The following is a 57671-nucleotide window of genomic DNA, read 5'->3' on the forward strand; positions in this document are numbered from 1 at the left end:
CTTAGCCTTGTTTGCCGCATCCGCCGCGGCACGCGCTTTTTCCAGCTCCGCCGTTCGATCGGCGACCAGTTCTTCCAAATGATGACGGTAGCGATCCAATTCCTCGCCGTTATGTTTTTTGTCGGTAATATCCTCTTTGACCGACACATAATGCGTAATACGACCATCCGGTTGACGGAGCGGCGAAACGATCGCGAACTCGATATATTCGCTGCCGTCCTTGCGCCGGTTAATAAATTCGCCTTTCCAAGTTTCACCGCGCCTCATTGCATCCCAAAATTGAATGAACGTCTCAGGCGGCGTCTTACCGGAGTGTAAAATTTTAGGATTACGACCGATTACCTCGTCAAGGCTAAAGCCTGTAATGGCCAAAAATGCTTGATTGACATATTCGATCTCGGCATCCAAATTGGTGATCACAATGCTTTCGGGACTCTGCTCGACAGCCTGAGCGAGCTTGCGCAACTGCTCCTCGGTTCGTTTACGCTCAGTAATATCGCGGACAATACCAGCAGCATGCCAATGCCCGTCCAATTTGACCGACGACAGGGAAAGCTCGACCAAAAACTCCTCGCCGTTTCGGCGAACGGCCGGCAATTCCAAAGTACGGCCGACAACAGGTCCCTCCCCTGTTTGTTTGAAATACGATAACCCGGCTGAGGCCGCGTCATGTAAACGGGAAGGCGCAATCAAAGAATGCAGCGTTTTCCCCTTCACATCGTCTTGCGTATAACCGAATATTGCCTCGGCTCCGGGATTCCAAATAATTATTTGTTCGTTTGCATCCATTAAAATAAAGGCATCCCGAATGTTCTCCACCGCCACCCGGAAACGCGCTTCACTATCGCGCAACTCTTGCTCCATCAATTTTTGCGCAGTAATATCGCGATGGTATCCATGCTTGCCTAGATAAGCCCCGTTCTCGTCATGGATAGCCTTATTCTGATGACTGATCCAACGGATAGTGCCATTCTTGTGTACGATTCGAAATTCCAAATAGCCCTTTTTGTCTTTGCTATCGCTCATCAGATAGTGCCAATATCTATCCCGATCCTCTTCATGCACAAGCTCGTCCATGAGCTTGGCATTTTCAAGAAACGCATCGGCGGGGTAACCTGTTATTTGCGCACACCCCGGCGAAATATAATTGAATTGCCCATCAGGATTGAGCCAAAAAATACAATCTGAAGAATTCTCGGCCAACAACCGAAATTTGGCTTCCGACTCCAACAATGCGGCATGCGCCTGTTCAGCCCTGGTTTGCGCAACGATCGCATCCTCCATTAAGTTCAACGCGGCCAGACGCGCTTGGCGTTGCTCCTCGAGGGCTTTCGCCTGGCTTTGCTTTAACGCGACTTCGGCATGTTGCAGAGCTCGATGCTCTTTGACTTCATTTAGAGCGCGATGGATGGACGAAGGCAAGCGGGCAAGATTATCCTTGAGTACGAAATCGCTGACGCCTTGCCATAACAAGTCCACGGCGACTTCTTCGCCGATCGCACTCGTCACTAAAATTACCGGCAAGTCATCCCGGTACGATTTGATAGATTGGAGGGTCGAACGAAAATTCATGCCGGGTACATTATAATCGGAGAGCACCACATCCCATTCGTTTTGCAAGGCCCGCTGCAACTCCGCATTGGAGTTTACGCAATAACACACAGATGCGAGTCCATGCCTTCGCAAATAGCGCTCCAACAACAAAAAATCTGCCGCACTATCCTCAATAACAAGAATTTTTTGCACATCATTCATGACGACTTGTTTCCTTCGACTGCAATTTCAGGCAATGAAAAGCAAAACTCAGCGCCTTTACTCGGTTGGCTATCGACTTCGATTACGCCGCCATGCCGATTGATGATGCGTTTAACGGTAGCCAAACCGATACCAATTCCGGGAAATTCATTTTGATGATGCAAGCGTTGGAAAGGTTGAAATAAGCGTTCGGCATTTGCCATATTGAAGCCGACGCCATTGTCGGCCACACAAAAATAGCGAACGCCTTCTCGATCTTGGGCAAACACGCGAATGCTCGCCGCTTTTTGTTTAGCCGTATATTTCCAAGCATTTTCGAGCAAATTTGATATGACCGACTCGATCATGCGTTTATCACAACTGGCATTCAGACCTTGTTCGACCCGCACATCGACATGACGCCCCGGATTACTATCGGAGAGTTCGGCGAGCACGCGAACCGCCAGCGAAGAAATATCAACCCGATCACGGCTTAGCTCGCCGCGGGTATTTCGCGATAACGATAATAAGCCGTCGATCAAATCATTCATACGGCGGGTCGCAACACCGATCTGCTGCAAATATTCTTTTGCCTGGTCTTGCAGTTCATCCGCATAGTCTTCGATTAAGGCCCAACTAAAACCATTCAATGCTCGGATCGGAGCCCGTAAATCATGGGAGACCGCATAAGCGAAGCTGTCTAATTCCTGATTCGCCAAGGTCAGTTCTTCGGTTCTTTCCTCTACGCGCCGCTCTAAATCGGCATTGAGTCTGAGTATCTCTAACTCGTAATGCTTCCGCTCGGTTATATCCCGAGCAATCGTGGAAGAAGCCACCACTTTTTTCTCTTTATCGAAAATAGGTGAAATAGTCATCGCCACATCGAACAAATTGCCATTCTTATGTAAACACTGTAATTCGTGCTGCCTGACCGATTGCCCCCTGCCGACCGCTTCGACTAGCATCTGCTCTTGATTACGCTGTGTGGGTGCCATCAGCGAGAGCAGCGATTGCCCTAAAACTTCCTTCGAGGTATAGCCAAACATCGCCTCAGCCGCCCTGTTCCAATCCGTTATGATTCCATCGGCACTGCCGCCAATAATCGCATCATCGGAAAACTCGACAATAGCCGCACGAAGTATTCGTTCCTTATGCAAGCTTAGTTCGATTTCAGACTTTGCTTGCCTTAACTGTTCTTCGACCCTTCTTCGTTCGATGATTTCAGCTTGTAATTGCTCATTGACTCGACGCAATTGCGAGGGACTGGGTAATCTAAGAGCATCGGGAAGTACATACCAGAGTGACACGGCGGCGCCGATCGAAATCAGAGCGGTAGCCGACTTGAAAATAACATCCAAGCCATACCAAGGTTGCCACAGTAAGACGGCCCCGAGCAGATGAGTCATTCCGCAAGCCATGATAAACGTGGCGAACATCCACAGCACCCATTGATAAGGAAAGTCCTTGCGTCGTCTCGCGAAATAAGACAACGCGGCCGGCATGGAAAAATAAGCGAGAAAAATCAATGTTTCGCTGACGACATAAGCCATCACCAAGGGCGGCGACCAACTTAAACAATAACCGTGAGGAAGCAAACCCTTTGTTGACAGAAATTGGCTCAGTTCATCGATCATGACGCCACCGAATCAAGGCTAAAAAATGGATTGTATTTAACATATTTCAATAGATCCTGAGACTCAAATCTAAACTGGGTCGTTAAAGCATGGCGTAGGCTACGCAATCGGGCATGGGCTTGAATAGACTCTTCAAATGGTTCCCACGCTCTGCCCCACTGCCATTAAGGAACGGGTAACCCGTCATTCCGCCATGGACTGGCGGAATCCAGTGCCATGGATGGCAAGCTGTTAAAGTACATTAGAGCCTGAATGCAAGAAGTACTTATTTTTATGACGGCTTAACTTAATGGCAGTGACTCTCTGTCCTCGTCCTTATATACCTTTCGCACTTCAAATTTCGGCATTAGCCTATGGAGGTGCCGGGGTGTTAGGTCGATTTTTGCTCCTGCAAAATCGACATTCACGCCATCCATGGCGCTCGCAAAGGCTTTGATAGCATGGATGCTATCATAGAGCCTACATAGACGTATTTACGGCGTCCTTTGACAGGCACCCCGGCACCGAAATTTGACAAGCAAAGGGTATAGATATTGTAGGATACGCTGCGCATACCTTCATGCCGTTAAGTATCGAATCTCTACCTAGATCGAACCATAAGGTCTTGTGTCGAAATTGGCAGGGTTACCCTGGTACGCACAGCGTACCCTACAGAGTTCCAGCGCTTGCATGATTTTGCCATCGCGCTGGATGGCCGGCAGCGTATCGAAAAAGAAATGTGCATAACGAAAAGCACGGAGCGTGGCGACGATGAATACACTACAAGTCCTCCGGGAGCGTATTGGGGTATCAAAAGCTTAAGTTATTTCACGCTCATTCCTTACCGCTTTCGTTGAATTGTATATCTTGCTGAGAATTATCGAGAAAAGCTAGCGGATAAGGCGGACTCTGCCCTAGCCGCTTAGAAAGTTCATTGATTTTCTGCTTTAATGCAATCATATCGAGCTCACGCCCAACCGTCGCGCGATTAAAGCGCTCCAATTCCTGATTACGATCCTCTAGCTCTTCGGTTTGCCGGCGAAGCGTCTCTTCAACGGCCTTACGAGCGGTGATATCGGTATGAGCGATGACCACGCCGTGTTCCTCAGTCTCCAATGGAGTGGCAGTCATCATAAACCAGCGCTGCCGTTCCGGCGAATGGCAGGCATATTCCAAGTAAAAAACTGGAACACGGCCTTCCAAAACCGCTAAAATTCCGTCTCTTGCCGTCATCGCGCCTTCGGACGATGGGCCGGTGCTTCTTTGACAAACGTCCAAATAATTTACGCCGACATCAACTGAATTAAACGCCTCTCCGGACGCCAGTCCGTTGTCATGAGCAAAGCGCCGCCACGGTTGATTGACCGCTACAACGATTCCCTGTTTATCCAATACAGCGATATGCGCATTAACCGAATCCAAAATCGCACGCTTAAACGCTTCGCTTTGCCGCACAGCCAATTCCGCTTGCTTTCGTTCCGTGATATCTTGATCGAGGCCTCGAAAACCGAGCAATTGACCACCATCATCGAGAATCGGCGTACCGTGAGACATGATAAAACGCAAGGCGCCGTCTTTGTGACAATTTATGCTCTCAATGTCACGAAACGATTTACGATGGGTCTTAATGCCTGCAAACCATTCACGTAGCTTGTCGGCTTCTTCGGAAGGCATAAAATCGAAGGGTGTCTTACCTAGCACTTCTTCGGGCGCATATCCAAGCATTTCGAATACGCCGTCAGATGAGTAAATGTAACGCGCGTTTGTGTCGATTTCCCAAATCCAGTCCGCAGAAACATTTGCGATATCGTAAAAACGCCGCTCGCTTTCACGAAGCGCGTCTTCGGCGGCTTTGCGCGCGCTGATGTCGAGAAAGAGCCCTATGACGGCCGGCCGGCCTTGATAGTCGAAGGCACTGCCATGCGCTTCGATATACACAGGACTTCGGTCGCGGCGTAATGCGGTAAAACGGTAATTACTGATCGAGGATACCGTTCCATTGATCAAGCTAGCGATGTTATTGGTGACTTCCTCAAGATACTCAGGGCTGATTAAATCGTCGACCGCCAATGTGTCGATAATATGCTGTGTAGAGTCATATCCTAAAATCGATGCAAACGCCGGGTTAATGTAGCGAAATCGATTATCCTGAATGATATAAATACCGGCTAGCGATTGCTCCACCAATGCCCGAAAACGCTCCTCGCTATTTCGTAACGACCGTTCCGCTTGTTTTAGCTCGCTAATGTCGCGGGAAATCCCGAATATCCCGATGACATTATTGTCGTTATCGAACAAAGGCCCCTTAGTGGCAAGAAATGTGCGTTTTTCGTTCGAAACTTCGAGATCCTCGTAGTAAGTAATGACTCGACCTTCTTCCAAAACAGCCCTATCGTTCGCGATAAGCATTTCGGCCTGTTCGGGTGAAAAAAGCGCCGTATCGTCAAGCCCCAGAACATCGACGGCCTTTTTTCCGGTAAAACGCTCCGAAGCGGGATTAAAAAGCGTATAACGACCTTCCAAATCCTTTGCGAAAATCGCATCGTTTGAACTATCGGCGATTGCGGCTAATAAACCGAGGGCCTTTAACCGCTCCGCTTGAGCCCGTTGTATTGCTTGAGACTCGGCTAAACGTTCCTGTTGGCGTAACAGATAGAATCCCGTCCCAATTGTAAATATCGAGATTAAACCGGCAAGTCCCAACCAAGCCGAGTCTTGCATCGTTGCCGATCGTATTGGCGATAATTGCAATGGTTGATTGCCGAAAGATCCATATTGGCTATAAGCAAATACGAATAAGAAAACGGCGACAATCAATAACGTCCAATGCACGCCTGTGCCGAAACGATTTTTTTCGGTATTTTCTGCAATGGCTTCCCGGTCCACCAAGCGGTGCATTAATTGAAACAGCAGCAACGATGTGACAATAACGAAGCCCCCCCCCTTAATGGTGCTAATTAACGCTATGTTATCCGACTCATCAATAAGACTTGATAACAAGCTATCGGAAAAGAATATCCACAACGCGGCGTACAACGCATAAGTCAATACGACACGGATGATTTCCGCCCGAGGGTGTCGACGAGACATTTTGTTATGCCATTACCGAATCGCTATATCGGTCGGCTATTTCGCAAAAGACATCGAAATGCTTCAAAAACACATCGACCATGACCGGATCGAAATGACTGCCGCGCCCCAAAGCAATAATATCCCTGGCTTCACCGTAACTCATCGGCGCCTTATAAACACGCGGAGAAATCAAAGCATCGAAGACATCGGCCAGCGCCATGATGCGCGCCGAAACCGGTATGCTTTCGCCGGACAAGCCATCCGGATAACCGGAACCGTTCCATTTTTCATGATGCCAATGGGCTATTTCCTTAGCCAACGACAAAAATTCGACTTGCCCCGCGGCATCTTGTTCAGCCATTTCAATCGCTTCGCTACCGATACGGGCATGCGTCTTCATCACGGCCCATTCGGCGGATGTCAATGGCCCCGGCTTGAGCAAGATGGCATCGGGAATACCGACCTTGCCGATATCGTGTAACGGCGCCGAACGACTCAATAGTTTGATAAATTTATCGGTCAGCATATCGCAAAATCCAGGGGAATCGCGCAAAGCCAAGGCCAACTCTTGCACATAACCTTGGGTTCGCAGAATATGATTGCCGGTTTCAGGATCGCGCGCTTCGGCCAGATGAGCGAGAGCCCTGATACTGACCTCTTGTATCAGCTCGTTTTCCGCCATACGCCGCGCAATCTCGGCTTCCAACCAAGAATTTTGAGCCGACAAGCGATCGCGCGCTTGTTTAAGCTCTAATTGAATTCGGACGCGCGCCATGACGATCGGGGGCGAAATCGGTTTGGTAATATAATCGACAGCACCGAATTCCAAACCCTGGAATTGCGCTTCGTCACTGTCCATCGCGGTGACGAAAATAATCGGAATATCTTTCGTGGCCGAATCGGCACGCAAATGCTCGAATACTTGATAACCGTCCATACCCGGCATCATCACATCGAGCAAAATTAAATCGGGATGCGGCGCAGTGCCGGCAATACGCAAGGCCTTTTCTCCAGACGTGGCGACGCTCACTTGAAATTGAGTTTGCAGTAAATCGCTGAGAACGCACAAATTTTCCGGCGAGTCGTCGACGATCAGTATTTTAGCGTTAGAGTTTTCCGGCATTGATAGGCTCATGGATGAGTGGAAATGGAGTAGAGCGCTAAAAACTTCCAAGCACCTGAAATTTTGTAATTATTCCCGCCCTATCATTCCCATGCTCTGCGTCACTGCCATTAAGTTAAGGGATACCCGTCATTCCGCCATGGACTGGCGAAATCCAGCGCCATGGATGGCAAGCTTTTGAAGCACATTCGAGCCCGAATGACAGCATTACTTATTCTGTGGCGGCTTAACTTAACGGCATTGATGATCTAAGTGGGAACGAGAATTAAAGGGGACTAAATAGCTACGAAATTTTCACCAAATCTAACATACAAAAGCAAGTGCCGCACAACAATTATGGATATATTTTTGATCTGAGAGGAAAATTGCTTCAACCTATGCCTTCCGCATACCGCTCGCCAGCCATACAGGCGCCATGTGGAGATTTCGGCTATAATTTCGTACTTATCCGCATAAAAATTATCAAATCATTCCGCAGATGCTAACCGATAATCAAAAAGACATTCTCGAGCGCTCAAATGTTCAATTAAAACAACTGAGCGAGGAAAAACTCATAGCAATTGCCTCGCGAACGACCGACGAAGAGAAACTCAACGACAAGGAACTCGTCGAATTCATCGAGATAGCCAATGCCTTGTATCGAGGCGGCGATGCGCTGATTAGCGATGCCGAATACGACTTTACTTTTATCGCCGAACTGAAGCGCCGTCATCCGAACCACCCTTTCGTAACGCGCGTCGAACCGGAATCGGCTTTCGCCGGTAAAACGGTTGAATTACCGGTTAGAATGCTATCGACCGACAAGGCCTATAGTCAAAGCGAAATCGAGAATTGGGCCAAACGCATTAAAAAAGCGGCCGACGAACTAAACATAGCCTTCGATTCTCTTGTTTTCAAGGTAACGCCGAAACTGGACGGCTATGCGGCCTATGACGACGGCGAACGGCTTTATACGCGCGGCGACGGCAGAAAAGGCACCGACATCACACGCGTCTTCGAGCGCGGCTTACAAGTCGCGGATAATGGTTCCCGCGGCCTGGGTGCCGGCGAAATCGTCGTCGGCAAAACCTATTTTCAGCGTTATCTGTCCGAGTTTTTCGATAACACACGTAACTTTCAGGCCAGCGTCATCAAGGAAAAAGATCTGGAGCAACACGCGGAACAGGCGATTAAGGATCAAGCTGCGGTATTTTTTCCTTTTACGAAACTGCCCGCTTGGCAAGGCAGTTGGACGGAACTTGCCGAGCGCTTCGATGAGATCGTAAAACAAATCTGGCATGCGGTAGATTATGACGTCGACGGCGTAATACTCGAAATTACCGACGAGCGAATAAAAACCCATATGGGTGCCACCCGCCATCATCATCGTTGGCAAATCGCCTACAAGGAAAATGTCGCGACCGCCGAAGTCAAGATCCTCCAAGTCGTACCGCAAACTTCGCGCTCAGGCCGCATCACACCGGTCGTCGAAGTCGAACCGATCCGTCTGAGCGGCGCAATGTTGCAACGGGCGACCGCTCACCATTATAAGATGGTCGTCGACAAAGGGATCGGTCCCGGCGCGGTGATCAAGCTCGCCCGAAGCGGCGAGGTCATTCCGAAAATCGAGGAAGTCATCACACCGGCCGAACCGGATCTTCCGGAACAATGCCCAAGTTGCGGCAGCGAGTTGGTTTGGGACGGCGACTTTTTGTATTGCACGAACAATTTCGACTGCCCCGCCCAGGTCAGTCATTCGATAGAACATTTTTTTCGGGTACTCGGCAATAACGACGGTTACGGCCCGGCGACGATCGCCAAACTTTACGATAACGATATCCGAACGATCGATAAAATCTACCAACTCAACGCATCGGATTTCGAAGCAATGGGTTTCGGCCCGAAGCAGTCGCAAAATTTGGTCGATCAATTGCAGCGTAGTTTATCCGAACCGATCGAGGACTGGCGGTTTCTGGCCGCGTTCGGCGTATTCCGAATGGGGCTTGGCAACTGCGAAAAACTGCTCGCACACTACCGTTTACCGGAAATCTTTTCGTTGAGCGAAGCAGAAATCGTCGCGCTCGAAGGCTTCGCCGAGAAAACTGCCGATATCGTACTGAAAGGTTTGAAAAAAATCGAACCGTTGTTCAACCAATTATATCGTTTAGGCTTTGTATTGAACGAAACCAAAACCCAGGAAATGCCTGCGGGACAAAGCCCCATAGCCGGCAAATCCTTGGTGTTCACCGGCACGATGCAACAAGGCTCGCGCGAGGATATGATTCGCGAAGCCAAAGCAATGGGCGCGAAAGTCGGTAGCGCGGTTAGCGGAAAAACCGACTATTTGGTCATAGGGGAAAAGGTAGGGGCAACCAAATTAAATGCCGCCGAAAAACACGGCGTACGCATACTGAGCGAAGCCGAATATCTGGATTTGATCGGTCGATAGAATGCCTGAGGGCATATGCCTAGAACAAGCATTTCACCATGAAGATCATGAAGAATTAGCGTCTTCGTTCATCTAAGAGGTTAGAAAGTAAACTTAAGAACGAGCATGAAATAACTTCTACAAATGGTTCCCATGCTCTGCGTGGGAACCTGGACGGGGACGCTAGAGCGTCCATCTTTTTATTCACTGAGAGAGGATTGGATGCGGGAATCAAAAGTCTAATTTATTTTGTGCTTATTTTTTAGGTAATCTCTCGAAATACATCATGAACTTCATGCGCATCATGGTTAACCTGTCGAATTTAGGATAGGAGCTTTTGTCACCAAGTATTAATCTCGCTGAACAGAGGTTATCGAATATTTTGGAACGAAGTTGTTTGATAAATCCGCGGATATTGAACGTCAGCGGCTTTCCCTCACCTAGCGTGAGGTGAGGGAATCATATACCCATCGCACTTCAAATTTCGGCATTGACACATGGAGGCGCCGGGGTGTTCGGCAAAGGCTTTGACAGCAGGGATGCTGTCACAGAGCCTACATGGACGTATTCACGGCGTCCTTTGACGGACTCTTCGGCGCCGAAATTTGACCAGCAAAGGGTATAACTCAGTTATTTCATACTCATTCCTCAACCGACTTTCACGAGGCTTGGAACATAATCTTCCGGCGGCTCGAACCCTAACAACGAGATACAAGTCGCCGCCAGATTCGCAATACCGGGGTTTGGCACATCGGCCAAACTGGCATGGGCCTCCCCTGAAGGATCGTAAATAATTGCCGGCACCGGGTTCAATGAATGAGCCGTTTTGGGCTTGAACTTGCCTTCATCGTCAAGAACCAGCTTACCTGTCTTTTTATCCAGCTCGCACATGTCGTCCGCATTGCCGTGGTCTGCCGAACATACTAGAATTCCGCCTGTCTTTTTCAGTGCTTCGATAATCCTGCCGACCCCTTGATCGACGGCTTCGACAGCCACCTTGACTGCATTTACATCGCCGGTATGACCGACCATGTCGCCATTCGGATAATTCAGGCGAATAAATTGATATTCTCCGCTCTCGATCGCCTGCACGACAGCATCGGTGATTTCGTCCGCTTTCATTCGCGGCGCTTCCTCGAACGGACAAGAATCCGACGGAATTTCCACCCAGGTTTCGGTCGGGAATTTACCGGAATTATTGCCATTGAAAAAATAGGTCATGTGGCCGAATTTCTGCGTTTCGGAAATCGCCAACTGTTTTATACCGGCGTTCGACAAATATTCGCTCATCGTTCGATCAATCGCGGGCGGCGTTACCAAATAATGCTCGGGCACGCCAAGATCGCCGTCGTATTGCATCATACCCGCATATAACACATCCGGTTTCGGACCACGATCGAACTCGGTCAATTCGTCCGCTTCAAAGGCCTTGGTAATTTCCAACGCCCGATCGCCTCGGAAGTTAAAGAAGATTACGCTATCGCCATCGACAATCGGTCCGACCGGCGCTCCGTTACGCTCGATGACGAACGCGGGTAAATCTTGATCCAAAATACCGGGTTTTTCTTTACGGAAGGTTTCTATTGCTTCCTTCATCGACGCAAATCGCCGGCCTTCGGCTTTCACATGCGTATCCCAACCGCGCCGCACCATATCCCAATTGGCATTGTAACGATCCATCGTAATGTTCATGCGTCCGCCGCCGGATGCGATACAATAATCGACGCTGCCGTCGGCATTGATCTCGTTCAAAAAGGTTTCGAAGCGCTCGACATATTCCAACGCCGAAGTCGGCGGCACATCGCGCCCGTCTATCAAGGCATGAATTCGCGCCTTTTTAACGCCTTGTCCCTTGGCTTTCCGCAACATCGCTTCCAAATGATTCAGATTGGAATGCACATTGCCGTCCGAAAACAAACCGATAAAGTGTAAGGTCGATTCTTTGTTAATGACGTTTCGAATAAGCTCATCCCAAACCGACCCAGACGCGAACATAGCTCCGGATTCGATCGCCTTACCAACCAAGGATGCACCTTGAGAAAAAACACGTCCGCAACCAATGGCGTTATGGCCGACTTCCGAATTACCCATGTCGCCGTCATCGGGGAGCCCGACTGCAACGCCATGAGCACGCAACTCTGTATACAAGGCGTGCTCACGCAACCAATCCAAATTTGGCGTTGCGGATTGCAGCACAAAATCGCTTTCCGGATTTTTACCAATTCCTATCCCATCCATAATGGCCAACACCACAGGACCATTAGGCCCTGCAAAATCCTTATTCTTTTTTAATTCAATCATTTCAAACTCCGATTTAGATATACGCTGATACTGTTTAACTCGCTTTCAATATAAACATCGATAATGAAACATTACTCCCTTTAAACTCAAGTTTAGCTTTAACTTGAGATGTGTCCTTTTCGTTTACTATAGCTGACTACACGGACGTATTCACGGAGTCCAGCCAATCGAGCAACCGAACCCTCCTTAAAATAAGGAAGTTATTTACGACCAAATCATTATCCCTAGCCGAGATTTGAAGTACGAAATTTATCAATGCTGGCTTTCTAAGTTGAAATCACCCAATAAATTTTGGGCAAAAAAAAACCGCTGTGATAAGCGGTTTTTTGCACATAAATGGAGGCTGCGGCCGGAATCGAACCGGCGTAGATGGCTTTGCAGGCCACTGCATAACCACTTTGCTACGCAGCCATAATATTAAATAAAAAAGCCGCGAGATTCGCGGCTTAATAAATTATTGGAGCGGGAAACGAGATTCGAACTCGCGACCCCAACCTTGGCAAGGTTGTGCTCTACCACTGAGCTATTCCCGCATCGCTTCAATAACGAATATTATACTTAAATATTTCAGCCCGTCAACATTTTATTGAACATTTATTGAATTAGTCCAAGCTGTTTTACCTTGGCACTCGCCTTCAGCTTCAATTCTCACGTTAGCGAAGGCATTCTTTTTGCCGAAAGCATCTTGAAAACCCAGAACAGTAACAGGAGTTCCAGCCGGCATATGTTTACAACCGCCTACTCTATCGTCTTCCTCTGTATCATCATAAGCTGCAATCGTACCAGGTACTGCAACTAACCGTATTGAGGAATCCTTATCGTAAGCATTCGGTCCTTGTAAAACATATTTTTGACCAACCACCAAGTCTTTCATAACCGGCCCGGATACGGAAGAACCCGACCCACCTCCGAACATCATGATACCCAACAAGACTACGACACCGCCTACCGCACCGTAAAAAACCTTAGGCTTTTCTTCCTTGAGTTTCAATGTGGAACTTAAAAAACCACCCGCCATTTTTTTTATTGATTCTGTTTTATCTTCAGAACTCTTAGAAACTGTCTCTTTTTCAACTGTTTCCTGGGTACTTTCCGAAGCTTGGTTATTGTTGTCTTCTTCACTGCTCATAATTTCCTCTCAATTTTCTAGTTATTATAGTTAACAATAGGTTTCTACTTGTTATATACCTTTCGCATTTCAAATTTCGACAGTCCCTGAGAGATGCCGGAGTGGTCGGTCGATTTTTGCTCCTCGGTAATTTCTCCTGTATCGCCTAAAGCGCCTAATGTTGATGCCCTAATACACGTCACCCATAATCATCGCAAAGGCTTTACCAGCATGATATTTGCATAGAGCCTACACTGATGTATTCATAGCGTCGTGTGATAGATATCCCGGTGCCGAATTTTGATCTACGATGAGTATTAAACAAAGTCAGTATAAACCTAATCCAATTGCATTAAAAAAACACAATGCTAAAACACTCATCTCGAATGGTTCAAATTACCACGATAGCAAAAGTTTTCAAGCTTAAAATTAAGTCACTTAACTCTACTTCAAAAATAATTAGAACCATCGGAGTTTTTCAGCGCGTTTTAGTTCAACACAGCCTACTCAAATAAAATCATATCCTTTTTTGGTTTCGGTCTTTTGAACATTTAACTCCTCGACTCTTCGACATTCGAATTGCCAATAACCCAATCCGATATTTTTTCTATCTCGGAGAATAATCGGAAACGTTTCATTGTTCATGGTCATACGAATCATATCGCCATCCTTAAGGCTGAACGACTCAAGTATGATAAAGCTTTTTTCGCTTTCTTGGCTCTTAACACCATAAATCAATGCCTTTTGAGACAACTCGTCTGTTTCGTTTTTTGTATATGACTTATAAGAAACAGCAAAAACTTGATTAGCCAGTAATTGGATTTCAAAACCAATCTTTCCGTCAGCTTTGACTGAAGTAATTTTGTTAACAACACCCAACGATCGCTTAGAAACCGATGAATTTTTTTTTCTAAAGCTGATTAAACTTCCAATTGAGACCATGCCAGCCTTTTTGAACTGACACGCCAACGACCTCTCCGAAGCCGACTCCGCCAACATTTCATTCTCACTTAATTTCGTTGCAGGATCTCCGCTGAGCAAATCGTGGCATGCTTCCAATCCGATGCAAAAAAAACGCTCTAATCTATCGCCAAATACCGGCACACCATGAAACTCGATTCCGGTCCATCTTGAAATGAGATAGTCCAGTAATTCAGCTGGCAATAAGCCATCATCGTCTTTCACTAGCATTAATGAACTAAAACGCGCTTGTTCCTTGGATACAAACCTGGATTTGTTTTGAAGTATTTTTATTAGCTTATTAAAACCCAAATATAAAACTGAAGTATCTGAAGGCGGCTTAGATTCCGATATAAAATGCGGGCCTTGATCCTCATCTGTCAAAATAATACATTGATGCGGTTGAGTCTCGAAGGGACTGTGACCAATCACCAAATGGGCACTATGTTGTTCAATGAAATTAAATACCTGCAATACCTCTTTTTGCATAAGACCGGATGGTTCGGCCAAGCAGAGCAACAAAATTTGCCTATAGCAATCGCCCACAGAAAGCCCCTGCCCTGGCGCCAAATGACTCTTGGAAACATTAATCGAATCTTTTTTGATTTTTACGCTTAGGCGATACAGTGAATGAATATCTATCCAAACCCAATCCGGTACTGTTAAATTCATTAGATAATGACTGACAACAATGTTGCTCAGACCTCTGATCGCTCTTTGAATAGATAAAGGAGCGCTCTTACCTTGAAACCAACCTAAGCTTCTTCGAGTAAGTTCTTTTACAACAATCCAATAACCGAGCGTAAACTCTTTTTCTATTGCGATCAATACGTTAAATATTTTGTGCTCGTCAGACTCTTTCGGAAATCCCTCTTGCATTAGTCTGAAACGCAAATACTCCTCTACAGTGGAAACTCGAAAACTTAATATTTCCAGCGCATCGAGGCGAGCTTGTGCGCTCATGGCCAAGCCATTAAACTCTTTCAAAAAATCGTATATTAATCGCGTAGACAATCCGGGATTGGCAACCGGCAACTCATCAAGCCAATGCTGCAATGCCTTTTCTTCGAATATTCTTAATCTCTCAGGAATATCCTTTTGGGCGGGGATCACTAAAAAAAAAGAATTTTTCACCGATCCCTCAGATTTAAGCGTTCAACCAAAAACTGAAACATGTGCTTGACCCAACATCTCGTTTGCAACGAATATAAAGAAAAAACGCTCGATTATTACAAATGTTTTTATATACCTTTTAAGCACATCAAATATCGGCACCGACTTTCACAGAAGCCCCGGGGTGCCGGTGGAGGCTCTATGATCCCTCGCTGGATTGTAGGACTTACAAGAACGTATTCACCCAGCACATGAAGATTATTATACCCTTTGCTAGTCAAATTTCGGCGTCGGGGTGCCCGTCAAAGGACGCCGTGAATACGTCCATGTAAGCTCTAGGACAGCATCCATGCCGCCAAAGCCTTTGCCGAACACCCCGACGCCTCCATACGCTAATGCCGAAATTTGAAGTGCGATAGGTATAATTATAGTCAATATTCTATGGAATTTAGGCGCTAGCTGAATGTGGATTTTGCATGGGGCTAATGATGACGTGCAGAAGAACAGAAAAGGCAGAAAAATTCTTTTCTGCATTCACTCTATTCATGGAACATAACAGTCGAGGAGCAAAAATCCGACAGGAAGCCGTGAATACGTCCATGTAGGCTCGCCGGCGGAATCTGACTGCCATGAATGGCGTGTATTAGGGCACCAACAGTAGGCGCTTTGGCGATGCAGGGCAGATAAATGCTTCTGCATTTTCTGCATTCATTACATCCTTGTAACTCAGCAATTGCCGAGGAGAAAAAATCTCCCCTGCTGCCGACGTCCTCGCTAGGCACACCCTATACTTTCATAAAGCTAAACATTTTTCGAGTATTAAGAGATTATTATTAAAATTATTCTGGATCCATACCGACAATCGACAATAATCTCATTTTATCCAGCGCATATTGTCGTAATGCCGATAAAATCGCCGGATCCGCAGAGCTATCGCCCAGCAAATCTTGCACTTTTGAGAAATATTCATTTATATTCAGACCAATGCAACCGGTGCCGGTCAAACGCTTCACACAATCTTTCATCCAGCGCGCCCACTCCTCCTCGCTTAACGTTTCAGGATAATTCCGGGCTCGATATCGAAAAAACATTTCCGGCAAACGCGGATCGCTGAAGTTTAAACGCAAATTCGTTAAATCATCAGGACGGGTTTGATGAACTTTCTCCATCGCCTTTTTGTCGCTATCGCTAAAAAAACCGCCACTGTAAATCATCAAATCAGGATCGGCATCAGATTCCGGAAAATCCGTGTCAAAGACTTGGGTAATTTTTTCTAATATATTAGAAACGCTACGGATTTTATCAATATGCCGATAGCAACGATCGATATCTAAATTAAGCCTAGCTGCGTCATCGGGCCTTATGACCGCTATCGGCGCCAGAACAGGGCATTTGTTGACATGCACGGTTTTTAGCGGAATTCGCTCGACTCCTTCCGGTAAATCTTTCGTGGCAGTAAAAATTCTTTGCTTGATTTCATCGACCGACAAACTGATCAAGGCATCGGGATCATTAGAAAGATCGTAAACTACGACCCCATTAGTATTGGTCGGATGCCGACAAATCGGCAAAACCACGGCCATACAATGATTTCTAACAGCGTATTTTCCTGAAATGTGAACAACCGGTTTAAAGCTACCTAATTGCAACAAATGGTTTGCGGCAGATTTAACTCGGTTATCAAAAAGAAATTTATAAAGTTTAGGTTGCGCATCACGGACCAGTTTAGCCACAGCTATTGTTGCGTAAACATCCGACAGCGCATCGTGAGCCTTGGCATGTTCAATACCATTGACCTTGGTGAGCTCTTCCAACCGAAAAGTAACTAGTCCCTCCTCGTTTACCGGCCATTCAATACCCCCCGGACGAAGCGCGTAAGCGGCACGTACTACATCGATTAAATCCCAACGCGAATTACCGTTTTGCCACTCCCTCTGATAAGGATCGTAAAGGTTTCGATATAAGGTATTGCGAGTCACCTCATCGTCGAAACGAATATTGTTATACCCTAGGGTGCAAGTATTGGGCTGAGAAATTTCACGAGAAACCGCTTCGATAAATTCAGCCTCGCAAATTCCTTTTGCTTCGGCAGTTTGCGGAGTAATGCCTGTAATTAAACACGCAACGGGATCGGGAAGACAATCAAGTGCGGGCTTGCAGTAAATAACAAGCGGATCGCCTAAAACATTGAAATCATAATCGGTGCGAATTCCGGCAAATTGAACCGGCCTATCGAGTCTTGGGTCTATTCCAAACGTTTCGTAGTCATGCCAATAAAAAGTCCGTCCGGCCACAATGGGTCAACAGCCTTTTAAAGATTGACCAGGGCTTTCAGCACATCGGTCCGACTGACCACACCAACAAGCTCGGAATCTCGAAAAACAGGGAAACTTCTAATCGTAGAGTCTTTAAATTTTGCCGCAATATCGACGATGCTCGCATCCGCATTGACCGAAACGATATCCGTGCTCATAAATTCGGAAACCTTACCGGCCGAACCTTGGTTATAAGCCGATTCCAATACGACTTTCATACTGTCCCTCTCGGAAAACATACCGACTAGCTTGCCTTGCCCGTTTATCACGGGAGCACAAGTAATTTTATGGGAAAGCAATTGTTTTATCGCTTCAACGACATTGACATCTTCCTTGAGTGTGACCATATTTCTTTTGGTCATGTAATCGGCAACAGTAATTTTAGCCAGCATGGATTAACTCCTGATTATGGTTATTATTATCAACGAAAGAAACCATTAGACAAACACAAGCGTTAAACTCGTCCTTCCGCTTCCATTTTTTTTCTTTTATCACATTTTTTAATGCAAACGCAATCGCCTTTATCGGCTCCGCCGCACGAGCCCTTGATAGCATTTCTGCCAAAAAAAACGCCCACTGCCATTATTGCAATAACAATGAGCATAAATGCAAATGTTATTAAAAAATAAGTCATTGTCACTCCTTAAAATAATCGCTAAACGCCGAGGTTGAGATTTCGCTGAACCCCTTCTCGGTTTTGGTAATAAATAAGACAGGAATACGCTGCTGCTCTGCCAATCGTAAACCTTGTTCGGCACCTAAGACCATAAATGCGGTCGCCCATGCGTCTGCTTCCATCGCAGTTTCGCTTAATACCGTCACCGAGGCAAGATTATGATTAATTGACCGCCCCGTTCTAGGATCGATCGTATGTGAAAATCTGACCCCTTCCGCTTCAAAAAAGTTTCGGTAATCTCCGGAGGTCGCCACCGAAATATCGGTAATCGACACGATTTTCTGTATCATTCGTTGTTCTGAGGTAGGTTTTTCTATTGCAATGCGCCAAGCATTACCATCCGGTTTGCGTCCTCTCAACCGAAGCTCACCTCCAATTTCAACCAAATAATCGTTAATACCTTTCTTTTCCAACAGCAAACCGACTTGATCCACTCCATAGCCTTTAGCGATCGCCGATAAATCAAGATATAGATCAGGAAGGTTTTTTTTGATCGATAGGGGTTCGGTTCTCAACTTTAGATGCCGATAACCAATCCGCTGCATCGCTAATAGAATAGATTCGTTCGAAGGCGCCTGAAACGATAATGGATCAGGACCAAAGCCCCATAGATTCACCAAAGGACCGACCGTAATATCAAAAGCACCTTCCGTCAGATCACTAATGCGCCTAGCTTCTGCCAAAACACCGTACAGAGCCTCGGAAACCGGCTGCCATTCGACTGAGTCGCTGTTATTAATCAACGATAATTCTGATTGCGGCCGATAGGTCGACATCTGATCGTTGACGAGTTCCAACAATTCTTTGACGTCAATATTAAGTTGGTCGGCTTTGACTCCATCAGGCAACACCGATGCTTTGATGCTGAAACTAGTTCCCATCGTTTGACCGGTCATCTCGAAAGCGAAAACAGCTTTCTTAGCCCCCTGGTCATCACAGCCCACCAATAAAAAAACGAGGACCAGAAAAAACCCGAATCCTCGTTGATCTTGTTTTACATGCATAGATTTATTTTTTGCAACCTCTCCCGAAATACTCGGGAGAGGTGTTTGCCTTTAAATTATCAACCGCCGAAATCATCCAAGAAGATACTTTCAGGCTCGACTCCGTTTTCCAACAGCATGTTGATAACCGACGAGTTCATGATCGGAGGTCCGCACATGTAGTATTCACAATCTTCCGGTGCCGGATGATTTTTAAGATAGTTCTCATACAACACATTGTGAATAAAGCCGGTATAGCCGTCCCAATCATCGCCTGGGAGAGGATCGGACAACGCGACATGCCATTCGAAGTTTTCGTTCTCGGCCGCCAGCATGTCGAAATCTTCAACATAGAACATTTCGCGTTTGCTTCGCGCACCATACCAGAAAGTGATCTTGCGTTTCGATTTCAAACGGCGTAATTGATCGAAGAGATGCGAACGCATGGGCGCCATACCCGCTCCGCCGCCGATAAATACCATTTCTTTATCGGTTTCCTGCGCGAAAAATTCGCCGTAAGGACCTGAAATAATACATTTATCGCCTGGTTTCAAATTAAAGATATAGGACGACATGATACCTGGCGGAACGTTTTCAGGTGCTCCCGGCGGTGGCGAAGCGATCCTGACATTTAACATTATTTCCTTTTCTTCGGGATAACTCGCCATCGAATAAGCTCTCAAGGCAGGTTCTTTTACCTCGGAGACATAGCGCCATAGATTAAACTTATCCCAATCATCGCGGAAACGTTCTTCAACAATGAAATCTTTGTATTTTACGACATGAGGAGGACATTCAATTTGAATGTAACCGCCTGCGCGGTAATTGATCGCTTCGCCTTCCGGCAATTCTAAAACCAATTCTTTAATAAATGTCGCAACGTTATGGTTCGATTTTACTGTACATTCCCATTTTTTGACGCCGAAAACAGAATCTTCGACTTCAATTTTCATGTTTTGCTTTACCGTTACCTGGCAAGACAGGCGTTCGCCTTCTGCCGCTTCGCGTTTAGTTATATGAGAACGCTCAGTCGGTAAAATTTCGCCGCCCCCTTCAAATATTTTCACACGGCATTGCGCGCATGAACCGCCACCGCCGCACGCCGAAGGAACGAACAACTTGTTGTCCGCTAACGCGGTCAATAACTTAGAGCCAACAGGAACATGAATCAATTTCTCATCGTTAATGAGAACTTCAACGTCTCCCGAAGCCACCAATTTACTCTTTGCGCCGATGATCACGAAGACCAGCGCAATCACGATCACCGTGAAAATAATAATTCCTAATGCAATTTCCAGCATTACGATACCTTTTTAAAGTTGGATTCCAGAAAAAGCCATGAAGCCAAGAGACATCAGACCCGCGGTAAGAAAAGTGATGCCAAGACCTTGCAGGCCACCCGGTATATCACTGTATTTGAGCTTTTCGCGCACGCCGGCCATGACCGTAATAGCCAATGCCCAACCGAAACCGCTACCGACTCCGTAAGTGACGCTTTCGCCCAAACTGTAATCGCGCTCGATCATGAACAAACTGCCGCCAAGAATCGCACAGTTGACCGTAATCAATGGCAAGAAAACACCCAAGGCATTGTATAAAGCCGGAAAGAACTTATCCAAAATCATTTCCAGAATTTGCACCAATGCGGCGATCATACCGATACAGCTCAACAAGGATAGAAAGCTCAAGTCGACGCCGGTAATCCCTAGCCATGACAACGCATCTTCTTTCAACAAGCTGTGATAGATAATATTATTGGCAGGAACGGTGATCGTTTGCACGACCATAACCGCAACACCAAGCCCCATCGCGGTCGAAATCTTTTTCGAAACCGCAAGGAATGTACACATTCCCAGGAAGAAAGATAACGCCAGGTTTTCAATGAAAACCGCTTTAACAAACAGACTGATATAGGCTTCCATTAGTGATGCCCTCCTTCACCATGAGCAATCGGCATGATTTGGAATTCGACATGTTCTCGTTGCTCGGGCTTGATTTGACGAAAAACCCAAATGATCATACCGATGATAAAAAATGCACTGGGTGGCAACAGCATTAAACCATTAGGATCATACCAACCGCCGTCTTTGGTCAATTCGAATATCTCAATGCCGAGCAGTTTGCCGGAACCGAACAACTCGCGGAAAAAAGCGACGATAACCAAAATCAAGCTATAGCCCAATCCATTACCGATTCCGTCCATGAAGCTTTCCAACGGCGGGTTTTTCATTGCATAAGCTTCGGCGCGCCCCATCACGATACAGTTGGTGATGATCAAGCCGACAAATACAGACAATTGCTTGCTGATGTCGTAAGCAACCGCCTTCAGTATTTGGTCGACAACGATAACCAATGACGCGATGATCGTCATTTGCACGATGATCCGAATGCTGCTCGGAATATGATTCCGGATCAAACTGATTGATGCACTTGAACACGCCGTTACCGACGTCAAAGCAATCGCCATGATCAACGACGTCGACATTTGCGACGTAACCGCCAGCGCCGAACAGATGCCGAGTACCTGAAGGGTAATCGGGTTTTCATTAATCAAAGGTTTTATTAGAACCTTTTTAGTTTCATTCGTTAATATTGCACTCATGATTAACCCCCTAGCCTTCTGTTCTGACTTTTTCTAAATAGGTGGCAAAGCCTTCTTTGCTCATCCAATACTTGATCAGATTGGAAACACCAACACTGGTCAGTGTAGCGCCTGCCAAGCCGTCTACCTGGTATTCGGACCCAGGTTTACCGGTATCGACCACGCCTTTGATCAATTTCAATACGGGCTCACCGCTTTCGGAATAGACTTTTTTGCCTTGCCACAACGCACGCCAGTTAGGATTGACTACTTCACCACCCAGCCCCGGTGTTTCGGCTTGATCGTAAAAGTTGATGCTTTGTACCGTTTGTCCATCGGCATCCAACGCCAAGAAACCATATAGCGTCGACCACAGTCCATAACCGCTGATCGGCAGGATGATCGACTGTATTTCTTCACCTTTCTTAACCAGATAAACTTTAGCGATTTTTGCTTTCACTTTAATGCTGGCTATATCTTTATCGGATGGAATAACGATACTTTGTGCGGGATCCTTTGCCGCCTTACGTTGATCATAAGAAGCTACGTCGATACCCTCGACATAATCGCCGGTTTCCAGATCGACCAACTTGGCTTCGATTTGTTGATCGAAAGCAGCATTGATATCGCCCCCTTCTTGTAACAAACCAGCGACATCAAGAATATTCTTCTTCATGTCCAAGGCTTTGTTATTGGCTTGCATTGGTCTCAGCGCAACCGCTGCAATGGAAACCAATATCGCGCAAACAAAACAAACCCATAACGCAATCGCAAGCGTCTTTTCAAGACTGTCATTGCTTTGCGCTAAAATTCTGTCCGCGTAAATTTTGAATTTTTCGTAGTGTTTACAATCTTTTAGATTAGGCATGACGCTTCACCCTTCTTCTAATGTTTGCCTGAATGACAAAATAATCGATGATAGGCGCGAACATGTTCGAGAAGAGAATAGCCAGCATAATTCCTTCGGGAAAGGCCGGATTCACTACCCTGATCAAAACCGTCATAACACCCACTAACATTCCAAAAATCCAGCGACCGGTATCGGTCATCGCTGCACTTACCGGATCGGTAGCCATGTAAACCATACCGAAAGCGAAACCGCCGACGGTCAAATGCCAATACCATGGAAAAGCAAACATCGGGTTGCTGTCGCTGCCGACAAAATTGAATACCGACGACATAATCAGCATACCGAGGAACACTCCACCCACAATTCGGTACGAAGCGATGCGTGTGTAAAGCAAAAACGCACAGCCAATCAAAATAGCCACAGTCGAGGTTTCGCCCAAACAACCGGGAATGAAACCGAAGAAGGTTTGCATCCAGCCGTAACCTGCTTCATGCACGGCATCCAGACCACCTGACGCGGCTAAAGCTAAAGGTGTAGCCGCCGTGTAACCGTCAACCGCAACCCAGACGGAGTCACCGGAAATGGAGGCCGGATACGCGAAATACAGAAATGCACGACCGGTCAAAGCAGGGTTTAAGAAATTTTTACCGGTACCGCCAAAAACTTCCTTACCGATTACGATACCGAACGAAATACCCAGCGCAACTTGCCACAACGGCATATCGGGCGGCATGATCAATGTATAAAGCATTGACGATACCAAGAAGCCTTCGTTGACTTCATGACCGCGCACGGTCGCAAACAAGACTTCCCAAACACCGCCGACAGCCAGGGTCACGATATAAATTGGCAAAAAGTAAAGCGCGCCATGAACCAAGTTAGATAACGGATTGTATGGGCTATATCCAAATATCATCATTGGCAGACTTCGCCAACCGTCCGCCTTATCCAAGCCCATCGCTTCCATCGCGACGTTAGCTTGATAGCCGGTGTTATACCAAGCCATCAGGATACAAAAAAACGTTGCAATAACAACAAACGTCATAGTCCGTTTCAGGTCGTTACCGTCACGAACATGTGTAGCGCCGCGCGTTACCTCGGCGGGTGTATAAAGAAAAGTATCAACCATCTCGTAGAGACCGTAGTACTTCTCTAGCTTACCGCCTTTGGTAAAATGCGGCTCTATGCTGTCTAAAAAGTTTCTAGCCGACATTAGCCTTCCTTCTCGATTTTAGTTAAATTCGCTCTCAGAACCGGACCGAACTCATGTTTACCCGGATCGACAAAGGTAAACAGAGCCATATCTTCCTCGTCCAACTCCAAACAACCTAGCATTTGCGCTTGATCCGTATCGCCGACAACCAAAGACTTTAATAATGGCGTTGGCAAAATATCCATCGGCATCACGGATTCGTAGACGCCAACCGGAACAATGGCCCGATTACTGCCGTTTTTGTTTGTAGTCAGCGGAAACTTACGTCCGCTTTTTCGGTCTTTACTTGACGTATAAACATTCAAGGCCGAATATTTATCCTTGCCCGGAACGATCCAACCGAAGAACTCTCGGTCACGACCTTCTTTCAATACCGAAACTTGATTGCTGTAATAACCCAAATAATCCGACCAGTCGGCCGCTTTGTGACCATAGATGACCGAACCGGAAATCACGCGATTCTCCCCGTCCATCAGCTCTCCAGCTACGAGTTCGCTGAGACATGCACCGACACGGGTTCTTAGCAATCTTGGTTTTTTAGCGGTAGGGCCAGCCAACGAAACCACTCTTTCAACATTCAATTTACCGGTCGTGAACAATGAACCGATTGCCATCACGGATTGATAATCCAAATGCCAGACCGATTTATTGGCGTTGACAGGGTCAATAAAATGAATGTGCGTGCTTGGCAAACCGGCTGGGTGTGGGCCTGTGAATTCTGCAACCGTAACGGAAGACGCGTTTCCGGTCGGCATGTCGGCACCGGGAGCTTTACAGACGTAAACTTTGCCGTCGGTCAACTTAGCAATCACAGCCAGACCGTTGGTAAAGTCGGCAGAGCGTTCCTTGATAATTACCGACGGATCGGCGGCCAATGGATTGGTATCGATTGCGGTCACAAAAATTGAACTAGGTCTGCTATCGATTGCCGGTGCTTTACCGTAAGGACGCGTTCTCAACGCAACCCACAAACCGGAAGCAATGAGGTTTTCCTTAACTTGGTCAGCTGATAAGCCGTCCAATTCGGAATCTTTATATTTTGCAAACGATTCCGCTTCGTTACCTTTCAGTTCTATGACAACCGATTGCAAAACGCGCTTGGCTCCGCGGTTTATCGCCTTGACGATACCGGCACCGGGCGATGTGAAATTGACCCCTGGATTTTTTTTATCGGAAAAAAGCACTTGACCGAGTTTGACTTTGTCACCCTCGGCTACCATCATGGTAGGCTTCATTCCTACATAATCCATCCCAAGAACGGCAACCGACTTAACCTTATTACCGTTTTCTATTATTTGTTCGGGCTCTCCCGTGATCGGAAGATCCAAACCTTTTTTTAAATTAAATTGCATAGTAAATAAGCCTGCTCTCCAGACATATCGCGGCGAACAACCCCCTTATTCGAAACGGCCGAAATAAGAGGCACTTGAAGACGTAAACCGTGGCATTAGACCATAATTTCGTTCCGTTCTCAAGATCGATAAAATGTCCTTTGAGTCAACACACTGTCACCTATTACGCATATTTCGATTTATTGTTATGAGTTGAAAATTTTCGACACCATATTCAAAAACAAAAAAGCCGTTACATACCAAGTAAGTAACGGCTTTTTTGTGTCGATTCGATGCTACATGACAATCACATCATTTAAAGCTTCATGTCACATAAAAACTTTAATACTAATCAGAGTATACCCATCGTAGATCAAAATTCGGCACCGGGGACCCGTCAAAGGAGCCTTGGATACATCATCGCCAAGGATGGTGTGAATGTCGATTTTGCAGGAGCAAAATCGACCTAGCACCCCGGTGCCTCTTTAGGCGCTGCCGAAATTTGAAGCGCGAAAGATCTAAGAAAACCCCCAAATCATTGGATACCTACTTCTTATAAAGAATATCAATGTATCGAAAGCATATTGTCCAATGCTTTTTTTGCTAGCACGGACTCGCGCTCCGGCACCGCTATCCGATTGACGACATGCCCTGCTACTAGATTTTCCAGAACCCAAGCCAAATGCTGCGGATCGGTTCGGAACATCGTCGAACACATGCATACCGTCGGCGACATGAAATGCACATTTTTGCCTTGACCCTTGCATTCGTCGTTCAGTCGATTGACAAGATTCAACTCGGTCGCAACTAGCCAACGCGTTCCGGGTTCAGCTTCTCGTACGATTTTCAAAATCGCTTCGGTCGAGCCAATGTATTCGGATTTTTGGCAGACTTCAAAACTAGCCTCGGGATGCGAAATCACATGGGTTTCGGGGTACTTTTCGAGAAAACGGTCGATATGCTCGGGCTTAAACATTTGGTGTACTGAACAAAAACCGTTCCAAAGAATCATTTTTGCATTTCGGATCTGTTCCTCGGTCAACCCCCCCATAGGCTTATCGAAATCCCAGGTTACCATTTCCTCAAGCGGGATACCCATTCGATAACCGGTATTACGCCCTAAATGCTGATCCGGAAAAAACAACACCTTCTCGCGTCTGGCAAAACTCCATTCAAGAATTTTTTGCGCGTTCGACGATGTACAAACAATACCGCCATGCTCACCGCAAAACGCCTTCAAATCAGCCGCGGAATTGATGTATGTCACCGGCGTCACCATGCTATCCGGGTCTAAAACCGATGACAATTCTTTCCAACATTTATTGACTTTGATGACATTCGCCATATCGGCCATAGAACAACCGGCCGCCAAATCGGGAAGAATTGAAATCTGATCGGGCCGAGACAAAATATCGGCGACTTCGGCCATGAAATGCACACCGCAAAACACGATATACTCGGCTTCAGAGGCTGCCGCATTACGCGACAATTTCAACGAATCCCCACTATAGTCGGCATGTTTAAAAACTTCGTCACGTTGATAATGATGCCCAAGAATGACACAACGCGAACCGAGCTTTTCCTTCGCGGCTGCGATGAGCGTATCGCATTCTTCATCTTCGAGAAGCGCATAATCTTGAATTGCTAAGGCTGTCGCAGACATTTTCATCACTCAAATTTTGTAGGGTACGCACTGCGCACCATTTTTAAACTTCATTCGCTCTATTCATTAAGACTAGCGACGCATACGAACCGACAAACACAATTCGCAAGTAACGTTACTCTTGCTTTTCGTCTTTTCCGGCCGGCTTACGCAGTTTGATACCCAATTCCTTCAATTGTTCCTCGCTGACAAACGCGGGCGCATTGAACAAAGGACAAGCTGCAGATTGCGTTTTCGGGAATGCAATCACATCGCGGATCGAATGCGCTCCGGTCATCAGCATCACTAGGCGATCCAAGCCGAAAGCAATACCGCCATGAGGCGGCGCACCGTATTTCAATGCATCCAACAGGAAACCGAATTTCTCGCGCGCTTCATCGTGGCCTATACCGAGAATCGCAAACACGATTTGTTGCATGTCGGTCCGATTGATCCTAATCGACCCACCGCCTACTTCGGTTCCATTCAGCACTAAATCGTAGGCGCGCGACAAAGCATGGCTAGGATCGGCTTTCAATTCCTCGATAGAGCAACTCGGCGCGGTGAACGGATGATGGATCGCGGTATAGCGTTGAGCCTTTTCGTCCCAAGCAAACATAGGAAAATCGATGACCCATACCGGTTTCCAATCGCCCTCGAGCAAGCCGCGATCCAGACCCAACTTGACCCGTAAAGCGCCCATGGCCTCATTAACGACATCGGCCTTATCGGCACCGAAGAAAATAAGATCGCCGTTTTGCGCGCCGGCTTTAGCCATCACCTTGGCCCAGACTTCATCAGGCGCAAATTTAACAATCGGCGATTGCAGACCTTCGACACCAGCCGCCAAATCATTTACCTTGATATAAGCCAGACCTTTAGCGCCATAGATACCGACAAACTTGGTTAAATCGTCGATTTCCTTTCGACTCAATTCACCGCCCTCGGGCAGACGCATCGCGACGACACGCCCGTGCGGGTCGTTGGCAGGCCCTGAAAACACCTTAAAATCGACTTCTCGCATTTCTTCGGCGATATCGACCAATTCCAGAGGAATACGCAGATCGGGGCGATCGGAACCGAATCGACGCATCGCCTCGCTATAACTCATAACCGGAAACGGATCGGCTAAATCGACATCGATGATATCTTTGAACAAACGGCGAATCATTTGTTCCATAATTGCCATGATTTCTTGTTCGTTCATGAACGAAGTCTCGATATCGAGCTGCGTGAATTCCGGCTGCCGGTCCGCGCGCAAGTCTTCGTCTCGGAAACACCGTACTACCTGGTAATAGCGTTCCATGCCGGCAATCATCAGCAACTGTTTATAGAGTTGCGGCGATTGCGGTAAGGCAAAAAAGGCGTTTTGATGCGTGCGGCTCGGTACGATATAGTCCCTAGCTCCTTCCGGCGTTGCTTTGGTCAAATAAGGCGTTTCGATTTCAAAAAACTCCTTATCGTCGAGGAATTGACGCAAATTGCGCGTCACATCCCGGCGCACCTTCATTTTATGCTGCATCTCGGTACGGCGAAGATCGATATAACGAAAACGCAGACGCATTTCCTCATTGACTTCGATCTCGCTTTCGATTGGAAACGGCGGCGTTTCGGATTCGTTTAAGACTTCAATGCTTTTAGCCAGCACCTCAATCTTACCTGTTGTCATATTTGGATTATGCGTACCCTCAGGACGGTCTCGAACAATACCTTCGATACGTAAAACATATTCGCTACGCACACTCTCTGCTATTGAAAACGACTCCGGCGCATCGGGATCGAATACCACCTGCACTAAGCCGGCACGATCTCTCAGGTCGATAAATATAACGCCGCCATGATCCCGGCGACGATGCACCCAGCCGCACAAAGCAACTGATTGTCCTAAATGTTGTGTATTTAATTCTCCACACTTGTGGCTACGCATAACTCTTCTCGTGTTAATCCAAAAAATTCGCCGATGTTACTTACTTACACTCTGTTATGCAAGCCGCCGTTATTGGGCCAGCAATTCCCAATTTGGAGATCAAAAAGGGTGTGGGGTATGCTTGGCGAGGATGTCGGCAGCAGGGGCAGATTTTTGCTCCTGCAAAATCTGCATTCACGCCATCCTTGGCGCTTGCAGATTTTTGCTCCTGCAAAATCTGCATTCACGCCATCCTTGGCCCTTAGCTGCCGCCAAGCCCCCATGGATGGGTTTAAGGCGTTCCTCGACAGGCATACCCCACACCCTAAAATCGGCGAAACTGCTCAAACTGGGAATTGCTGTTATTGGACAGAACAAGCGCCGCTCCCGCATCCGCCGCCGGTTGAAGAACACGACGCAGGAGCGGAAGCCTCACCAGCGACATTTTTCTTATTGCCGCTTTTAAAATCGGTTTCATACCAACCGCCGCCCTTCAATCTAAAACCGGCTGCGGAAATTTTTTTCATCAACTCGGGCCGGCTGCAGGCAGGACAATGAACCAAAACAGGATCGCTCATTTTTTGCAAAGCCTCATGCTCATGACCACAGGCTTGACATTGATATTCGTAAATAGGCATTTTTCGACTCCGTAACTAGAAACAATTGCCAAAATAAGGGCACGATTTAATTTTTCAAGCCCATAAGGTAAAATCATCGTTTATAAAAATAAGCGCATTATAATGAATAAACTCACTATTACCCAGCCCGACGACTGGCATTTGCATATCAGAAACGGCGAGATACTAAAAACCGTACTGCCGCATACCGCTAAACAGTTTGCAAGAGCCATCATCATGCCCAACTTAAAGCCTCCGGTAACAACGGTCCGGCAGGCCCTGCAATACAGAAATGAAATTTTGTCGGTCCTTGCTTCAGAGTCATATTTCACGCCTTTGATGACGCTTTACCTAACCGGGTCAACTACCATCCAAGACGTCAAAGAAGCCGCCGAATGCGAACACATCTACGCGTTTAAACTATACCCTGCCGGCGCGACCACCAACTCCGATGCCGGAGTCGCCGACCCAAAGACGATTTATCCGATTTTCGAGGCAATGCAACAATTCGACATACCACTTTTAATTCACGGCGAAGTCGTCGATCATGACTGCGATATTTTCGACCGGGAACGCGTATTTATCGAACGCACGCTCAGCGATATCGTTCGCCAATTTCCTAATTTACGCATCGTACTCGAACACGTCACCACAAGCGATGCGGTCGAATTTGTCAAATCGACGCCGAATAACATTGCCGCAACCATTACACCTCAGCATTTACTCTACAACCGTAATGCGATGTTGGTCGGCGGCATAAAGCCTCATTATTACTGCTTGCCGATATTGAAACGAGAACAACACCGCCAAGCGCTGGTTGCAGCCGCAACCAGCGGCAACCCGAAATTCTTTTTGGGCACCGACAGTGCTCCTCACATAACGGGGTTAAAAGAAAATGCTTGCGGTTGTGCCGGCTGTTTCAGTGCTCATGCTGCGATCGAGCTTTATGCTGAAGCCTTTGATAAGGCAGGCGCTTTAGAAAGACTGGAAGGGTTTGCGAGCTTTTTCGGCGCCGATTTTTACCGTTTACCCAGAAACACTCGTTCGGTCACATTGATTAAGGAACCTTGGCTCGTACCTGAATCTTACGGGCATGGGGAAATTAACATCACGCCGCTCAAAGCCGGCGAGTCATTAGCTTGGAAGCTCGAACTCGAGGGCCGTAAATCCTAACTCCGATAACTTATACCATGAAGGAGCCATGAACCTAAATTCGGCAGTCCAACCATGAAGAACATGAAGTTAATGAAGTATTTCAAGAGATTATCTAAACGTTCTACTCCCTTTTGATTGAAAAACCATATAAGAATAAAAGGCATGGGATGTGTCTATCGAGGACCGCCGTGAACCCATCCATGGGGGCTTGACGGCAGCTCAAACGCCAGGGATGGCGTGAATGCAGATTTTGCATTACGCCAAGGATGGCGTGTAGTAGGGCAATGCAGGACAGAAAAATGCTCCTGCATTTTCTGCATTCATTACATCCATGTAACTCAGCAATTGCCGAGGAGCAAAATCTGCCCTGCTGCCGACATCCTCGCTAGCCACACCCCATACCTTCATAAAGTTAGCTAATTTTTGAGTATAAAGGGAGTAGCTAACCTTTCGGGTGAGCGAAAGCTTGTATACAAACGAATGACAAGTTATTGCATTAACTTCTTATTCTTCATGATCTTCATGGTGAAATGCTTTTTTTATGATGAAGCGTTTGCCTCGGTTAAAACCATTTTTACAATTAGGGAAGTTTTTTCATCTCATCCATTTTATCGAAATCAACCCCTACGCTAACGATAAAGCTAGTCGCTTGCTCAATATTCATTTCGGACTTTATGACTCTGGATTGATTCACAATCACCGTAAAACCTGAAGTCGGATTCGGCGACGTCGGCACAAACAACACATACTGATCATCCTGCTTATTGGTCACATAAGCAGGAACCCAAAGCCCTTCTTTTGGATACTCAATATAAACCACCTCACGCGCTTCCTTACGATCATGCGAGGAAAACATGTTAATGACTTTCTTAGTAACCCGATAAATGCTATTCAACAACGGAATTCTATCGATAATAAAATCGAACGCAGCAATCGCCCAAAATTTTCCTTCCTTGACGATTTTATGTCCAACCATCGATAAAATTAAAAAACTAACTGCAAACACCATCAATGTATAAAGGTAATTATCGGCATAGCCGTATACCATCCTAAAAAGATCGGACACCCTATCTTTTACAAAGATGACAATCTGCAAAATGATCACAATCGGAATAACCGCGAAAATTCCGATCAAAAAATTATTTAAAATCGCCTTGAACTGTTGATTCATCATGCCCCCTTTTAATTGATATATTCTGTAATGACAGACCGTAACACTTTAGCAGTTCTTTATTCGGCACTCGTTGCCTTATCCGGGCAACAAGACTCGCTATTATGAAATTAAGCCGTCACAGAATACGTATACCTTTCGCACTTGAAATTTCGGCAGTGCCCGAGGAGGCACCGGGGTGTGTGGCAAAGGCTTTGCCAGCATGGAGCTGGCATAGAGCCTACAGGGACGTATTCACGGCGTCCTTTGGCGGACACCCCGGCGCCGAGTTTTGATCTACGACGGGTATAATAAAGTCATTCAGGCTCGAATGTACCTCAAAAGCCTGCCATCCATGGAACTGGATTCAGCCAGTCCATGGCGGTATGACGGGTTTCCTATAACTTAACGGTAGTGGCAACAAGACTACAAAGACTTCCAAATCAATACGGCGCCAGAAACTCCCAAAAATGCCGCAAAAATTCTAGCGTACTTTTCGTTATCGATGTTCTTATAAAGCATTTCCTCAGTCAACAAAAATACAACCACGGCAATTTGCAGTAACGACACATTATCGGCATAAGAAATTAAATACTGATGCTTGACAAAAAATAACGTCAAAACCTGAAACACTGCGAACATGCCATAACAAACCGCAACAGTCGACCGAGTCTGATTTTTTTCATACTGTTTGCTATGCACCATCGCAGTCAATAAAGATCCGCCTAAATTGGTCAACCCATGCACTATACCCATCGAAATTAAATACGTTCTTTCGTAACCGACCAGTTTTTCAATTATTTTATTGACGGCGCCGACCGCATCCTTAAGCGCAACGAAAATTAAAAACACCCCAATCAATGCACCGATATTGATCCGAACGCTAGTCACGATAAATAAAAACACCACAACGAACGGTATGCTGTATTTCAGTACATTCTTAACAAAGTTGATATCTATAAAATGATGATGCTTAACTAACTGCAACAAGTTGATGGCAATAGAGATCGGCAACAAAATCTCAAGCGCATTGATGAACTGATAGCCCAATAACAACAGCATGGGCGTACCAAACAATAAAACACCTACGCCAAAAATCGACTGAATGACTGTCGTCGCTACGATTGTCAACAAAATATCCAATGGCATCGATATCTCCTTTTTATTTTTATAAGGCTTTGCATTATATACCGATAATTAAAAATAAATTCGAAAGGTTCGCTACACTAAAGCCTAAAGCCTTCAAGCTATACAGCCATTTTTGTAACACGGCTGATGGGCCCAAAAGACAGCGTTACGATAAATTAAGGATGGAAAGCACCTAAAAATTACCGTTTTGTATTACCTTTCAAGAGATATTAAAACGCGAAGCGCACTATGTATGTTAGCTCCTTAAACAAACTTAACTGGATATTTACCATGCTCCTCAGCTCTCATCATGAACCACCGGCCGTTTTATAAAGGACATAAGAACCTCTGATGCCAGTCCGAAAATTCATAATAAGCGTCATTGCGCTTGCGCTAGTCGTGGTATCCGGCTTTGTAAAATCGGAAAACGTTTTGACGCTTGAGGCCGCGCTTGGCGCTGCCGTTCAAAACAATCCCAGCCTGGCCCGAATCAAGGCCGCCGCACAGGCATTAGCGGCGATTCCTTCCCAAGCCGGAGCCCTGCCCGATCCCGTCATCGGTTTCAACGTCATGAGCCTGCCGGTCGATCATTTCGACACCCGGAAAGAAGAGATGGCGCAAATCGGATTCGGTATTTCTCAAGCCATTCCGTTTCCCGGAAAACTGACCTTGCGCGAACAAGCGGCGGCTTATGAAGCGCAAGCCGCCGCCTACAACGAAGATGAATTGCGTCTGAGTTTGCTAAGTGACGTCAAAACCGTCTGGTGGCAGCTATTTTATTTGGACCGCTTACTAGAAATCACCGATAACAATCGGATGCTGTTGCAGCAGTTAGTCGATATTGCCGGAACGAAATATGAAGTCGGCGAGGGTTTACAGCAAGACGTCCTGCTGGCGCAACTCGAATTGTCGAAACTGCTGGATCGAAAAATCAAGATCGACGGCATGCGGAGCAATGCCGTTGCCGGGTTGAATGCCTTGTTGGACCTACCGGGCAATATCCCCGTGCAACTGCCCACAAAGGTAGCGTTACAATTGCCCGACATTTATGACGATCAAACGCTTTATCGACTGGCCGAAACCTACAGACCCTTACTAGCAAGCGAACGGGAAAGAGTTAACGCGGCAAAATCCAAGCTGGACTTGGCCAAAAGAGAGATATTACCGGATTTTAATGTCAATGCCGCTTACGGCGCTCGCGATAATATGCCCGACGGCACCCGGCGCTCCGATTTGCTCAGTTTCGGCATCAGCATGAACGTGCCGATCTTTTATGCGCAAAAACAAGCTCAGGGTGTAAGCCAGTCTACGAGCGAGTTGATGCGCGAACGATATGCCCTGCAAGATCAATGGAACGGCGTGCGCAAACAAATATCACAAGCCGGCAACGACTACCGACGCGCAAAGGAACAAGTATCGTTGTATGAAACAGGCATCATTCCTCAAGCCCAGCAAACAGTCGCATCGATGCTGGCCGGATATCAGGTCAATAAAGTCGACTTTCTGAATCTAATACGCAGCCAAATTACGGTCTACGACTTTGAAGCGCAATATTGGCAAGCCTTCGCCGAAGCCAACCAAGCTTTGGCGCAGCTTGTCGCAGCGACAGGCAAGGAAGACATTTATGAGTAAACGCTTATTGATCACGGGCTTATCGATGCTCGCTTTGGGCCTCGGCGCAGGCTATTGGTTGGCGGGCCGTGTCGGCAGCCTGTCCATTGAGGCGCACTTACCCGAACATAGACTCGACGATAAAAAGCCGAAACACCGTCAGCCCTTGTTTTACCGCCACCCGATGAACCCCGAGATTACTTCGCCGGTGCCGGCCAAAGACTCGATGGGCATGGATTACATTCCGGTTTACGCAGAAGAACAAACCGCCGCCGAGCCCGGAACGGTTAGAATCGATCCTGTGACGGTACAAAACATCGGTGTGCGTACCGCAAGAGCGTCGCGTACCACGCTTTCTCGAAACGTGCGTGCGGTCGGTCGGGTCGATTACGACGAAGAACGCATCGTCCGTCTGCACCCAAAAACGGCCGGCTGGATAGAATCTTTAAATGTGGATAAAACCGGTCAATGGGTTAAAAAAGATACCGATTTATTGAGTATTTATTCCCCGCAATTGGTCGCGGCTCAACAAGAATATATTCTGGCTCTGCAAAATCGGAAAATTCTGTCTGATAGCCCGTTCGAAAGCATCCGCCAGGGTGCGGAAGATCTGCTGGCAAGCTCCCGGAAACGCCTACAATTACTCGACGTGCCGGCGCATCAACTCCACGAATTGACCGACACAAAGCGCATCATCAAGAGCCTGCATATTCATGCGCCGACTGACGGCATCGTGATACAAATCGGCGCCCGCGAAGGCCAATATGTCACGCCGGATACCGAAATCTTCACGATCGCCGATATCGCCAATGTCTGGGTTTATGCCGACGTCTATGAATATGAGTTGCCTTGGATCAAGCCGGGTGATCGGGCCGAAATTCGATTGATAGGCGTTCCGGGACGAGTTTTCGAAAGCCGGGTCGAATTCATTTATCCTTATGCCGAGAGACAAACCCGCACCACCCGAATCCGCATGGTGCTCGATAATAGGGAAGGCTTATTGAAGCCGGATATGTTTGCCGACGTGACAATCGCTACTCAAAGGCAGTTGGAAACTCTGGTCGTTCCTACCGAAGCGGTCATCCGTTCCGGCACGCGCAATCAGGTGTTCGTGGTCCGGGAGGCAGGCAAATTCGAACCTCGTATAGTCAAGCTCGGCTTGGCTTCGGACGGATGGACGGCGATTCTCGACGGTCTCGACGAAGGCGAAGAGATTGTCGTCTCGGCTCAATTCCTAATCGACTCCGAATCGAAACTGCGCGAAGCAACGGCCAAAATGCTGGAAGCACCGACGCAGCCTCAAGCCGAATCGATTCCGATGCTTCACGATGCGGGGGATCACAAGCATGATTGAAGCGATCATCGGCAGCGCCTTGAATAACCGCTTTCTGGTTTTACTAGCGGCGGTACTGTTGGCCATCACCGGATTTTGGTCGTTCAAAACCATATCGCTCGACGCGATCCCCGATTTATCCGACGTGCAAGTCATCGTATTCACCGAATATCCGGGACAGGCGCCGCAAGTCGTCGAAACCCAGGTCACTTATCCGTTGACGACAGCGATGCTGGCCGTGCCGAAGGCTAAGGTCGTTCGCGGCAGTTCCGATTTCGGTATCTCGATCATCTATATCATATTCGAGGACGGTACCGATATCTATTGGGCCCGCTCGCGCGTCCTGGAATATTTGAATTACATTCGCGAACGCTTGCCGCAAGGCGTCAATCCTTCATTAGGACCGGATGCGACCGGAGTCGGCTGGGTCTATCAATATGCCTTGATTGACCGAACCGGGCTGCACGATCTAGCCGAGTTGCGCTCGATACAGGACTGGTATTTGCGTTATCCGCTGCAAACCGTGCCGGGCGTTGCCGAAGTCGCGTCGATCGGCGGCTTCGTCAAGCAATATCAGATCGAGATCGATCCGAATGCGCTGGCCGCCTACGGCATTTCGCTGGCGCAAGTCAAACAGGCCGTCAAACGCAGTAATAACGACATCGGCGGCCGCTTGCTGGAAAAGGCCGAAACCGAATACATGGTGCGCGCGCCAGGCTATATCCGCTCATTGGAAGACATCAAGACGATTCCGCTCGGCGTCGACAATAACGGCACGCCGATCCGAATACAAGACGTGGCGCATGTGCAGATCGGTCCCGAATTGCGTAGGGGCATCGTCGAGTTGAACGGTGAAGGCGAAGTGGTCGGTGGCATCGTGATCATGCGCTTCGGTGAAAACGCCCGGGCTACGATTCTCGGCGTGCGGGAAAAACTGCAGGAACTCAAACAAAACCTACCCGAAGGCGTCGAAATCGTCTCGGTCTACGACCGGGGCGATTTGATCGAACGCGCAGTCGATACCCTATACCAAGCCTTGTCCGAGGAACTCATCATCGTCTGTGTGCTGGTCGGCTTGTTTCTGCTACATCTGCGTTCGTCGCTGGTAATCGTGATCACCTTGCCGCTGGCCGTACTCATGGCCTTCATCGTCATGAAAATGCAAGGGCTCAACGCCAACATCATGTCGCTGGGCGGCATCGCGATCGTGATCGGCGACATGGTCGACGGCGGCATCGTGATGATCGAAAACGCCCATAAGCATCTGGCCGAAGCCGCCGAGAAAAAACAGGCCGAATTGACGCGGCCAGAGCGCTGGCAGGCCATTACCGCCGCATCGAAGGAAGTGGGGCCGTCGCTGTTTTTTTCATTGCTGGTCATCACTGTTTCATTCCTGCCTATTTTCGTGATGCAGGCGCAGGAAGGCCGTATGTTCAGTCCGCTCGCCTTCACCGCAACTTACGCGATGGCGGCTGCGGCGCTATTGACGATTACGGTCGTCCCGGTCTTGATGGGCTATTGTATTCACGGAAAAATCATTCCCGAACATAAGAATCCGGCCAACCGTTTTTTGCATTTCATCCACTCGCCGGTCTTGAAACTGGCGATGCGCTATCGCGGCCTTAGCTTGCTCATCGCATTACTGCTGCTGGCCAGCACGCTTTATCCGCTGTCCCGGCTTGGCAGCGAATTCATGCCGCCGCTGGATGAAGGCGATATTCTGTACATGCCGACTACGTTTCCGGGCATTTCGATCACCAAAGCCAAGGAACTGCTGCAACAAACCGATAAAATCTTGAAAACCTTTCCCGAGGTGCATCATGTGTTCGGCAAGGTCGGGCGCGCCGAAACCGCGACCGACATGGCCCCACTGTCGATGATCGAAACGATCGTGCATCTGAAGCCCCGGACGGAATGGCCCGAACCCGGCAAAACGAATCAAGAGCTCGTCGCCGAAATGGACCGTGCGATTCGCTTTCCCGGGATGGCCAATGCATGGACCATGCCAATCAGAAACCGCATCGATATGTTATCGACCGGCATCAAAACCCCGGTCGGCATCAAAGTATCCGGTCCCGACCTGACCGTTTTACAGACCATCACCGAACGCATCGAACAAGAATTGAAAACCTTGCCGGATACCCTATCGGCGATGGGCGACCGCGCGGTCGGCGGCTATTATCTGGACTTCATCATCGACCGCGGCGAAGCGGCGCGTTATGGTTTGACCGTCGGCGATATACAAGACGTGATACAAAGCGCGATCGGCGGAGAAAATATCACACAAACAGTGGAAGGCCTGGAGCGTTATCCGGTCAATCTGCGTTATCCGCGAGAATTGCGAGATAATCAGGAAAACCTCAGACGCGTTCTGATACCAACGCCGCAAGGCACGCAAATCCCGTTGGCACAGGTCGCCGCGATTGAATTGAACCGAGGCCCGCCCGGAATTAAAAGCGAAGACGCTCGACCCAACACCTGGATCTATGTCGACATCAAGACTTCCGACATCGGCGGATATGTTGAACAAGCCAAAAAAATGCTGGCACAACAGATCGAGATACCCCAAGGTTACACTGTCAGTTGGTCGGGCCAGTTCGAGTATATGGAAAGGGCCGCCGAACGGTTGCGTATCGTGATTCCATTGACGCTGTCGCTGATTCTGTTGCTGCTGTATTTTTCGTTCAAGAATTTCGTTGAACCGGTCCTCGTGATGTTGACGATTCCGTTCGGTCTGATCGGTAGCATCTGGATGATCTACTGGTACGACTTCAATCTGTCGGTGGCCGTCTATGTCGGCTTTATCGCGCTGGCCGGCACCGCCGCCGAAACCGGCGTGATGGTATTGAATTTCATCGATATCGAAATAGCCAAACTGCGCGCGCAAAAACAGACATCATTGACGGCTGCGGAAATCAGGGAGGCGGTCGAATCGGCCACTGCGTTGCGTGTTCGCCCGGTCGCAATCACCGCGTTCACGACAATGTTGAGCCTGATTCCGTTCATGGTGGCGACCGGCGCCGGCGCCGATGTGACCCAACGCATCGTCGTGCCGACCTTGGGCGGCATGCTGACCGTGCTGGTACTGACGCTGCTGGTGTTTCCAGTGCTTTATAGCTTGGTGTTGCAGAGCTTGGAGCCACGTCGGGAGAAAAATACAGCAACCGATTTAAAAATCACACGATAAATCGAGAATGAACAATTTACGACGCTCATTTTTTAAAAGAGCAATTACTCACACAATCACTTATTTTGTTCACTTTCAGGAGATTCGGTACCAAATAAAGCCGGTTTATTGCCGGACAGGATCGCCGAATGATGCCCCGCCTAAGGCTTTAATTTAACAGTCTAAAATCGTTCAAGCAGTTGTAAATGACTTTTCGAATTCGATCAATTACTTCAACTGGAACTGGAGTCAACGGCGGGCGTACATGTATCGGAAAGTGATCGATTCGAGCAGTCATGGCCGCTTTGACCAAAGGAATTTCAGAATAGCCGCCGGTATTCCGAAACCGGTTCCAAACATCGAGACAACACTGCATCGATTGCGTTTTGCTGGCGGATAATCGGTATTCCGTTTGCATCGCGATCAACAATTCAGGCATCGGATTCGCCGCCCCAGTGACCGAACCGGATAAGCCTTTTTGCAAGACCTCGAAAACTTTTGCGTCATTGCCCAAAAATACAGCCAATTCGGGAAAATTCGACCGGTATAGCTGGGCATTGTCTATATCGCCGCTCGAATCCTTGATGCCGACTATCGAAAGACCCTGATCAAGTAGCGTAGTCACCAGATCGATACCGAGATGATTACCGGTATGCTGGGGGAAATGGTATAGCATCGCCGGCAAAGGGGCGCCGGATATCGCGTCGATGAAAAATCGAGAGAGCCCTCTGTCCTGGCAGGCGGAATAATAATAAGGCGGTAATAACAGTATGTAGTCTGCGCAGCCTTTCGTTCCGGCGATCAGCTTGCGAACATCGCTGACGCAGGTCGCGCTGACGTTGTTGATTATAGTACCTGCGAAATATTCTCTAACGAATTCGACAACCTGCCGGCGTTCCCTTATCGTGATCGACGGGAATTCTCCGGTCGTACCATTGGCAATGACCGTCCGCACTCCCCAGGAATACAAAGACGATAAATAAGCTTTAAAGGCTTGCCATTCGATTTTTCCGCTTGCATCAAATGGTGTCAATAACGCTACAATAGGGCCATGAAGTTGAATCATAAAATCCAATGAGTTTCAGTAAAATCAAATGTTAGTAACATTCAGTTGTGATGTATACCCCAACACCACCTATTTCGGCGATATCGCGCAAACATTGCTGAAAATGATGGGAAAACGCGGCAACGTGCCGGGCGCTATTCTGGCGAAAGATGTTCCGATAGCCCTGGAGCAATTGCAAAGCGCCCTTGAAAAGCAGAAGGCGCAGTCGTCGGTAAATTCAGACGATGAAACGGACGCCGGACAAAAGCACTGGAAAGAAAAACCGGTTCCTTTGGCTCATCGGGCATTGCCGCTGATCGAATTACTTACTGCCGCCGCAAAAGCCAATTGCAATGTCATGTGGGACCGGAATTAGAGCTACGCGTGGCGGGTTATATTTCATCCTCTTAGGCGATACTTCGGCATACCTTTCGTCAGGCATGACCGCGCTGCACCGAGCTTGTCATAGTGGAATCAAATACCCAGGTTTGTTTTACCCATCTGGAAAGGTTATGGCAGAATAAGTCGGAGAACAATTTTGAGAGAACCACTTAATGAACGATATTTACAGTCAACAGCATCGACAACTGCAAGACCGGCATGATACGCGCAACCTGGCCGACCGGGTACAGGAGCTCATCGTCGAAAATCAAATCAACGAACAACATCAGCCTTTCATCGAAAGCCGAGACTTTTTCTTCTTGACCACGATCGACCACCGGGGCTTTCCCACCTGTTCCTACAAAGGCGGCAACCCGGGGTTGACTCGCGTAGTCGATCCTCAAACGTTAGCCTTCCCCAGTTATGACGGCAACGGCATGTTTCTGTCGATGGGCAATATCCAAGGTAATCCCAAGATTGGCATGCTATTCATCGACTTTGACACGCCGCACCGTATCCGAGTGCACGGCGAAGCATCGATTCAAGAAGGCGACTCATTGCTATCGGAATATCCCGGAGCAGACATGATCGTCAGAGTCAAAATCGGCGAGATCTTCATCAACTGCCCACGCTATATCCATCGCATGCAGCGCATTGAAACGTCAAAATACGTCCCTCAACCCGGCAAAGAAACGCCCATTCCACAATGGAAACGCATCGATGCGGTACAGGATGCGCTTCCCGCTTCAGAACAAGGTTTTGCAGAAAAACTGGGCGGCACCATTACGCCGGAAGAATACAGCGAGAAGGTGATGAAGGGTGAAGGATGAATTCACAATTCAAGAACCCTGTCTTCATTATCTTCAAATCCCAGCAATCCCCAATTTGGAGATAAAAAAGGGTGGGGGGTATGCTTGGCGAGGATGGCGTTCGAGCTGCCGCCAAGCCCCCATGGATGGGTTTACGGCGTTCCTCGACAGGCATACCCCACACCCTAAAATCGATGAAACTGCTCAAACTGGGAATTGCTGGGGCAATGCAGGAGCAATTGCCGAGGAGCAAAAATCGACCGAACACTCCGACGCCTCCATACGCTAATGCCGAAATTTGAAGTGCGAAAGGTATACTTTAAAAGAAGGGCGGAAAAAAAATAAAAAAAAACTTGAATAATAAATTCGATCCGTTATCATATGCGGCTCACGGAGAGATGGCTGAGTGGTTTAAGGCAGCGGTCTTGAAAACCGTCGTGGGTTTGTAGCCCACCCAGAGTTCGAATCTCTGTCTCTCCGCCATCATATCTAAGCTAATTGACTAGGAAAATTATTTTTTCCTATTGCGACCTTGATCAGGCGTTTGCTACAGAATGCCGCAACAAAGATGCCTCTAATTCCTCCTTTTTTTATTTGATTCGGCTTGAAAACGAATTTACTTTTCGTATCGCCGCCGACATCCTCGCTAGACACACCCCATACCCTCATAAAGTTAGCTATTTCTTGAGTATAAAGGGATTATCTACATGGACGTATTCACGGCGTCCTTTGACGGGCACCCCAACGCCGAAATTTGAATAGCAAAGGGTATAAGTCTCCTTTTTTGCCTCACAATCTATCAAACCACTTTACTACCGTACCCGCCGCCGCCGGGCGTTTCGATTTGCAGCACGTCCCCGGCTTGCATTTCGACTTGGGCGCAACCGCCTAAAGACTCGACGGGCCCGCTTGCCCGCCATAGGCTATTTTTGCCGGCCGCGCCGGGCTCGCCGCCGTTCAGTCCGAATGGAGCGGTTGCGCGATGGCTCGACAAAATGTTAACGCTCATCGGTTCGAGAAACTTGATTCTGCGCACGACCCCGTTCCCGCCGTTGAACGCGCCTTGGCCGCCGCTGCCTTGGCGTATCGAAAATGTTTCGAGCAAAACCGGAAAACGCCATTCCAGCACTTCTGGGTCGGTAATGCGCGAATTAGTCATGTGCGTATGTACCGCGCTGCAGCCGTCGAAACCGTTGCCGGCACCGGCTCCGCCGCAAATCGTTTCGTAATATTGATAACGCTGATTGCCGAAGGTCAGATTGTTCATCGTGCCTTGCGATCCGGCCAATACGCCCAATGCGCCGTACAAGGCATCGACGATGATTTGCGATGTCTCGACATTGCCGGCTACGACTGCGGCCGGGTACTTCGGATTAAGCATAGAGCCTTCCGGAATGACGATATCGAGCGGCTTGAGACAACCGGCATTAAGCGGAATGTCGTCTTGCACTAAGGTTCTGAAGACATAGAGTACCGCCGCCTTGCAGACTGCCGACGGCGCGTTGAAATTACCGGATTGTTGCGGCGAGGTGCCGCTGAAATCGATACGCGCGCGCTGGTGTTCGCGGTCGACAGTTACGCGCACGGCGATTTCGGCACCGTCGTCGAGCGCATAACGAAATTGTCCATCCGGCAGATTGGCCAAAATCTTGCGCACCGAGGCCTCGGCATTGTCCTGCACGAAGCGCATGTAGGCCTGCACGACCGCCAATGAATAATGCGCGATCATTTTATGCAGTTCTTGAGCGCCTTTTTCGTTCGCGGCGATCTGTGCCTGAAAATCGGCAATATTCTGCTCGGAATTGCGCGCGGGATAGCCTCCCGACAGCAACCAACCCCTCAGCGACTCCTCGTTGAAACGGCCTTGTTCGACGATCTTGATGCCGGAAGTCAACACGCCCTCCTCTTCGATCGAGCGGCTGTGCGATGGCATCGATCCCGGCGTGATGCCGCCGATATCGGCATGATGACCGCGCGATGCGGTAAAAAACAGCAGCCTATCCCGATCGAAAACCGGCGTGATAATCGTGATATCGGGCAGATGCGTGCCGCCTCGATAAGGCGAATTGACCAGAAAGACATCACCGCGCGCCATCGTGAAATCGCTGTTTTGCACCAAGCATTTGACGGTCTCGCCCATCGAGCCAAGATGCACCGGAATATGCGGCGCGTTCGCGATCAGCTCGCCTTGCGCATCGAACAGCGCGCATGAAAAATCCAGCCTTTCCTTGATATTGACCGAGTGCGCGGTATTTTGCAGGACGAAACCCATCTGCTCGGCAATCGATATGAACAGTTTGTTGAAAATTTCCAACATGACCGGATCGGGCGACGCACCGGTCGTCAATGCGGCATGTTCGCTGCCCTGTTGCCGCGTCAGAATGAGATTGCGCCCCTGATCGACCGAGGCACACCAGCCTGGGTCGATCACGAGGGTCGAGGTCGGTTCGATGATAATAGTCGGCCCGTCGATGACCCTGCCCCGGTTTAATTGTTCACGCCGATATACGGGGGTTTGCCAATGCCGTCCACGGAAAAAAACCGATTCGATCGTCAGCGGCGCGATGGATTCTGAATTATGCTCCTCTGCCGGTATCGATGCGTCCTGCCCGCTGAGTCCGATGACTTCGACGGCCATCGATTCAATAATGAGCGGCTTGTCGGCATAGGTAAACCCGAATTGGCGCAAGTATTGCCGTTCGAAATCGGCCAGCATGACCGACTGCTCGGCAAATTCGACCGCCAACGCGGTATCGGTGCCCTGGTAGCGTAAAAACAGGCGGCGAACCGCTTCGATGCGAACTTTTACAACGCCTTGCGCGGCAATCTCGGCATGCCCTTCTCGTTCCAACGCATCGAATTCGAGTCGTAAAGCGTCCAACGAAACCTTGCCCCACGGCCGTTCCAAGGCTTTTTGTCGAACCGTGCGCAAGTCTGCCAGACCCATGCCGTAGGCCGACAAGACGCCCGCGAACGGATGCAGGATAATACGCCGCATCCCCAAGCGTTCGGCCACCGAGCAGGCATGTTGTCCCGCCGCCGCGCCGTAACAGCACAAGGCATATTCGGAAACGTCGTAGCCTTTTTGCACCGAGATAGTCTTGATGGCCGCCGCCATGTTTTCGACCGCGATATCGAGAAAACCTTCGGCGACTTGTTCGGGACTTCGGCTATCGCCGGTCGCCTCTTGTATGCGCTGTGAAAGTTCGGCGAACAAAACTCCAACCCGGCCCCGATCGAGTGGCAAATTGCCTTCGGTGCCGAAAACGGCCGGAAACAGCGGCAATCTCCCCAACATGATATTCGCATCGGTCACGGTCAACGGACCGCCTCGCCGGTAGCCGGCCGGCCCCGGATTCGCGCCGGCCGAATCGGGACCGACCCGGTAGCGCATGCCGTCGAAATGCAGAATCGAGCCGCCGCCCGCCGCGACGGTGTGTATCGCCATCATCGGCACACGCATTCTAACGCCCGCGACCTCGGTTTCGAAGCGGCGTTCGTATTCGCCTGCGGAATTCGCGACATCGGTCGAGGTGCCGCCCATGTCGAACGCGATGATTTTGTCGAAACCGGCCTGTTGCGCGATCGCGACCGCACCGACGATACCGCCTGCCGGGCCCGATAAAATACAATCGCGGCCTCGAAAACGCTTGGCATCGGTCAAGCCACCGTTCGATTGCATGAACATCAAGCGAACTTCATCCGAGCGCTCGCCGCCCAAACCCGAGGCAACCTGATCGACATAGTGCTGCAACATCGGCGATAAATAGGCATCGACGACGGTCGTATCGCCGCGCCCGACGATCTTCATTAAAGGACTGACTTGATGCGAAATGGAGATTTGCGTGAAGCCGACCCTTTCGGCGATTTTCTGCAAGCGGATTTCATGCGCCGGATAACGCCAGGCATGAAGCAATACTACCGCGATCGCGCGCAAGCCTTGGTCGTAAAGCGCTTGTAACTGCCGTTCGGCAAGCTGCTCGTCCAAGGTTTTAAGCACGCTGCCTTGCGCGTCGATACGCTCGTCGATTTCAACGACGGTTCGATAAAGCTGTTCGGGCAGTTGGATATTCAGCGCGAAGATATCGGGCCGGTTCTGGTAAGCGATGCGCAAACAATCCTTGAAGCCTTTTGTGATTATTAGCGCGACGGGTTCGCCTTTGCGTTCGAGCAAGGCATTGGTGCCGACCGTCGTGCCCATTTTGACGATTTCGACGGCATCCGCCAGCGGCTCTGCTGGACCCACATTCAGGATATCGCGCATGCCTTGCAACGCGGCATCCCGGTAACGTTCCGGGTTATCCGACAGTAATTTATGCGTAAGCAGGCGTCCGTCCGGGCTTTTCGCGACAACGTCGGTAAAGGTGCCGCCCCGGTCTATCCAAAATTGCCAGCGTTTGACTTCATTCATAAGCGACCTTCATGCCGATCCGAAGATCCAATTGCCGTTCGGCATGGCCTTGATTGACGGCGATTTCGACCAAGCCGCATGAATTGCAATACCAAAACGGCTCGCCTACCCCGACTTCGCTGAAGGTGCCGGCTTGCTCGAGCCTGCGTCCGTCGACCATTAACTTCCGTCCATCCAGTTCGGAACGGTAACGCAGACCGGTAAAGGCATTGCCGTAGCCGTCGAAATAAATAATTTCGGCCAGATCTTCAGGCCAATCGGCGATATCGACATCGTAAGGTTTTAAATCGTCTGCCGCTTGACCCAGGACGAGGCGTGCCGCGACCGGCGCGAACAAATCGCGGCCGTGAAAACTCATCGAGCAATTTTCGGGACGCCAGACGATTTCAAACCAATCGCGGCGTTCGGCATGTTTGGCGACGGTATTCAACAAGCCGTTATCCGGGCCGACGAATGTTTGTCCATCCGCATGCAATACCACGGGCTTACGCGCCCCGCCGACGCCGGGATCGACGACGCAAAGAAATATCGAGTCTTGCGGAAACTGTTGCCGCAATGCGGCCAATAGATAGGCGGCCGCTCGGGGATTGCCGCACGGCGCATTACTGACAAGATAAATGACTGGACTGGATGGCGCGATTTGCCGAAGTACGATTTCGACTTGCCCGAGATAAGGGCCGGCCGGCCCGAAATCGGTGAACAGTACGATAGCAGCGCCGGTCATTTACATTGCCAAGAACGACAACCCGGCGTCGACATCGATCGCTTCGCATCCGTTTAGCAGGTTCGAGTTGGCTTTGAGTCCGGCGAAATCGAACAGTTGAGTATCGGCCAATTGCGATGGCGCGACGTTTTGCAGACTCGTGAAAATCGTCTCCAAACGCCCCGGAAACTGTTTGTCCCAGGTCTTCAGCATGACTTTCATCGCCTGGCGTTGCAGATTTTCCTGCGAGCCGCACAGATTGCACGGAATGATCGGATAATCACGGAATGCGGCGAAGCGTTGTATTTCTTTTTCGCGGCAATAGGCGAGAGGCCTGATCACGATGTTTTTCTTATCGTCGCTCAGTAGCTTAGGCGGCATCGCCTTTAGTTTACCGCCGTAAAAAATATTCAGGAAAAAAGTTTCCAAAATATCGTCGCGGTGATGGCCCAAGGCGATTTTGGTAATGCCGTTTGCTTCGGCATAACCGTACAGGGTACCGCGCCGCAATCTCGAACACAGGCCGCAGGTCGTTTGGCCTTCGGGAATCACACGCTTGACCACGCTGTAGGTGTCTTTCTCGATGATGTGGTAAGGAACGCCGATGGATTCGAGGTATTCGGGCAAAACATGCTCGGGAAAACCCGGTTGCTTCTGATCAAGGTTGACCGCCAGCAGTTCGAACTTGACCGGTGCGGTTTTTTGCAGATTCATCAAGATGTCCAGCATCGTGAACGAATCCTTGCCGCCGGACAAGCAAACCATGATTTTATCGCCGTCTTCGATCATGTTGTAATCGGCGATCGCGTCGCCGACCGCATGGCGCAAACGTTTCTGCAGTTTATTGAATTGAGTCCGGGATTTTTGAGTGGAATGGGTCATACGAAATAAATTATAGGCTACGCATCGCGTACCCTTATTCGGGGCGCGGAAAATAAATTCTAGTTCCCACGGTCCTCCGTGGGAACTGATACCCTATCTGCCGAAGCAAGATCGGTATGCACATTCCCACGCTGGAGCGGTGGGAACGAGGAATGCACCAATACTTTCAAATTCTCTGGCGCAACGGGAACTAGGAATCGCTTGCAAAGGTGCGCGATACGCACCCTACGGAAAGAAGGTTCCCGCGCGGAATCCGTGGGAACCTAATAAATATCAGCCGTTATAACGCTGAAATATCAATGTTGCGTTGGTGCCGCCGAAGCCGAAACTGTTCGACATGATCGTATTTAAGGTCACATTGTCCTTGAATTCACGAACGATAGGGATATCGATCGCATCGGGGTCAAGTTCGGTAATATTGGCCGAGGCGCTCAAAAAACCTTCTTCCATCATCAACAATGAATAAATCGCCTCATTGACACCAGCCGCGCCGAGTGCATGGCCGGTCAGCGACTTGGTCGAACTAACATTAGGCACATTACCTTGTCCAAACACGGTGCGCAACGCCTCGAGTTCTTTGGTATCGCCGACTGGCGTACTGGTTCCGTGGGCATTGATATAATCGATCTTCGCATCGACGGTCGCCATCGCTTGTTGCATGCACCGCACTGCGCCTTCGCCGGATGGCTGCACCATGTCGTAGCCGTCCGAGGTCGCGCCGTAACCGGTTAATTCGGCATAAATCTTCGCGCCGCGCGCCTTGGCATGCTCGAGTTCTTCGATTACTAGCACACCGCCGCCGCCGGAGATCACGAAGCCGTCGCGAGTTGCATCATAAGGGCGCGATGCAGTTTCGGGGGCCTCGTTATATTTCGACGACAACGCACCCATGGCATCGAATAATAGCGACATAGTCCAATGGACTTCTTCGCCGCCGCCGGCGAATACGACATCTTGCTTACCCATTTGAATCAATTCCATCGCATGACCGATGCAGTGCGCGCTGGTCGCACAAGCCGAACTAATCGAATAATTAACGCCCTTAATCTTGAACGGCGTGGCCAAACAGGCGGTATTCGTGCTCGACATTGTTCTCGGCACCATGTAAGGACCGACTTTTTTAATGCCTTTTTCGCGCAAAATATCGGCAGCATCGACTAAATTCGATGTTGAGGGGCCGCCGGACCCCATGACTAACCCCGTTCTGAAATTAGAGATTTCAGACTCCTCAAGACCCGAATCCTCGATCGCCTGTTGCATCGCAACATAATTGAACGCAGCGCCATCGCCCATGAAACGCTTGACTTTCCGGTCGATAAATTGATCCAGATCGATATTAATCGCGCCGCGCACATGGCTTCTAAAACCAAGTTCTTGATAATCATCGGCAAACGAAATTCCGGAACAACCTTGTTTCAAGGAATCGACTACCTCTTCTCGATTATTTCCGATGCTGGAAACAATTCCTAAACCGGTCACTACGACTCTTTTCATTAACTACGCCCCTAAAAATCTTCTGTTGAAGTAAACAGACCCACTCGCAAATCGGTCGCTTCGTATATTTCCTTTCCGTCGACTTCCATCGTGGCATCGGCAATGCCCATCACTAATTTTCGCATAATCACTCTTTTCAAATGAATACGATATATCACTTTCTTTGCGGTGGGACGAACCTGGCCCGTGAATTTAACTTCGCCGACTCCCAATGCACGGCCTTTACCGGGCCCGCCCAACCAGCATAAATAAAACCCGACCAATTGCCACATTGCATCCAAACCTAGACATCCCGGCATCACCGGATCGCCTTGAAAATGGCATTCGAAAAACCACAAATCGGGTTTAATATCCAATTCAGCAATGATTTCACCCTTACCATACTTACCTCCTTCGTCGGAAATATGAGTGATGCGATCCATCATTAACATATTCGGTAATGGTAATTGCGCATTTTCCGGTCCGTACAACTCCCCTCTGCCGGACATTAATAATTCTTCGCGCGTAAAACTATGCTGCTTCCCCATTATTAGTACCTGAGCTTAATTTTTATTAAACGGCGTATTATCCATTAGATAACAAAAAAAATCAGCTCAATTTTTTTGCTTCCGAAATGGCGGCAAGGGACAATATCAATACTTCCCGACAAACATCAACCGGGCTGTACATCTTTCATGACATCGCCGAGCCGAATCGAATCCCGTTCCATCATAAGCTGATAAATCATCGCATAACCTAAAACCGCAGCGACATATTCCCGGGTTTCCTTAAACGGGATCGTTTCCATCCAAATATCGGCCGGTAATGTTTGATACCTCGGCAACCATCGATCGACTCTTCCCGGGCCGGCGTTATAAGCGGCAGCGGCAAGGGCAAAATGACCGCCGAAACGGTCGAGCATTTGTTTGTAATAATGTGTACCGTACTTAACATTTACATGCGGCTGGTACAAGCTATTTTCCGAATACCATGTTTCATTGAGTTTTCGCGCGATTTGCCGACCGGTTTGCGGCATGATTTGCATCAAACCGCGAGCGCCGGCCGGCGACCTTGCCCTAGGGTCGAAAACGCTCTCTCGACGGATCAACCCTAATACGATAGCCGGGTCTAAGGACTGTTTTCGTGCCTCCTTTTTGATGTCGTCTAGATAATCGAGCGGAAAGCGCAAGCCGACATCGTCCCAATATTCCGCTTTCGCAATCGTAAATACCGCGGTCTGCGTCCAGCCCCATTGCTGCGCTACTTTGGCGGCAACCTGAATTTGTTGCTTATCGAGCCGAGTCAGCAAATACCACCATTGCCGAAGTCCTTCCTGCTCCCGATTTAGCGCCTTCAATTCGGCTACGAGACGCACGGCAGGTCGTTGAGCAAAACTTGCCAATTGCTCAGAAGTCAACGCCAACGGCCGATCGGAAAGCATCGGCGTCTGATTCACGTTTTCCGCCGCGATAAATCCGAACAAACTGCGGTCGCCGGCCAACGCTTCGAACACTTTATGTCCGCGTTCGCGCTGCCCGGTTTCGGTCAACGCGCGGGCCAACCAATATTGCCAACGGGGTTGATTTTTTTCCTGTTCGCTTAAGCCGTTCAAAGCCTCAATGACATAAGGCCAGTTTTGTTCGAGCAAGGCCGCCCTAACCCGCCATTCCCTGACCGTGTTATCGGCATTGTTAACCCTGCTCAATCGATCATAAGCTCCCGACCTTCTCGCAAAAGCCAGTGATAAGCCTAACTTACGCTCGACGTTATCGACAGTCTCGACCGACATCCAATAACGATGTTTATTAGCGTCCCAAACGCTCAACGCAGCATCTACATCGGAACCGGCCAAGCGCTCGATGCCGTAGCCGAAAATCGATCCCAGCGTACGATAATCTTTTTGCCATTCGGACGGCTGCTCGACCAAACGCGGCGATTGATGCACCTTGATCCAAAAGTCTGCCGTCGACCGCTCGTTCGGACCGAGCACCTTTTTAAGATATTGGGCCAACGGAACCCGGTTGTTTCTCAATGCCAGCTCGAATCGCCGCCAAACCATGTCTTGCGTAAATTCACCCGATGCCATCAACTCGTTTAATAGAGCATCGCAAGCTTTTGGCTGCGAATAACCGACCGTCCAAAGTTTTTTGGCTTCGCTCAACGCGTCATCCCGAAACCCGGTTTTTAATCTGGCCCATTGATAATGACATGCCAACTCGGCATTATCAGTTGGCCGATAATGTTCGACCAATGCCTGCCATCGCTTGCCGTCCGCCAAATACTTTAACCATTCGCGTCTCAACAACGCCGAATAGCGCATATCCGAATAATCGTTTAAATAACGTTTAATCTCTTGATCGCGATCCAAATTATTTTTAAGCCATTGATACTTGAGTAACGGATATAAGGGATAATCGCTGAGCGCTTCGGCACTTTTAGGAAAAGCACCGCGATTAATTGACGCAATTTGTTTCTCGGCATCTAAAAATGCCTGGCGCCGATCGTCCATATTCATTGCCGATGCGACTGAAAACGGGCTTAACAGCCCTATCAAACAAATTATTAATTGAACATTCATTGGGTTTAGGGTTTTTAAAAAATACGACACGGCTTATAATTTCGCTAACTATTTAGCATAAGTCATGTATGAGAAGGTGTCAGGCATTGATTTATAAGGCTGTCTGCAACAGGACGTTGCAGTCAGAGCTTACAGGGATGTATTCACGCGTCCTTAGAAATCAATGCCTGACACCAACCTACCGCATGCGCTGAATAGTTACTAATTTCAGTTATTTATCTCAGTCAACGCGGCGGAACGTGCATAGTAAAAAGCTCATTCAAAAACCATCACTATACACTTGGAATTATATTTATCGCATCGCGCTGCTGCATAAAAAAGAATTGCTTGTTGCCCATATCATAGCGATTCTGGGAACGATTGCCAGTGTTCCTGTGCCTTTACTGATGCCGCTGCTAGTCGACGAAGTGCTGCTCGACAAGCCCGGCCCAGTCATCGCCACAATAAATCGTTTCACGCCGGAAGCCTGGCAAGCCCCCATTCTCTATATCGTTACGATTCTATTGCTCAGCCTATTGCTGCGTATCATCTCTATCCTGTTTCACATCATTCAAGGCAAACAATTCACCTGCATCGCCAAGGATATCGTTTTTAGAATTCGCCGTAACCTGATCGACCGCCTGCAGACCATATCGATGTCCGAATACGAAAGCTTGGGCGCCGGTACGGTCGTCACGCACCTGGTGACAGACCTCGATACGATCGACAGCTTTATCGGCACCACGATCAGTCGCTTATTGGTTGCCGTGCTGACCATTCTCGGCACGGCTGCAATTTTGCTATGGATGCATTGGCAATTGGGTCTCTTTATTTTGCTGTTGAACCCTATCGTTATCTATTTCACGCGCGCGGTCGGTTCCAGAGTAAAGGACCTCAAATCGAAAGAAAATGCTTCTTACGGAGTCTTTCAACAAGCCTTGACCGAAACGCTCGAAGCGATTCATCAAATCAGAGCGAGTAACCGAGAGAAACATTATTGCCTGCAACTGATCGACGCAGCGCGCTCGGTCAAAGACTATTCGACCGCCTTTGCCTGGAAAAGCGATGCGGCAACCCGCTTGAGTTTTTTGATTTTTTTATTCGGGTTCGACATATTCCGCGCCCTGGCAATGCTGATGGTATTTTATTCCGACCTCAGTATCGGCCAAATGCTTGCGGTATTCGGTTATCTTTGGTTCATGATGGCGCCGGTTCAGGAAATTTTGGGCATCCAATATGCCTTTTATGCCGCTAAAGGCGCGTTGAATCGAATCAATAAACTCAACGCGTTGCAACAAGAACCCCATTATCCGCATATTAAAAACCCTTTTAGCCATAAAAAAACCGTCTCGATCCGCGTCGAAAACCTGAATTTTGGTTATAGCGACGAAAAGGTTTTGAACAACATCAAACTCACCATACCTGCAGGCGAAAAAGTTGCTTTGGTCGGTGCCAGCGGCGGCGGCAAATCGACTTTGGTACAAACCTTAATCGGCCTGTACACGCCCGATAGCGGCACCATTTATTACGACGAAGTCCCGGTCGAACAGATTGGACTCGAAGTTATCCGTGAGCATGTCGTCACGGTATTGCAGCATCCGATTTTATTTAATGACACGATTCGAACGAATCTGACGCTCGGTAAACCGGTGGATGATAGTGAACTCTGGAAAGCCCTTGAGATTGCTCAATTGAAAAGCGCCATCGACGAATTGCCCAAGGGACTCGATACCATCGTCGGCCGACAAGGCATGCGTCTGTCGGGCGGACAACGGCAAAGAATGGCGATCGCCCGCATGATCGTCGCAAATCCTAAAGTCGTAATACTCGACGAAGCCACATCGGCGCTCGATTCCGAAACCGAACACAAACTACATCAAGCCATGGCCCAATTTCTCGAAGGCCGAACGACGATCATCATTGCGCATCGCCTGAGCGCCGTTAAACAAGCCGATCATGTCTACGTATTCGAGGAAGGCGGCATCTGCGAACAAGGCCGCCATGAAACCTTAATCGCCCAAAAGGGTCTCTATGCCAAACTTTACGGTGAATATCAATGAGAAAAGCAGGGGAAAGGTGCAAGATAAAAGATAAAAGGTAAAAGGTAAAAGGTAAAAGGAATTAAAATCACCTTCAACCTTCAACCTTTAACCTTTAACCTACAAACCTTGAACCTTGAACCTTGAACCTTGAACCTTGAACCTTCATCATGCCAGAAAACTACGACCTACACAGCCATTCCACCGCATCGGATGGTGCATTGTCACCCAGCGAACTGATTCAGAGAGCCAAGGAGAAAGGCGTCACATGTCTCGCATTGACCGACCATGACACGACCGATGGACTCGCCGAAGCCAAGCAAGCGGCAACCGAGGCAGGTATCGATCTGATTTCGGGTATCGAACTATCGACCACCTGGCATAAACACTGCCTACATATCGTCGGCTTGAATATCGACCCGGAAAGCCCGCGTTTGAAAGAAGGCATATACAAACTGCAAGCGATACGCCGCGAACGTGCCGAGCAAATTGCCGGGAAACTGGAAAAAAAACGTATTCTTGGCGCCCTCGAAGCAGTTAAAGCTGCCGCAGGCGCCGGCATGATTACACGCACTCACTTCGCGGATTTTTTGTTGTCGGAAGGCCATGTCACGACGCAACAAGAGGCTTTCGACCGATACATCGGCCAAGGGAAACCCGCCTATGTCTCGACCGAATGGGCCGGACTCGAAGAAGCCATCGGTTGGATCAAGGAATCGGGCGGGGTCGCGGTATTGGCTCACCCGATGCGTTACAAACTCACCGCTTCCTGGATGAAGCGCTTACTAACCGCGTTCAAAGAAGTCGGCGGTAACGCAATCGAAGTGGTCTGCGGCCGCAACGACCCGGCCGAAATCCAAACCTCCACGCAATACGCGCAAAAATTCGACCTGGCCGGCTCGAAAGGTTCGGATTTTCATAACCCTAAATACGTTTGGGTCGAGCTCGGGCGCTTGAACCCGTTACCCGAACGGATCAAACCCGTTTGGGATTTATTCGAAGCGCGCGCCTAAATATTGAGCTTCGGTCACGATTACCACTATCGGTTGACGTGTTAAGCCGATTGAAATTAACATGACTCCAATTCAACCGGATAACAATTATGGGTCAGGAAATCTCAGCGTCGCATTACGATTTAGGCGATTTCGACCGGTTCCATCGAAAATTGACTCAGGAAACTTTACTCCTCAGTGAATTATTCGATCGACAAGCCTTTTCGACCCGCCATCCAGTCGCCGGTTTCGAGATCGAAGCTTGGCTGGTTGACGATAACATGATTCCCGCACCGATTAACGACCTGTTCTTATCCGGCTTAAACGATCCTCTAGCTTGCGAGGAGCTGGCAAAATTCAATATCGAACTCAACAGCGTACCGACACCTTTAGCCGGCAATCTCGGCAGCCGTCTTGCCGAACAATTGCAAACAACCTGGAGTAAGGCGCGCCGTCAGGCAGAAAGCATTAACACTCGAATCATCATGATCGGCACGCTTCCGACACTGAAACAAGCCGACCTCAACCTCGGCAATATGTCGGATCTCAATCGCTACCGCGCGCTGAACGAACAAATCCTGCATTCCCGGGGCAAGCCGATACATCTCGATATCACCGGCATCGAACATCTAAAAACAGTCCATTATGACGTGATGTTGGAATCGGCCACGACGTCATTCCAAATCCACACGCAGGTGCCGCTTGCTATCGCGCATCATTTTTATAACGCATCGATTATCGCTTCGGCTCCGATGGTCGCGCTATGCGGCAATGCGCCGTATTTATTCGGTAAAAATCTGTGGCACGAATCGCGAATTCCGCTGTTCGAGCAAGCCATCGAAACGGGCGGCTACGCCGGCGCCGCACAAGGACCGGTCAAACGGGTCAGCTTCGGAACCGGATACGCTAGAAAAACGATCCTAGAATGCTTTCAAGAAAACCTGGATCATTTCCCAATCTTACTGCCCGAAGACTTAGGCCCCGTCTCGGAAACTTTCGAGCATTTAAAATTGCATAACGGTACGATTTGGCGTTGGAACAGACCGTTGATCGGTTTCGACGACGACGGCACCCCGCATATACGGATCGAACATCGAACGCCCGCAGCCGGACCGACCGTGATCGACGCAATCGCCAATGCCTTATTTTTTTATGGATTGACCAAAAATCTATGCGATGAAATCGTCGACAAAGGCATCACGGTTCCGTTTAGCCAGGCCAAGGATAATTTCTATCAAGCCGCACGTTACGGCCTGGAGAGCCCGATCGTTTGGCTAGATGGCGCCAAACACCGATTGCAGTCTCTATTCGTTGCAGAGCTCGTCGCACGCGCGGTAATGGGATTAAAATCTCTCGGCATTAGCCGTTGCGATATCGAAGACTTTCTCGGTGTCGTGCAACACCGAATCGCTTCCAAACAAACCGGCTCTCAATGGCAACGCGATTTCATGACAAATAACCCGGACGACTTTACCGCAATGACTCGGCAATATCTGGACAACCAAAACCGAGGCAAGCCGGTCAGCGAATGGCTAATAATGTAAACTCTACTTCAATAAATACTGCTTCATAAAAAATCCTGTGCAACTGAATCAAATCGATTACTTACCGGAAGGCCTGTTAACTGCCGCTCCCGAAACCTTATATAAGATACTACCCAACCCGACGCTGATCCATTTAACCGGAAAAGACCCGGCACCCTTATTCATATCAGTTTTATTGCATGGTAACGAACCGACCGGTTTGTATGCGGTGCAAACCTTGCTAAAAAAATATCAAGAACGCGCGCTGTCCCGTTCGGTATCGATATTTTTCGGTAATACGCAAGCCGCCCGACTCGGCTTGAGAAGACTCGACCGGCAACCCGATTTCAATCGCATCTGGCCCGGTACCGAGTTGCCGGAATGCCCCGAAACCCGAATGACTCAACAAGTTGTCGATACTATGCGGGCTAAAAATGTATTCGCGAGTATCGATATTCATAACAATACCGGATTGAATCCGCATTACGCCTGCGTCAATAAACTGGATGACAAATTTTTACAACTGGCCTCGCTATTCGGTCGCCTAATCGTTTATTTTACGCGTCCGAAAGGTGTGCAATCGGCCGCCTTCGCCGAACTCTGCCCATCGGTCACGTTGGAATGCGGTAAACCGGATCAACAACACGGCATCGAACATGCTTTCGAATTTCTCAATAGTTGTTTAAACTTGAGCGATTTCCCGGAACATCCGGTTTATCCGCAAGACATCGATCTTTATCATACTGTCGCACAAGTTAAAATACCCGATTCGATTACCTTCAGCTTTAAAGAAACAGCATCCGACTTGCTGCTCAATAAAGATCTCGACCGCATGAATTTCAATGAAATGCCCGCCGGTACCGTCTGGGGGACCGTCGACGGTCTAAAAACCCTGCCGATTCTTGCCTTGGACGACAATGCACAAAATATTAGCGATCGGTTTTTTATGATTCAAGACGGTGAATTGTGCATTACACGCAAAGCCATGCCTTCCATGCTGACACTGGACGAAAAGGTCATCAAGCAAGATTGTCTCTGTTATCTAATGGAAAGATTACAACTATGAGTTTCTGGAAAACCAAAAAGCTGATCGACATGAGCGTTCAGGAATGGGAATCGTTATGCGACGGCTGCGGCAAATGCTGTTTAAATAAACTGGAAGATGAGGACACCGGCGAGGTCTATCTAACCAATGCCGTTTGCGACCTGATCGATTTAAAGACGTGCCGCTGTACTCGTTATCAGGAAAGAACCCGGCTGGTGCCCGACTGCGTCGATTTAAAACAATCGACGGCATGGACCGCTTTCGACTGGATGCCGGAAACGTGCGCTTATCGCCTGCTGGCAATAGGCGAAGACCTACCCGATTGGCACCCCTTGGTAAGCGGTAACTCCGACAGTGTCAAGGAAGCCGGCGTATCGATTTCGAGTTTTGCGATCAAAGAATCCGAAGTCGACGACCTGGAAGATCATGTGATCGATTGGCAGTAAACCGTTGTTTTTCAAACATGCCCGATAACCCTAAATACGGCGGTTTAACCATGAAGCACATGAAGTCCGCTGCTCGATGGGATTTACAGCGTGTAGCCCGTATGCAGCGCTGCGGAATACGGGAATGGCGTTGCTCCGAGTTTCCCGGATTACGCAACGCTCCATCCGGGCTACGTTGTTTTTTTTTCGCTCGTTCCCAAGCTAGGGCAATGGGAACGAGTAAAAAATAGCTTTTTAAATTCATTATTCTTTCGGACTATTCATTCATGAAAATCAT

The 57671-nt window shown here is 48.6% G+C and carries 42 protein-coding genes and 3 tRNA genes (2 of these 45 running past the window's edge); 14 read left to right on the top strand and 31 right to left on the bottom strand.

Annotation, left to right across the window (positions count from 1 at the left end):
- The 4 genes from METBU_RS0105440 to METBU_RS0105455 form a co-directional block, all read right to left on the bottom strand.
- Positions 1 to 1755, bottom strand: partial view of a PAS domain S-box protein gene (locus tag METBU_RS0105440; protein ID WP_017839661.1) — the 5' end (the start) only. It extends 1806 nt beyond the left edge of the window; only the first 1755 of its 3561 coding nucleotides appear in the window; it begins with the start codon at positions 1753 to 1755; its stop codon lies off the left edge, out of view.
- On the bottom strand, positions 1752 to 3368 hold the full coding sequence (locus tag METBU_RS25150) for a sensor histidine kinase (protein WP_017839662.1): 1617 nt from the start codon (positions 3366 to 3368) through the stop codon (positions 1752 to 1754). The genes METBU_RS0105440 and METBU_RS25150 overlap by 4 nt, the downstream gene beginning before the upstream one ends.
- A gap of 813 nt (positions 3369 to 4181) precedes the next feature.
- Positions 4182 to 6437: a PAS domain-containing protein gene (locus METBU_RS0105450; RefSeq protein WP_017839663.1), complete on the bottom strand. Its 2256-nt coding sequence runs from the start codon at positions 6435 to 6437 to the stop codon at positions 4182 to 4184.
- A gap of 4 nt (positions 6438 to 6441) precedes the next feature.
- Complete coding sequence (locus METBU_RS0105455) at positions 6442 to 7542, bottom strand: response regulator (protein WP_017839664.1); 1101 nt, start codon at positions 7540 to 7542, stop codon at positions 6442 to 6444.
- A 478-nt stretch (positions 7543 to 8020) separates the two neighbouring features.
- On the opposite strand from METBU_RS0105455, the gene METBU_RS0105460 reads away from it, so the two are divergent.
- Positions 8021 to 9970 carry a helix-hairpin-helix domain-containing protein gene (locus tag METBU_RS0105460; RefSeq protein WP_017839665.1) on the top strand — a complete coding sequence of 650 codons (1950 nt, stop codon included), beginning with the start codon at positions 8021 to 8023 and terminating at the stop codon, positions 9968 to 9970.
- A gap of 627 nt (positions 9971 to 10597) precedes the next feature.
- On the opposite strand, the gene gpmI is transcribed toward METBU_RS0105460, so the two are convergent.
- The 18 genes from gpmI to METBU_RS0105550 all read right to left on the bottom strand — a co-directional run bounded on the left by gpmI (position 10598) and on the right by METBU_RS0105550 (position 29566).
- Positions 10598 to 12250, bottom strand: a complete 1653-nt coding sequence (gene gpmI / locus METBU_RS0105465) for a 2,3-bisphosphoglycerate-independent phosphoglycerate mutase (RefSeq protein ID WP_017839666.1) — start codon at positions 12248 to 12250, stop codon at positions 10598 to 10600.
- A 337-nt stretch (positions 12251 to 12587) separates the two neighbouring features.
- Positions 12588 to 12661, bottom strand: a tRNA-Cys gene (locus METBU_RS0105470).
- Between the two features lie 47 nt (positions 12662 to 12708).
- Positions 12709 to 12783 (bottom strand) — tRNA-Gly (locus METBU_RS0105475).
- 50 nt (positions 12784 to 12833) lie between these two features.
- Positions 12834 to 13379: a hypothetical protein gene (locus METBU_RS0105480; protein WP_017839667.1), complete on the bottom strand. Its 546-nt coding sequence runs from the start codon at positions 13377 to 13379 to the stop codon at positions 12834 to 12836.
- Positions 13380 to 13865: 486 nt separating this feature from the next.
- Positions 13866 to 15452, bottom strand: coding sequence for a hypothetical protein (locus METBU_RS0105485; protein ID WP_017839668.1), 1587 nt, complete (start codon positions 15450 to 15452; stop codon positions 13866 to 13868).
- Between the two features lie 818 nt (positions 15453 to 16270).
- Positions 16271 to 17725 (bottom strand): exodeoxyribonuclease I, encoded by a 1455-nt coding sequence (sbcB, locus tag METBU_RS0105490; RefSeq protein WP_017839669.1) that lies wholly within the window; start codon positions 17723 to 17725, stop codon positions 16271 to 16273.
- 17 nt (positions 17726 to 17742) lie between these two features.
- On the bottom strand, positions 17743 to 18138 hold the full coding sequence (locus METBU_RS0105495; RefSeq protein ID WP_017839670.1) for a CBS domain-containing protein: 396 nt from the start codon (positions 18136 to 18138) through the stop codon (positions 17743 to 17745).
- A gap of 62 nt (positions 18139 to 18200) precedes the next feature.
- Complete coding sequence (locus tag METBU_RS0105500) at positions 18201 to 18380, bottom strand: (Na+)-NQR maturation NqrM (protein ID WP_017839671.1); 180 nt, start codon at positions 18378 to 18380, stop codon at positions 18201 to 18203.
- A gap of 2 nt (positions 18381 to 18382) precedes the next feature.
- Positions 18383 to 19426, bottom strand: a complete 1044-nt coding sequence (locus METBU_RS0105505) for an FAD:protein FMN transferase (RefSeq protein WP_017839672.1) — start codon at positions 19424 to 19426, stop codon at positions 18383 to 18385.
- A gap of 59 nt (positions 19427 to 19485) precedes the next feature.
- A complete protein-coding gene (gene nqrF, locus METBU_RS0105510; protein WP_017839673.1) occupies positions 19486 to 20706 on the bottom strand; it encodes an NADH:ubiquinone reductase (Na(+)-transporting) subunit F in 1221 nt (406 codons plus the stop codon).
- Between the two features lie 12 nt (positions 20707 to 20718).
- Complete coding sequence (gene nqrE, locus METBU_RS0105515; protein WP_017839674.1) at positions 20719 to 21327, bottom strand: NADH:ubiquinone reductase (Na(+)-transporting) subunit E; 609 nt, start codon at positions 21325 to 21327, stop codon at positions 20719 to 20721.
- Entirely contained in the window at positions 21327 to 22007 is a 681-nt protein-coding gene (locus tag METBU_RS0105520; protein WP_017839675.1) for an NADH:ubiquinone reductase (Na(+)-transporting) subunit D, read from the bottom strand. Before METBU_RS0105520 ends, nqrE begins: the two co-directional genes overlap by 1 nt.
- A 10-nt stretch (positions 22008 to 22017) precedes the next feature.
- The gene (locus METBU_RS0105525) at positions 22018 to 22854 is read right to left on the bottom strand and encodes a Na(+)-translocating NADH-quinone reductase subunit C (protein ID WP_017839676.1); all 837 of its coding nucleotides are present in this window, start codon (positions 22852 to 22854) and stop codon (positions 22018 to 22020) included.
- On the bottom strand, positions 22847 to 24049 hold the full coding sequence (locus METBU_RS0105530) for an NADH:ubiquinone reductase (Na(+)-transporting) subunit B (protein WP_017839677.1): 1203 nt from the start codon (positions 24047 to 24049) through the stop codon (positions 22847 to 22849). The genes METBU_RS0105525 and METBU_RS0105530 overlap by 8 nt, the downstream gene beginning before the upstream one ends.
- A complete protein-coding gene (locus METBU_RS0105535) occupies positions 24049 to 25401 on the bottom strand; it encodes a Na(+)-translocating NADH-quinone reductase subunit A (RefSeq protein ID WP_017839678.1) in 1353 nt (450 codons plus the stop codon). Before METBU_RS0105535 ends, METBU_RS0105530 begins: the two co-directional genes overlap by 1 nt.
- 544 nt (positions 25402 to 25945) lie before the next feature.
- Positions 25946 to 27043 (bottom strand): quinolinate synthase NadA, encoded by a 1098-nt coding sequence (nadA, locus tag METBU_RS0105540; protein WP_026130049.1) that lies wholly within the window; start codon positions 27041 to 27043, stop codon positions 25946 to 25948.
- A gap of 115 nt (positions 27044 to 27158) precedes the next feature.
- Positions 27159 to 28949 (bottom strand): aspartate--tRNA ligase, encoded by a 1791-nt coding sequence (gene aspS, locus METBU_RS0105545; RefSeq protein ID WP_017839680.1) that lies wholly within the window; start codon positions 28947 to 28949, stop codon positions 27159 to 27161.
- 341 nt (positions 28950 to 29290) lie between these two features.
- Positions 29291 to 29566, bottom strand: a complete 276-nt coding sequence (locus METBU_RS0105550; RefSeq protein ID WP_017839681.1) for an FmdB family zinc ribbon protein — start codon at positions 29564 to 29566, stop codon at positions 29291 to 29293.
- Positions 29567 to 29668: 102 nt separating this feature from the next.
- Here METBU_RS0105550 and pyrC point away from each other — a divergent pair, with 102 nt between their 5' ends.
- Entirely contained in the window at positions 29669 to 30718 is a 1050-nt protein-coding gene (gene pyrC / locus METBU_RS0105555) for a dihydroorotase (RefSeq protein WP_017839682.1), read from the top strand.
- 562 nt (positions 30719 to 31280) lie between these two features.
- On the opposite strand, the gene METBU_RS0105560 is transcribed toward pyrC, so the two are convergent.
- Together METBU_RS0105560 and METBU_RS0105565 are read right to left on the bottom strand one after the other, a co-directional pair.
- Complete coding sequence (locus METBU_RS0105560; RefSeq protein WP_017839683.1) at positions 31281 to 31871, bottom strand: DUF502 domain-containing protein; 591 nt, start codon at positions 31869 to 31871, stop codon at positions 31281 to 31283.
- A 405-nt stretch (positions 31872 to 32276) separates the two neighbouring features.
- Positions 32277 to 32999, bottom strand: a complete 723-nt coding sequence (locus METBU_RS0105565) for a hypothetical protein (RefSeq protein WP_017839684.1) — start codon at positions 32997 to 32999, stop codon at positions 32277 to 32279.
- A gap of 330 nt (positions 33000 to 33329) precedes the next feature.
- Here METBU_RS0105565 and METBU_RS0105575 point away from each other — a divergent pair, with 330 nt between their 5' ends.
- From METBU_RS0105575 to METBU_RS23390, 3 genes are read left to right on the top strand one after another with little or no spacing between them, the layout of a single operon-like run.
- A complete protein-coding gene (locus METBU_RS0105575; protein ID WP_017839686.1) occupies positions 33330 to 34610 on the top strand; it encodes a TolC family protein in 1281 nt (426 codons plus the stop codon).
- Positions 34603 to 35943 (top strand): efflux RND transporter periplasmic adaptor subunit, encoded by a 1341-nt coding sequence (locus tag METBU_RS0105580; RefSeq protein ID WP_017839687.1) that lies wholly within the window; start codon positions 34603 to 34605, stop codon positions 35941 to 35943. The genes METBU_RS0105575 and METBU_RS0105580 overlap by 8 nt, the downstream gene beginning before the upstream one ends.
- Complete coding sequence (locus METBU_RS23390) at positions 35936 to 39109, top strand: efflux RND transporter permease subunit (protein WP_017839688.1); 3174 nt, start codon at positions 35936 to 35938, stop codon at positions 39107 to 39109. The genes METBU_RS0105580 and METBU_RS23390 overlap by 8 nt, the downstream gene beginning before the upstream one ends.
- Positions 39110 to 39257: 148 nt before the next feature.
- On the opposite strand, the gene METBU_RS0105590 is transcribed toward METBU_RS23390, so the two are convergent.
- Positions 39258 to 40154: a dihydrodipicolinate synthase family protein gene (locus METBU_RS0105590; protein ID WP_017839689.1), complete on the bottom strand. Its 897-nt coding sequence runs from the start codon at positions 40152 to 40154 to the stop codon at positions 39258 to 39260.
- A 28-nt stretch (positions 40155 to 40182) separates the two neighbouring features.
- Between METBU_RS0105590 and METBU_RS0105595 the strand changes: the two genes are divergently transcribed.
- The 3 genes from METBU_RS0105595 to METBU_RS0105610 all read left to right on the top strand — a co-directional run bounded on the left by METBU_RS0105595 (position 40183) and on the right by METBU_RS0105610 (position 41806).
- On the top strand, positions 40183 to 40509 hold the full coding sequence (locus METBU_RS0105595; protein WP_017839690.1) for a DUF1840 domain-containing protein: 327 nt from the start codon (positions 40183 to 40185) through the stop codon (positions 40507 to 40509).
- 178 nt (positions 40510 to 40687) lie between these two features.
- Complete coding sequence (locus tag METBU_RS0105600) at positions 40688 to 41344, top strand: pyridoxamine 5'-phosphate oxidase family protein (RefSeq protein ID WP_017839691.1); 657 nt, start codon at positions 40688 to 40690, stop codon at positions 41342 to 41344.
- A gap of 371 nt (positions 41345 to 41715) precedes the next feature.
- Positions 41716 to 41806, top strand: a tRNA-Ser gene (locus tag METBU_RS0105610).
- Between the two features lie 316 nt (positions 41807 to 42122).
- Here METBU_RS0105610 and METBU_RS0105620 read toward each other — a convergent pair.
- From METBU_RS0105620 to METBU_RS0105645, 6 genes are all read right to left on the bottom strand, one after another.
- Positions 42123 to 45734 carry a hydantoinase B/oxoprolinase family protein gene (locus METBU_RS0105620; protein ID WP_017839694.1) on the bottom strand — a complete coding sequence of 1204 codons (3612 nt, stop codon included), beginning with the start codon at positions 45732 to 45734 and terminating at the stop codon, positions 42123 to 42125.
- Positions 45727 to 46458 (bottom strand): SAM hydrolase/SAM-dependent halogenase family protein, encoded by a 732-nt coding sequence (locus METBU_RS0105625; RefSeq protein WP_017839695.1) that lies wholly within the window; start codon positions 46456 to 46458, stop codon positions 45727 to 45729. Before METBU_RS0105625 ends, METBU_RS0105620 begins: the two co-directional genes overlap by 8 nt.
- Entirely contained in the window at positions 46459 to 47319 is an 861-nt protein-coding gene (ttcA, locus tag METBU_RS0105630) for a tRNA 2-thiocytidine(32) synthetase TtcA (protein WP_017839696.1), read from the bottom strand.
- 273 nt (positions 47320 to 47592) lie between these two features.
- Positions 47593 to 48813 (bottom strand): beta-ketoacyl-ACP synthase I, encoded by a 1221-nt coding sequence (gene fabB / locus METBU_RS0105635; protein WP_017839697.1) that lies wholly within the window; start codon positions 48811 to 48813, stop codon positions 47593 to 47595.
- Positions 48814 to 48824: 11 nt separating this feature from the next.
- Complete coding sequence (gene fabA, locus METBU_RS0105640; RefSeq protein ID WP_017839698.1) at positions 48825 to 49340, bottom strand: 3-hydroxyacyl-[acyl-carrier-protein] dehydratase FabA; 516 nt, start codon at positions 49338 to 49340, stop codon at positions 48825 to 48827.
- A gap of 125 nt (positions 49341 to 49465) precedes the next feature.
- Positions 49466 to 51370, bottom strand: coding sequence for a lytic transglycosylase domain-containing protein (locus tag METBU_RS0105645; protein ID WP_026130052.1), 1905 nt, complete (start codon positions 51368 to 51370; stop codon positions 49466 to 49468).
- 239 nt (positions 51371 to 51609) lie between these two features.
- Here METBU_RS0105645 and METBU_RS0105650 point away from each other — a divergent pair, with 239 nt between their 5' ends.
- The 6 genes from METBU_RS0105650 to METBU_RS0105675 form a co-directional block, all read left to right on the top strand.
- Positions 51610 to 53409 carry an ABC transporter ATP-binding protein gene (locus METBU_RS0105650; RefSeq protein ID WP_017839700.1) on the top strand — a complete coding sequence of 600 codons (1800 nt, stop codon included), beginning with the start codon at positions 51610 to 51612 and terminating at the stop codon, positions 53407 to 53409.
- 149 nt (positions 53410 to 53558) lie between these two features.
- Complete coding sequence (locus tag METBU_RS0105655) at positions 53559 to 54401, top strand: PHP domain-containing protein (RefSeq protein ID WP_026130054.1); 843 nt, start codon at positions 53559 to 53561, stop codon at positions 54399 to 54401.
- An 89-nt stretch (positions 54402 to 54490) separates the two neighbouring features.
- Positions 54491 to 55924: a hypothetical protein gene (locus METBU_RS0105660; protein WP_017839702.1), complete on the top strand. Its 1434-nt coding sequence runs from the start codon at positions 54491 to 54493 to the stop codon at positions 55922 to 55924.
- Between the two features lie 37 nt (positions 55925 to 55961).
- Positions 55962 to 56969: a M14 family metallopeptidase gene (locus METBU_RS0105665; protein WP_017839703.1), complete on the top strand. Its 1008-nt coding sequence runs from the start codon at positions 55962 to 55964 to the stop codon at positions 56967 to 56969.
- Positions 56957 to 57394 carry a YcgN family cysteine cluster protein gene (locus METBU_RS0105670; protein ID WP_026130055.1) on the top strand — a complete coding sequence of 146 codons (438 nt, stop codon included), beginning with the start codon at positions 56957 to 56959 and terminating at the stop codon, positions 57392 to 57394. Before METBU_RS0105665 ends, METBU_RS0105670 begins: the two co-directional genes overlap by 13 nt.
- Positions 57395 to 57660: 266 nt before the next feature.
- Positions 57661 to 57671, top strand: partial view of an exodeoxyribonuclease III gene (locus METBU_RS0105675; RefSeq protein WP_017839705.1) — the 5' end (the start) only. 754 nt of this gene lie beyond the right edge of the window; only the first 11 of its 765 coding nucleotides appear in the window; it begins with the start codon at positions 57661 to 57663; its stop codon lies off the right edge, out of view.

This window comes from Methylotuvimicrobium buryatense 5G (genome assembly GCF_000341735.1).
In the GTDB taxonomy this organism is placed as follows: domain Bacteria; phylum Pseudomonadota; class Gammaproteobacteria; order Methylococcales; family Methylomonadaceae; genus Methylotuvimicrobium; species Methylotuvimicrobium buryatense.

Bases quoted from the DNA above. Each gene is read 5' to 3' on its own strand.
- nqrE (WP_017839674.1), bottom strand. From the start codon at position 21,327: ATGGAAGCCTATATCAGTCTGTTTGTTAAAGCGGTTTTCATTGAAAAC.
- METBU_RS0105620 (WP_017839694.1), bottom strand. From the start codon at position 45,734: ATGAATGAAGTCAAACGCTGGCAATTTTGGATAGACCGGGGCGGCACC.
- METBU_RS0105595 (WP_017839690.1), top strand. From the start codon at position 40,183: ATGTTAGTAACATTCAGTTGTGATGTATACCCCAACACCACCTATTTC.
- METBU_RS0105655 (WP_026130054.1), top strand. From the start codon at position 53,559: ATGCCAGAAAACTACGACCTACACAGCCATTCCACCGCATCGGATGGT.
- METBU_RS0105560 (WP_017839683.1), bottom strand. From the start codon at position 31,871: ATGAATCAACAGTTCAAGGCGATTTTAAATAATTTTTTGATCGGAATT.
- METBU_RS0105625 (WP_017839695.1), bottom strand. From the start codon at position 46,458: ATGACCGGCGCTGCTATCGTACTGTTCACCGATTTCGGGCCGGCCGGC.
- METBU_RS0105535 (WP_017839678.1), bottom strand. From the start codon at position 25,401: ATGCAATTTAATTTAAAAAAAGGTTTGGATCTTCCGATCACGGGAGAG.
- ttcA (WP_017839696.1), bottom strand. From the start codon at position 47,319: ATGACCCATTCCACTCAAAAATCCCGGACTCAATTCAATAAACTGCAG.
- METBU_RS0105550 (WP_017839681.1), bottom strand. From the start codon at position 29,566: ATGCCTATTTACGAATATCAATGTCAAGCCTGTGGTCATGAGCATGAG.
- METBU_RS0105645 (WP_026130052.1), bottom strand. From the start codon at position 51,370: ATGAATGTTCAATTAATAATTTGTTTGATAGGGCTGTTAAGCCCGTTT.
- METBU_RS0105500 (WP_017839671.1), bottom strand. From the start codon at position 18,380: ATGACTTATTTTTTAATAACATTTGCATTTATGCTCATTGTTATTGCA.
- METBU_RS25150 (WP_017839662.1), bottom strand. From the start codon at position 3,368: ATGATCGATGAACTGAGCCAATTTCTGTCAACAAAGGGTTTGCTTCCT.
- nqrF (WP_017839673.1), bottom strand. From the start codon at position 20,706: ATGCTGGAAATTGCATTAGGAATTATTATTTTCACGGTGATCGTGATT.
- METBU_RS0105580 (WP_017839687.1), top strand. From the start codon at position 34,603: ATGAGTAAACGCTTATTGATCACGGGCTTATCGATGCTCGCTTTGGGC.
- METBU_RS0105525 (WP_017839676.1), bottom strand. From the start codon at position 22,854: ATGCCTAATCTAAAAGATTGTAAACACTACGAAAAATTCAAAATTTAC.
- pyrC (WP_017839682.1), top strand. From the start codon at position 29,669: ATGAATAAACTCACTATTACCCAGCCCGACGACTGGCATTTGCATATC.
- fabA (WP_017839698.1), bottom strand. From the start codon at position 49,340: ATGGGGAAGCAGCATAGTTTTACGCGCGAAGAATTATTAATGTCCGGC.
- METBU_RS0105590 (WP_017839689.1), bottom strand. From the start codon at position 40,154: ATGATTCAACTTCATGGCCCTATTGTAGCGTTATTGACACCATTTGAT.
- METBU_RS0105520 (WP_017839675.1), bottom strand. From the start codon at position 22,007: ATGAGTGCAATATTAACGAATGAAACTAAAAAGGTTCTAATAAAACCT.
- METBU_RS0105450 (WP_017839663.1), bottom strand. From the start codon at position 6,437: ATGTCTCGTCGACACCCTCGGGCGGAAATCATCCGTGTCGTATTGACT.
- METBU_RS0105530 (WP_017839677.1), bottom strand. From the start codon at position 24,049: ATGTCGGCTAGAAACTTTTTAGACAGCATAGAGCCGCATTTTACCAAA.
- METBU_RS0105600 (WP_017839691.1), top strand. From the start codon at position 40,688: ATGAACGATATTTACAGTCAACAGCATCGACAACTGCAAGACCGGCAT.
- aspS (WP_017839680.1), bottom strand. From the start codon at position 28,949: ATGCGTAGCCACAAGTGTGGAGAATTAAATACACAACATTTAGGACAA.
- METBU_RS0105660 (WP_017839702.1), top strand. From the start codon at position 54,491: ATGGGTCAGGAAATCTCAGCGTCGCATTACGATTTAGGCGATTTCGAC.
- METBU_RS0105495 (WP_017839670.1), bottom strand. From the start codon at position 18,138: ATGCTGGCTAAAATTACTGTTGCCGATTACATGACCAAAAGAAATATG.
- METBU_RS0105480 (WP_017839667.1), bottom strand. From the start codon at position 13,379: ATGAGCAGTGAAGAAGACAACAATAACCAAGCTTCGGAAAGTACCCAG.
- METBU_RS0105505 (WP_017839672.1), bottom strand. From the start codon at position 19,426: ATGCATGTAAAACAAGATCAACGAGGATTCGGGTTTTTTCTGGTCCTC.
- fabB (WP_017839697.1), bottom strand. From the start codon at position 48,813: ATGAAAAGAGTCGTAGTGACCGGTTTAGGAATTGTTTCCAGCATCGGA.
- METBU_RS0105565 (WP_017839684.1), bottom strand. From the start codon at position 32,999: ATGCCATTGGATATTTTGTTGACAATCGTAGCGACGACAGTCATTCAG.
- nadA (WP_026130049.1), bottom strand. From the start codon at position 27,043: ATGTCTGCGACAGCCTTAGCAATTCAAGATTATGCGCTTCTCGAAGAT.
- METBU_RS0105575 (WP_017839686.1), top strand. From the start codon at position 33,330: ATGCCAGTCCGAAAATTCATAATAAGCGTCATTGCGCTTGCGCTAGTC.
- METBU_RS0105460 (WP_017839665.1), top strand. From the start codon at position 8,021: ATGCTAACCGATAATCAAAAAGACATTCTCGAGCGCTCAAATGTTCAA.
- METBU_RS0105455 (WP_017839664.1), bottom strand. From the start codon at position 7,542: ATGCCGGAAAACTCTAACGCTAAAATACTGATCGTCGACGACTCGCCG.
- METBU_RS23390 (WP_017839688.1), top strand. From the start codon at position 35,936: ATGATTGAAGCGATCATCGGCAGCGCCTTGAATAACCGCTTTCTGGTT.
- gpmI (WP_017839666.1), bottom strand. From the start codon at position 12,250: ATGATTGAATTAAAAAAGAATAAGGATTTTGCAGGGCCTAATGGTCCT.